This window comes from Pseudomonas sp. YA1, assembly GCF_058680555.1.
This window is the reverse complement of record NZ_JBZWBG010000020.1, coordinates 57,672-112,786: the sequence shown is the minus strand read 5'-3', so window position 1 is coordinate 112,786 and position 55,115 is coordinate 57,672. Positions and strand designations below refer to the sequence as shown.

At 66.7% G+C, this 55,115-nt stretch carries 53 protein-coding genes (3 of these 53 running past the window's edge); 26 read left to right on the top strand and 27 right to left on the bottom strand.

Annotated elements, in window-relative coordinates:
• The 3 genes from AC4OR5_RS25205 to oxyR all read right to left on the bottom strand — a co-directional run.
• Positions 1-1,143, bottom strand: the 5' portion of a protein-coding gene (locus AC4OR5_RS25205) for an aminoacyl-tRNA deacylase and HDOD domain-containing protein (protein ID WP_003136268.1). 267 nt of this gene lie to the left of the window's left edge; only the first 1,143 of its 1,410 coding nucleotides appear in the window; the start codon lies at positions 1,141-1,143; the stop codon falls past the left edge of the window.
• Between the two features lie 89 nt (positions 1,144-1,232).
• The gene (recG, locus tag AC4OR5_RS25200; protein WP_003096624.1) at positions 1,233-3,308 is read right to left on the bottom strand and encodes an ATP-dependent DNA helicase RecG; all 2,076 of its coding nucleotides are present in this window, start codon (positions 3,306-3,308) and stop codon (positions 1,233-1,235) included.
• Positions 3,305-4,237 carry an oxidative stress transcriptional regulator OxyR gene (oxyR, locus tag AC4OR5_RS25195; RefSeq protein WP_003096622.1) on the bottom strand — a complete coding sequence of 311 codons (933 nt, stop codon included), beginning with the start codon at positions 4,235-4,237 and terminating at the stop codon, positions 3,305-3,307. Before oxyR ends, recG begins: the two co-directional genes overlap by 4 nt.
• A 137-nt stretch (positions 4,238-4,374) precedes the next feature.
• Between oxyR and AC4OR5_RS25190 the strand changes: the two genes are divergently transcribed.
• From AC4OR5_RS25190 to AC4OR5_RS25180, 3 genes are all read left to right on the top strand, one after another.
• On the top strand, positions 4,375-5,226 hold the full coding sequence (locus tag AC4OR5_RS25190; RefSeq protein ID WP_003096618.1) for an SDR family oxidoreductase: 852 nt from the start codon (positions 4,375-4,377) through the stop codon (positions 5,224-5,226).
• Positions 5,226-6,026 (top strand): AraC family transcriptional regulator, encoded by an 801-nt coding sequence (locus AC4OR5_RS25185; protein ID WP_058160286.1) that lies wholly within the window; start codon positions 5,226-5,228, stop codon positions 6,024-6,026. The genes AC4OR5_RS25190 and AC4OR5_RS25185 overlap by 1 nt, the downstream gene beginning before the upstream one ends.
• 66 nt (positions 6,027-6,092) lie before the next feature.
• On the top strand, positions 6,093-6,713 hold the full coding sequence (locus AC4OR5_RS25180; protein ID WP_003096613.1) for a LysE family translocator: 621 nt from the start codon (positions 6,093-6,095) through the stop codon (positions 6,711-6,713).
• A 6-nt stretch (positions 6,714-6,719) separates the two neighbouring features.
• On the opposite strand, the gene AC4OR5_RS25175 is transcribed toward AC4OR5_RS25180, so the two are convergent.
• The 6 genes from AC4OR5_RS25175 to AC4OR5_RS25150 all read right to left on the bottom strand — a co-directional run bounded on the left by AC4OR5_RS25175 (position 6,720) and on the right by AC4OR5_RS25150 (position 12,007).
• Positions 6,720-7,451: a hypothetical protein gene (locus AC4OR5_RS25175; protein WP_043107957.1), complete on the bottom strand. Its 732-nt coding sequence runs from the start codon at positions 7,449-7,451 to the stop codon at positions 6,720-6,722.
• Positions 7,452-7,505: 54 nt separating this feature from the next.
• Positions 7,506-7,886: a RidA family protein gene (locus tag AC4OR5_RS25170; protein ID WP_003096609.1), complete on the bottom strand. Its 381-nt coding sequence runs from the start codon at positions 7,884-7,886 to the stop codon at positions 7,506-7,508.
• Between the two features lie 61 nt (positions 7,887-7,947).
• Positions 7,948-10,053 carry a bifunctional GTP diphosphokinase/guanosine-3',5'-bis pyrophosphate 3'-pyrophosphohydrolase gene (gene spoT / locus AC4OR5_RS25165; RefSeq protein ID WP_003096603.1) on the bottom strand — a complete coding sequence of 702 codons (2,106 nt, stop codon included), beginning with the start codon at positions 10,051-10,053 and terminating at the stop codon, positions 7,948-7,950.
• Positions 10,054-10,118: 65 nt separating this feature from the next.
• Positions 10,119-10,385: a DNA-directed RNA polymerase subunit omega gene (rpoZ, locus tag AC4OR5_RS25160; protein WP_003096602.1), complete on the bottom strand. Its 267-nt coding sequence runs from the start codon at positions 10,383-10,385 to the stop codon at positions 10,119-10,121.
• A gap of 88 nt (positions 10,386-10,473) precedes the next feature.
• A complete protein-coding gene (gmk, locus tag AC4OR5_RS25155; RefSeq protein ID WP_003098317.1) occupies positions 10,474-11,085 on the bottom strand; it encodes a guanylate kinase in 612 nt (203 codons plus the stop codon).
• A 58-nt stretch (positions 11,086-11,143) separates the two neighbouring features.
• Positions 11,144-12,007, bottom strand: coding sequence for a YicC/YloC family endoribonuclease (locus AC4OR5_RS25150; protein ID WP_003098315.1), 864 nt, complete (start codon positions 12,005-12,007; stop codon positions 11,144-11,146).
• Between the two features lie 181 nt (positions 12,008-12,188).
• Between AC4OR5_RS25150 and rph the strand changes: the two genes are divergently transcribed.
• Together rph and AC4OR5_RS25140 are read left to right on the top strand one after the other, a co-directional pair.
• A complete protein-coding gene (rph, locus tag AC4OR5_RS25145) occupies positions 12,189-12,908 on the top strand; it encodes a ribonuclease PH (RefSeq protein ID WP_003096595.1) in 720 nt (239 codons plus the stop codon).
• Between the two features lie 46 nt (positions 12,909-12,954).
• The gene (locus AC4OR5_RS25140; RefSeq protein ID WP_003096590.1) at positions 12,955-13,326 is read left to right on the top strand and encodes a DUF4870 domain-containing protein; all 372 of its coding nucleotides are present in this window, start codon (positions 12,955-12,957) and stop codon (positions 13,324-13,326) included.
• Positions 13,327-13,384: 58 nt separating this feature from the next.
• On the opposite strand, the gene crc is transcribed toward AC4OR5_RS25140, so the two are convergent.
• Positions 13,385-14,164 carry a catabolite repression control protein Crc gene (gene crc / locus AC4OR5_RS25135; RefSeq protein WP_003098313.1) on the bottom strand — a complete coding sequence of 260 codons (780 nt, stop codon included), beginning with the start codon at positions 14,162-14,164 and terminating at the stop codon, positions 13,385-13,387.
• A gap of 80 nt (positions 14,165-14,244) precedes the next feature.
• Between crc and pyrE the strand changes: the two genes are divergently transcribed.
• Both pyrE and AC4OR5_RS25125 read left to right on the top strand, forming a co-directional pair.
• Entirely contained in the window at positions 14,245-14,886 is a 642-nt protein-coding gene (pyrE, locus tag AC4OR5_RS25130; protein ID WP_003096586.1) for an orotate phosphoribosyltransferase, read from the top strand.
• A 20-nt stretch (positions 14,887-14,906) separates the two neighbouring features.
• Positions 14,907-15,524: a hypothetical protein gene (locus tag AC4OR5_RS25125; RefSeq protein WP_003136264.1), complete on the top strand. Its 618-nt coding sequence runs from the start codon at positions 14,907-14,909 to the stop codon at positions 15,522-15,524.
• On the opposite strand, the gene AC4OR5_RS25120 is transcribed toward AC4OR5_RS25125, so the two are convergent.
• Positions 15,504-15,968: an acyl-CoA thioesterase gene (locus AC4OR5_RS25120; RefSeq protein ID WP_003096582.1), complete on the bottom strand. Its 465-nt coding sequence runs from the start codon at positions 15,966-15,968 to the stop codon at positions 15,504-15,506. The genes AC4OR5_RS25125 and AC4OR5_RS25120 overlap by 21 nt on opposite strands.
• 173 nt (positions 15,969-16,141) lie before the next feature.
• On the opposite strand from AC4OR5_RS25120, the gene AC4OR5_RS25115 reads away from it, so the two are divergent.
• The 3 genes from AC4OR5_RS25115 (at position 16,142) to AC4OR5_RS25105 (ending at position 19,228) form a co-directional block, all read left to right on the top strand.
• Positions 16,142-16,531 (top strand): c-type cytochrome, encoded by a 390-nt coding sequence (locus tag AC4OR5_RS25115; RefSeq protein ID WP_003098306.1) that lies wholly within the window; start codon positions 16,142-16,144, stop codon positions 16,529-16,531.
• Between the two features lie 77 nt (positions 16,532-16,608).
• On the top strand, positions 16,609-17,937 hold the full coding sequence (locus tag AC4OR5_RS25110) for a D-arabinono-1,4-lactone oxidase (RefSeq protein WP_003142007.1): 1,329 nt from the start codon (positions 16,609-16,611) through the stop codon (positions 17,935-17,937).
• Between the two features lie 82 nt (positions 17,938-18,019).
• Positions 18,020-19,228: a DSD1 family PLP-dependent enzyme gene (locus AC4OR5_RS25105; RefSeq protein ID WP_079992422.1), complete on the top strand. Its 1,209-nt coding sequence runs from the start codon at positions 18,020-18,022 to the stop codon at positions 19,226-19,228.
• A gap of 70 nt (positions 19,229-19,298) precedes the next feature.
• On the opposite strand, the gene AC4OR5_RS25100 is transcribed toward AC4OR5_RS25105, so the two are convergent.
• Positions 19,299-20,249 (bottom strand): SphA family protein, encoded by a 951-nt coding sequence (locus AC4OR5_RS25100; RefSeq protein ID WP_003096575.1) that lies wholly within the window; start codon positions 20,247-20,249, stop codon positions 19,299-19,301.
• 225 nt (positions 20,250-20,474) lie between these two features.
• Here AC4OR5_RS25100 and sphR point away from each other — a divergent pair, with 225 nt between their 5' ends.
• On the top strand, positions 20,475-21,542 hold the full coding sequence (gene sphR / locus AC4OR5_RS25095) for an AraC family transcriptional regulator SphR (protein ID WP_058160288.1): 1,068 nt from the start codon (positions 20,475-20,477) through the stop codon (positions 21,540-21,542).
• A 44-nt stretch (positions 21,543-21,586) separates the two neighbouring features.
• Here the strand turns inward: sphR and argB are convergent, their stop codons facing one another.
• The 4 genes from argB to coaBC are packed head-to-tail and all read right to left on the bottom strand — an operon-like array spanning position 21,587 to position 26,823.
• Positions 21,587-22,492: an acetylglutamate kinase gene (gene argB, locus AC4OR5_RS25090; RefSeq protein WP_003096572.1), complete on the bottom strand. Its 906-nt coding sequence runs from the start codon at positions 22,490-22,492 to the stop codon at positions 21,587-21,589.
• Positions 22,493-22,508: 16 nt separating this feature from the next.
• Positions 22,509-25,115, bottom strand: a complete 2,607-nt coding sequence (locus tag AC4OR5_RS25085) for a phosphomannomutase/phosphoglucomutase (RefSeq protein ID WP_023101723.1) — start codon at positions 25,113-25,115, stop codon at positions 22,509-22,511.
• 36 nt (positions 25,116-25,151) lie between these two features.
• On the bottom strand, positions 25,152-25,607 hold the full coding sequence (gene dut / locus AC4OR5_RS25080) for a dUTP diphosphatase (RefSeq protein ID WP_058160289.1): 456 nt from the start codon (positions 25,605-25,607) through the stop codon (positions 25,152-25,154).
• Between the two features lie 7 nt (positions 25,608-25,614).
• Entirely contained in the window at positions 25,615-26,823 is a 1,209-nt protein-coding gene (coaBC, locus tag AC4OR5_RS25075; RefSeq protein ID WP_003098292.1) for a bifunctional phosphopantothenoylcysteine decarboxylase/phosphopantothenate--cysteine ligase CoaBC, read from the bottom strand.
• Between the two features lie 139 nt (positions 26,824-26,962).
• Here coaBC and radC point away from each other — a divergent pair, with 139 nt between their 5' ends.
• Positions 26,963-27,637 (top strand): RadC family protein, encoded by a 675-nt coding sequence (gene radC, locus AC4OR5_RS25070; protein WP_003096559.1) that lies wholly within the window; start codon positions 26,963-26,965, stop codon positions 27,635-27,637.
• A 60-nt stretch (positions 27,638-27,697) separates the two neighbouring features.
• On the opposite strand, the gene AC4OR5_RS25065 is transcribed toward radC, so the two are convergent.
• Positions 27,698-27,928, bottom strand: a complete 231-nt coding sequence (locus AC4OR5_RS25065) for a hypothetical protein (RefSeq protein WP_023107407.1) — start codon at positions 27,926-27,928, stop codon at positions 27,698-27,700.
• Between the two features lie 25 nt (positions 27,929-27,953).
• Positions 27,954-29,534 (bottom strand): ABC transporter substrate-binding protein, encoded by a 1,581-nt coding sequence (locus AC4OR5_RS25060; protein ID WP_058160290.1) that lies wholly within the window; start codon positions 29,532-29,534, stop codon positions 27,954-27,956.
• A gap of 355 nt (positions 29,535-29,889) precedes the next feature.
• On the opposite strand from AC4OR5_RS25060, the gene rpmB reads away from it, so the two are divergent.
• Complete coding sequence (gene rpmB, locus AC4OR5_RS25055) at positions 29,890-30,126, top strand: 50S ribosomal protein L28 (RefSeq protein ID WP_003096556.1); 237 nt, start codon at positions 29,890-29,892, stop codon at positions 30,124-30,126.
• Positions 30,127-30,137: 11 nt separating this feature from the next.
• On the top strand, positions 30,138-30,293 hold the full coding sequence (rpmG, locus tag AC4OR5_RS25050) for a 50S ribosomal protein L33 (protein ID WP_003096555.1): 156 nt from the start codon (positions 30,138-30,140) through the stop codon (positions 30,291-30,293).
• Between the two features lie 136 nt (positions 30,294-30,429).
• On the opposite strand, the gene AC4OR5_RS25045 is transcribed toward rpmG, so the two are convergent.
• A complete protein-coding gene (locus tag AC4OR5_RS25045) occupies positions 30,430-30,792 on the bottom strand; it encodes a cupin domain-containing protein (RefSeq protein ID WP_003096551.1) in 363 nt (120 codons plus the stop codon).
• 65 nt (positions 30,793-30,857) lie between these two features.
• Complete coding sequence (gene aptA, locus AC4OR5_RS25040) at positions 30,858-32,192, bottom strand: omega-aminotransferase AptA (RefSeq protein ID WP_003096546.1); 1,335 nt, start codon at positions 32,190-32,192, stop codon at positions 30,858-30,860.
• Positions 32,193-32,421: 229 nt separating this feature from the next.
• Between aptA and AC4OR5_RS25035 the strand changes: the two genes are divergently transcribed.
• Positions 32,422-33,915, top strand: a complete 1,494-nt coding sequence (locus tag AC4OR5_RS25035) for an aldehyde dehydrogenase (protein WP_003098285.1) — start codon at positions 32,422-32,424, stop codon at positions 33,913-33,915.
• Between the two features lie 146 nt (positions 33,916-34,061).
• Entirely contained in the window at positions 34,062-35,225 is a 1,164-nt protein-coding gene (locus AC4OR5_RS25030; protein ID WP_058160291.1) for an MFS transporter, read from the top strand.
• 3 nt (positions 35,226-35,228) lie between these two features.
• Here AC4OR5_RS25030 and AC4OR5_RS25025 read toward each other — a convergent pair whose 3' ends face one another.
• The 3 genes from AC4OR5_RS25025 to dadR form a co-directional block, all read right to left on the bottom strand.
• Complete coding sequence (locus AC4OR5_RS25025; protein WP_058160292.1) at positions 35,229-36,815, bottom strand: phospholipase D family protein; 1,587 nt, start codon at positions 36,813-36,815, stop codon at positions 35,229-35,231.
• 85 nt (positions 36,816-36,900) lie between these two features.
• A complete protein-coding gene (locus AC4OR5_RS25020) occupies positions 36,901-38,220 on the bottom strand; it encodes an NAD(P)/FAD-dependent oxidoreductase (protein ID WP_003098280.1) in 1,320 nt (439 codons plus the stop codon).
• Positions 38,221-38,397: 177 nt separating this feature from the next.
• Positions 38,398-38,886, bottom strand: coding sequence for a transcriptional regulator DadR (dadR, locus tag AC4OR5_RS25015; RefSeq protein WP_003096535.1), 489 nt, complete (start codon positions 38,884-38,886; stop codon positions 38,398-38,400).
• A gap of 153 nt (positions 38,887-39,039) precedes the next feature.
• On the opposite strand from dadR, the gene AC4OR5_RS25010 reads away from it, so the two are divergent.
• The 9 genes from AC4OR5_RS25010 (at position 39,040) to AC4OR5_RS24970 (ending at position 48,723) form a co-directional block, all read left to right on the top strand.
• The gene (locus AC4OR5_RS25010) at positions 39,040-41,607 is read left to right on the top strand and encodes an intermembrane phospholipid transport YdbH family protein (RefSeq protein ID WP_058160293.1); all 2,568 of its coding nucleotides are present in this window, start codon (positions 39,040-39,042) and stop codon (positions 41,605-41,607) included.
• A gap of 20 nt (positions 41,608-41,627) precedes the next feature.
• Positions 41,628-41,819 (top strand): YnbE family lipoprotein, encoded by a 192-nt coding sequence (locus AC4OR5_RS25005; protein ID WP_003096523.1) that lies wholly within the window; start codon positions 41,628-41,630, stop codon positions 41,817-41,819.
• Positions 41,820-41,831: 12 nt separating this feature from the next.
• A complete protein-coding gene (locus AC4OR5_RS25000; RefSeq protein WP_003096521.1) occupies positions 41,832-42,176 on the top strand; it encodes a YdbL family probable chaperone protein in 345 nt (114 codons plus the stop codon).
• A gap of 356 nt (positions 42,177-42,532) precedes the next feature.
• Positions 42,533-43,831 (top strand): D-amino acid dehydrogenase, encoded by a 1,299-nt coding sequence (gene dadA / locus AC4OR5_RS24995; protein ID WP_003098274.1) that lies wholly within the window; start codon positions 42,533-42,535, stop codon positions 43,829-43,831.
• The gene (locus tag AC4OR5_RS24990; RefSeq protein ID WP_003098273.1) at positions 43,806-44,159 is read left to right on the top strand and encodes a RidA family protein; all 354 of its coding nucleotides are present in this window, start codon (positions 43,806-43,808) and stop codon (positions 44,157-44,159) included. The genes dadA and AC4OR5_RS24990 overlap by 26 nt, the downstream gene beginning before the upstream one ends.
• A 90-nt stretch (positions 44,160-44,249) precedes the next feature.
• Positions 44,250-45,323: an alanine racemase gene (gene alr, locus AC4OR5_RS24985; protein ID WP_015503844.1), complete on the top strand. Its 1,074-nt coding sequence runs from the start codon at positions 44,250-44,252 to the stop codon at positions 45,321-45,323.
• A gap of 150 nt (positions 45,324-45,473) precedes the next feature.
• Positions 45,474-46,022: a cupin domain-containing protein gene (locus AC4OR5_RS24980; protein ID WP_003096513.1), complete on the top strand. Its 549-nt coding sequence runs from the start codon at positions 45,474-45,476 to the stop codon at positions 46,020-46,022.
• A 203-nt stretch (positions 46,023-46,225) separates the two neighbouring features.
• Positions 46,226-46,654: a c-type cytochrome gene (locus AC4OR5_RS24975; RefSeq protein ID WP_003096511.1), complete on the top strand. Its 429-nt coding sequence runs from the start codon at positions 46,226-46,228 to the stop codon at positions 46,652-46,654.
• A gap of 209 nt (positions 46,655-46,863) precedes the next feature.
• A complete protein-coding gene (locus AC4OR5_RS24970; protein ID WP_003141992.1) occupies positions 46,864-48,723 on the top strand; it encodes an acetyl-CoA hydrolase/transferase C-terminal domain-containing protein in 1,860 nt (619 codons plus the stop codon).
• A 7-nt stretch (positions 48,724-48,730) separates the two neighbouring features.
• Here the strand turns inward: AC4OR5_RS24970 and AC4OR5_RS24965 are convergent, their stop codons facing one another.
• The 3 genes from AC4OR5_RS24965 to rep all read right to left on the bottom strand — a co-directional run bounded on the left by AC4OR5_RS24965 (position 48,731) and on the right by rep (position 53,329).
• Entirely contained in the window at positions 48,731-49,303 is a 573-nt protein-coding gene (locus AC4OR5_RS24965) for a xanthine phosphoribosyltransferase (RefSeq protein ID WP_003110452.1), read from the bottom strand.
• 163 nt (positions 49,304-49,466) lie between these two features.
• Positions 49,467-51,185 carry a thiamine pyrophosphate-dependent enzyme gene (locus tag AC4OR5_RS24960; protein ID WP_003163075.1) on the bottom strand — a complete coding sequence of 573 codons (1,719 nt, stop codon included), beginning with the start codon at positions 51,183-51,185 and terminating at the stop codon, positions 49,467-49,469.
• Between the two features lie 134 nt (positions 51,186-51,319).
• Complete coding sequence (rep, locus tag AC4OR5_RS24955) at positions 51,320-53,329, bottom strand: DNA helicase Rep (RefSeq protein ID WP_003110454.1); 2,010 nt, start codon at positions 53,327-53,329, stop codon at positions 51,320-51,322.
• Between the two features lie 187 nt (positions 53,330-53,516).
• On the opposite strand from rep, the gene AC4OR5_RS24950 reads away from it, so the two are divergent.
• A protein-coding gene (locus tag AC4OR5_RS24950) for a putative bifunctional diguanylate cyclase/phosphodiesterase (protein ID WP_003121292.1) crosses the window boundary here: on the top strand, positions 53,517-55,115 show its 5' portion. The gene runs 78 nt beyond the window's last position; 1,599 of the gene's 1,677 nt are visible here — the first part of the coding sequence; its start codon is at positions 53,517-53,519; its stop codon lies beyond the right edge, outside the window.
• On the bottom strand, positions 55,105-55,115 hold the end of the coding sequence (locus AC4OR5_RS24945) for a NorM family multidrug efflux MATE transporter (RefSeq protein WP_058160294.1). Its footprint extends 1,456 nt past the window's final position; only the last 11 of its 1,467 coding nucleotides appear in the window; its start codon lies off the right edge, out of view; it ends in the stop codon at positions 55,105-55,107. The two genes, AC4OR5_RS24950 and AC4OR5_RS24945, sit on opposite strands and share 89 nt — an antisense overlap.

The window sequence follows — 55,115 nt, the reverse complement described above, 5'->3', positions numbered from 1 at the left end:
CATGTCCCAGACGCGCATCAGCCAGGCGCCGATCTGCTCGCGGGTGATCCCCAGCAGGTGCTGTTCGATATAGGCATGGCCGAGGTGCGGGTTGACCTCCAGGTGCCGGCAGATCAGCGAGAAATGCGGCGGGAAGACATGCGCCAGGACCAGGTAGCCGAAATTGTGCAGCAGGCCGCCCAGGTAGCTCAGGCCGGACTCCGGGCGCAGTTCGCGCGGCATGGCGCGGGTCAGGCCCTCGATCACCGCGGCGGTGTAGATCGCCTGCTGCCAGTAGGGCGTGGCCTGCTGCGGCTGGTCCTTGGGCAGGCTCAGGCTCTTGCCCAGGGCGAGTCCGAGGGCCAGGTTGATCACCAGGTCGAAACCGAGGACGCGGACGATCGCGTCTTCCACCGAGCGGATCTTGCCCGGCGCGGCGTAGTAGGGCGAGGCCGCCCAACTGACCACCTGGGCGGCGAGCGCCGGATCGGTTTCCACCAGGCCGGTGATGTCGTCGACGCTGGCGTTGGGGTCGACCCGCAGCTTGATGATCTTCTGCGCCGTCTGCGGCAGCGGTGGAATCTCGATGGTCTGCTCCAGGCGCTGCTGGATGCGCCGGGCGGTGAAGGCCTGCACGGCCTGGCTGATTTCCGCGCGGTCGTCGTCCGGGCGGTCAAGGTTCAGGTTGATGTTTTCCAGCGGTTCGCCGAAGCGCGCGGCGCTGGCCTTGCCCAGCAGGCCGCGGAAGTCGTTGCTGGCGATCTCCAGGAGGATGCCGGGCTGGCCGGACTCGATCAGCAGGCGCGGTTCCTGCAACAGGCGCTCGTCGTACAGGCAGGGCGAACTGGTCAGGGGCGGCAACGCCGGCAGGCGGTGCAGCTCGTGCTTGCCGAGCATTCGTTCCAGGCGCTCGGGCTCGATCGCCAGCAGCTTGCGGCCGGTCAGTTCGGTGAGCCGGGCGAGGTCCAGCAACTGGCTCTGCGGGAACAGCACCAGCAGGGTGCCGACGGCGTCGTCCAGCAGCACCGCCTGGACCCGGCGGGCGGCAGGCAGCTCCGCGCTGTCGCTGACCTCGCGGCAGGCGATGCCTAGCTTGGCGAGCAGCTGGAGGATGACCTGGGGGGCGTGAGGAGCATCGGCGGAGGCCAGGGCGGCTTCTGTCATGACGAGACCATGCGAGCTGGATTTTCCCTCAGTATAACCAGAGCTGCTTCAAGACTGAGACCTACGCCGGTCAGCGAGAGCGAAATAGATCACACTTGACCGTATTGCTGGCCGTGGCGCAACCACCGTTCGAGCAGCGGGCTGACATGCTGCGGCCAGTGCGCCAGGAGGGATTGGGCGGCATCGCGGACCGCCGGCAGCAGGTCTGCGTCGCGCATCAGGTCGGCGACCTTGAATTGCAGCAGGCCGGTCTGGCGGGTGCCGAGCATTTCGCCGGGGCCGCGCAATTCCAGGTCCTTCTCGGCGATGACGAAGCCGTCGCTGGTTTCGCGCATGATGCCCAGCCGCTCGCGGCCGATCTGCGACAGCGGTGGGTGGTAGAGCAGCACGCAGTGGCTGGCGGCGCTGCCCCGGCCAACCCGGCCGCGTAGCTGGTGCAGTTGGGCCAGGCCAAGGCGCTCGGGGTTCTCGATGATCATCAGGCTGGCGTTGGGCACGTCGACGCCGACCTCGATCACCGTGGTCGCCACCAGCAGTTGCAACATGCCTTCCTTGAAGGCCTCCATCACCACGGCCTTGTCCGCCGGCTTCATGCGCCCGTGGATCAGGCCGACACGCAGTTCGCCCAGCGCCGAGGAAAGCTCTTCGTAGGTGGTCTCGGCGGCCTGGCAGGTAAGCTCCTCGGACTCTTCGATCAGGGTACACACCCAGTAGGCCTGGCGCCCTTCGCGGCAAGCCGCGCGGACTCGCTCGATCACCTCGATACGGCGGCTGTCGGCCACCAGCACGGTATTCACCGGGGTACGCCCGGGCGGCAGCTCGTCGAGGATCGAGGTGTCGAGGTCGGCATAGGCGCTCATCGCCAGGGTCCGCGGGATCGGCGTGGCGGTCATGATCAACTGGTGCGGGCAGAGCCTGCCGTCCACGCCCTTCTGGCGCAGGGCTAGGCGCTGCTGCACGCCGAAGCGGTGCTGTTCGTCGATGATCGCCAGTGCAAGGCGCTTGAATTTCACTTCATCCTGGAACAGCGCGTGGGTGCCGACCACCATCGGCGCGCCGTCGCCGATGCGTTCCAGTGCCGCCGCGCGGGCCTTGCCCTTGAGCTTGCCGGCCAGCCAGGCGACTTCGATGTCCAGCGGCTGGAGCCACTTGCTGAAGTTGAGGAAATGCTGCTCGGCGAGGATCTCGGTCGGCGCCATCAGCGCCACCTGGTAGCCGGCCTCTATGGCTTGCAGGGCGGCGAGGGCGGCGACCACGGTCTTGCCGGCGCCGACGTCGCCTTGCACCAGGCGCAGCATCGGTTCGTCCTGGGCCAGGTCGTAGGCGATCTCCGCGCCGACCCGGCGTTGCGCGCCGGTTGGCTGGAAGCCGAGGTTGGCAAGGAAGCGTTTCGGCAAGCGGCTGGCCGCCGGCAAGCGCGGCGCTGCCTGCGAACGCACGGCTTCGCGCAGGCGCTGCAGGGATAACTGGTGGGTCAGCAGTTCTTCGAAGGCCAGGCGCAACTGCGCCCAGTGCCGGCCTTCGGCCAGTTCCTCGATGTCGGCATCCGGCGGCGGCCGGTGCAGGTAGCGGATCGCCTGGTCGAGCGGGCCAAGTTGGTAATCGCGGGCCAGTTCCGCCGGTAGCCAGTCGGGCAGGCTGCTGGGACCGAGCATGGCCAGGGCCTGTTGGCTCAACTGGCGCAGGCGCTGCTGGGTGAGTCCTTCGGTAGTCGGGTAGATCGGCGTCAGGGTCTGCTCCACCGGAATCGGTTCGTCGCCGTTCAGCGCGCGGTATTCCGGATGGTAGATCTCCAGGCCCGATGCACCCGGCCGGACTTCGCCGTAGCAGCGCAGGTGGGTGCCGCGCTTGAGGCCGTCCTTCTGCGCCTGGCTGAAATGGTAGAAGCGCAGGCTCAGGGTGCCGCTGCCGTCCTGTAGGCGCACCAGCAGGCTGCGGCGGCGCCCCATCACCACGTCGGCGCCGGCCACCACGCCCTCGACCACCGCGTCGGCCCCTGGCCGCAGTGCGCCGATGGCGGTGACGCGGGTACGGTCCTGGTAGCGCAGGGGCAGGTGGAACAGGATGTCCTGCAGGGTTTCCAGGCCTACCCGAGCGAGCTTCTCCGCCAGCGCGGCGCCTACGCCCTTTAGCGCGGTGACCGGGACCCTGGACAGCTCGGTCATGCGATTTGCGGTTGTTCCTGGGTTTGCGGGCGGGCCACCGAGCACAGGCGGATCGAGTCGGCCAGCACTTCGATGGCGCGTGGACGCGGGAAGCTGGCGCGCCAGGCGATGGCAACGGTACGGAACGGCACCGGAGCGCTGAACGGGCGCACTTCGATAACGCCCGGGGCGTAGTGGTGGCTGTCCACCGCGGAGAACGGCAGCACCGAGACGCCCAGTCCGGAGGCGACCATGTGGCGGATGGTCTCCAGCGACGAGGACTCCACCGTGGTGTGCTTGTTCTCGTCGCCCTTGCGCACGGTCGGGCAGGCTTCCAGCACCTGGTCGCGGAAGCAGTGGCCTTCGCCGAGCAGGAGCAGGCTCTTGTCGTTGAGCAGCTCGGAATCGATGCTGGCCTTGGCGGTCCAGGGGTGGTCGGCCGGCATCAGCACATAGAAAGGCTCGTCGAACAGCGGCTTGGTCAGGACGTCGGCTTCCTGGAACGGCAGGGCGATGATGATCGCGTCGAGTTCGCCGGTGCGCAGCTTGTCGCGGAGGATATGGGTGAAGTTCTCCTCGATGTACAGCGGCATCTGCGGCGCGACCCGGTGCAGCTGGGGAATCAGGTGCGGGAACAGGTAGGGACCGATGGTGTAGATGGCGCCGACCTTCAGCGGCGCGGCCAACTGGTTCTTGCCGGCCTGGGCCAGCTCGCGGATGCCCTGGGCCTGTTCGAGGACCTTCTGCGCCTGGGCGACGATGCCTTCGCCCACTGGCGTCAGGCGCACGGCGCTCTTGCTGCGCTCGAAGATCAGCACCCCCAGCTCGTCCTCGAGCTTCTTCACGCCGACCGAGAGGGTCGGTTGGCTGACGTGGCAACGCTCGGCGGCGCGGCCGAAGTGTTGTTCCTGGGCGAGGGTGACGATGTAGCGCAGTTCGGTGAGGGTCATGGCTGCTCATCCGTTAAGATCGGCCAAGCATAGCGGCTGCACCGCCGCGAACCAACCTCCGGGGGCATGATCGGGCGTGCATTGCAGACGATTCGACGCCTACACTGCCCGCCTTGTTGTAGGAAGGAGACGGCTTCATGTCGCAAACAGTGATGATCGCCGGCTGCGGCGATGTCGGCGGGCGCCTCGGCGAGGCACTGCTGGCCGATGGCTGGCGGGTCCATGGCCTGCGTCGCTCGGTGGACGCCTTGCCGCAGGGGATCCTGCCGGTGGCTGGCGATCTGCAGGCTCCGGAGTGTCCCGCGCAGTGGCCGAGCGAGCCGCTCGACTACCTGGTGTACAGCGCCGCCGCCAGTCAGCACGACGAGGCTGGCTACCGTGCCGCCTACGTCGACGGCCTGCGCCATGTGCTGGGCTGGTTGCAGGCCCACGGCCAGCGGCCCAGGCGCCTGCTGTTCGTCTCCAGCACCGGGGTCTACGCGCAGACCGATGGCGGCTGGATCGACGAGGAGTCGCCGGCGCTTTCCCAGGCCTATTCCGGACGGATCATGCTCGACGCCGAGCAGGTCGCGCTGGACAGCGGGATACCGGCTACCCGCGTGCGCCTGGCCGGCATCTACGGTCCGGGGCGGGAATGGCTGCTCAACCAGGTGCGCCAGGGTTACCGGGTGGTCAGCGAGCCGCCGCTGTATGCCAACCGGATCCACGCCGACGATGCGGCCGGGCTGCTGGCCTTCCTGTTGCGCGCCGATGCCGGCGGCCAGGCGCTGGAGGACTGCTACATCGGTGTCGACGACGCGCCCGTGGCGATGCACGAGGTGGTCGACTACCTGCGCCAGCGCCTGGGTGTCAGCCAATGGGCTGACGAACATTCGGTACGCCGCGCCGGCAGCAAGCGTTGCAGCAACCGCCGCGCCCGGGCGCTCGGCTGGGTGCCGCGCTATCCGAGCTACCGCGAGGGCTATGCGGCGGTGCTCGGGGACGCCTGATGGCTGCCAACCGGTTGTTGGCGCGTCCCTGGCTGCCTGGCGTGGAGCTGTTCCATGCGGACTTCTCCGGCCAGGCGTTCGGCCGCCACAGCCATTCGGCCTTCGCCATCGGCTCGATCCTCCACGGCGTCGGCGGCTACCAGTGCCGCGGGCGGCGCCATGCGCTGCCGGCCGGCACCCTGTCGCTGATGAACCCGGAAGAGCCGCATACCGGGCACGCCGAATCCGAGCGGCTGGTCTACCGGATGCTCTATGTCGAGGAAACGCGCCTGCTCGGCCTGCTCGGCCGCAAACAATTGCCGCGCGGCTTCGGCGAACTGAACCCGGCCGACGACGGCAGCGTGGCGGTTGGCCTGGCGCGACTGGCCGAGGACTTCCAGCGCAGCGACGCATTGGGGTTGGAAAGCCGCCTGCTGGCCTTGCTCGAACAGGTCTTCGTGCGCCACGGCGGCTTGCGCCCGGCGGCCGCGGCGCCCCGCGACGGCGGAACCACCGCACGCCTGCGCGATTACCTGGAAGCGCATGCCACCGAGGCGCTCGGTCTGGACCAACTGGCGCAGTTGCTGCAGCGCCACCCGCGCCACCTGATCGAGGCTTTCCGGCGTGCCTACGGCGTGCCGCCGCATACCTACCAACTGCAATGCCGGGTGCACCAGGCCAAGCGCCTGTTGCTGGAAGAACGGCCGCTGGCGGAACTCGCCCAGCACCTCGGCTTCTACGACCAGGCGCACTTCTCCACGACCTTCCGGCGTTTCACCGGGGTCACTCCGGGGCAGTTCCGGCGCAGCGCCAAGACCTGAGTTTTTTCCAATACGGCGCCCGCCGCGCTGCACAGACTGGAGGCCTTCGCGTTTCGAGGGGCCTTCATGTTCGCCGCGTTCGTCCTTGTCGCCAGTACCCATTTCGCTGCCCTGCTGTCGCCGGGGCCGGACTTCTTCCTGTTGGTGCGCGCCGCCCTGCTGCGCGGCCGGCGCCAGGCCGACGGGGTGGCCGCCGGCATCGCCCTGGCCAACCTCCTGAGCATGCTGCTGGTGCTCGGCCTGCTGGCCAGCGTGCCGGACTCGGCGCACAGCGCCTTGCGCTGGCTGCAGGCGCTCGGCGGACTGTACTTCCTCTGGCTGGCGGGCCAGGCGCTGCTTGCGCAGAGGCGACTGGAAATGCCGGCGCAGCGCGACGTCCCGTCCCGCGGCGGCTATCTGCGCGGGCTGCGCGACGGCCTGCTGGCGAGCAGCCTGAATCCCAAGCTGCCGATCTTCTATGCGGGGCTGTTCGGCGTGCTGGCGCGCTTCAGCCTGCCGGGCTGGGCGCTGGCCCTGTGCCTGGCGTGGATGAGCCTGGCGGTGCTGTGCTGGGACATGGCGCTGGTTCGCCTGCTGGACAGGCCGCGCTGGCGCGGCTGGTTGCAACGGCGGGTAGGTGCGCTGGACCGGCTGTGCGGCGTCCTGCTGCTGGCGCTGGGCGGCTGGCTGGTGCTGGCCGCCCTCTGAGAGGCGTCAGCGCTCCAGCAGCCAGACGCGCTTGCCGGGCACGTAGCTGGGCATCTCGTTGGCGCCGGCGGTGTTGACCGCCTCGAACAGTTGCAGCTCGTCGTCGTCGAGGCTGAACAGCAGTTCGCGGCCGTGGTTGCCTTGTTGCAGCCAGATGCTGTCGTTGTCGCCGCTCATCGCTGCGCAATCGCCGGCCAGGCACAGCGCGTAGCGTTCGGCGCCGGGCAGACCGCTGACCAGGCCATTGGCCTGGAACTCGACCTTGCCGCCCTGGCCCTGGCCTTCGCGGATCTTCCAGCTGCCTTTCAGATAGCTGCCGTACAAGGCCCGCTCGAAACCGCTGCCGGCAGGGCTGTTGGCCGCGGGTTGCGGGTCGAGACGGCGGAAACGCTGTTCCGGGCCGTTGGCGCTGGCCTGCTGGATCAGCTCCTTGCCGTCCAGTTCGAGGCTCTCCTGGTTGTCGTCGCCATAGAAGGCGACCTTCCAGTGCTCGTCATCGCTCTTGCTCAGGGTCCCTTCGCCCAGTTCGAAGCCGTTGCTGAAGGTGGCTTCGCCTGCCTTGCTGTCGAGCTTCCACTCCAGGTTCGGGCCATAGGCGAGCAGGGCCTCGCGCAGCTTGCCGTCCTTGCTCGCGGCGTCGATCGCGGCCTGGTTGATCCAGGTGCCGGACGGATCGGCCGTGCCGGCGCAGCCGGCCAGCAGGGTGGCGGCTGCGGCGAGGAAAATCACGCGGCGCATCGTGCTACTCCATGCAGAGCGACGGGGCCTTGGGCCCCGTCGCGAACATCCGGCTTACTCGAGGACGACGATGGCGTCCATTTCCACCTGTGCGCCCTTCGGCAGGGCGGCCACGCCGATGGCGGCGCGCGCCGGGTAGGGCTGGGTGAAGTAGCGGCCCATGATCTCGTTGACCTTGGCGAAGTGCGACAGGTCGGTGAGGAAGATGTTCAGCTTGGCGACGTCGTGCAGGTAGCCGCCGGAAGCCTCGATCACCGCCTTGAGGTTCTCGAACACCTGGACGGTCTGCTCCTCGAAGCCTTCCACCAGTTCCATGGTCTTCGGGTCCAGCGGGATCTGCCCGGACACGTAGACGGTATTGCCGGCCTTGATGGCCTGGGAGTAGGTGCCGATGGCGGCCGGGGCGTTGTCGGTGTGGATAACGGTCTTGGTCATGGGAACTCCTTGCTGAAATCGAGTGGGCGCGGGGGCGCCGGATGACACAGGAAAAAGTGGGTCAGCTGCGCAGGCGGGTGATCCGGATCACTCCCTTGAGGGCGCGCAGCTTCTTGATGACGCGGGCCAGGTGGACGCGATCGTGCACGCTGACGACCAGCTGGACCACGCTGATGCGACCGTCGCGCTCGTCCATGCTGATCTTCTCGATGTTGCCGTCGGCCGCGTTGACGCTGGTGGCGAGCAGGGCGATCAGGCCACGCTGGTGCTCCAGCTCGACGCGCAGTTCGACATTGAATTCGCCGGTGACATCCTTGGCCCAGCTGAGCTGGATGCATTTTTCCGGGTTGTGGCGTACTTCGCTGATGTTCTTGCAGCTTTCCAGGTGCACCACCATGCCCTTGCCGGCGGACAGGTGGCCGACGATCGGGTCGCCGGGAATCGGCGTGCAGCACTTGGCGTAGCTCAGGACCAGGCCTTCGGTGCCGCGGATCGCCAGCGGACCCTCGGCGCTCGGCGCTTCCTCGCCCTCGCTGGACAGCAGGCGGCGGGCGACCACGTAGGCCATGCGGTTGCCCAGGCCGATCTCTTCCAGCAGGTCCTCGAAGACTTCCATGCGGTACTCGGCGAGCACGGCCTGGATGCGTTCCTGGGGAATCTTCTCGAGGTGGCTGTCGAAGCCGGTGAGGGTCTTGTTCAGCAGGCGCTCGCCGAGGTTGATCGACTCGGAGCGGCGTTGCAGCTTGAGCGCATGGCGGATATGGGTGCGCGCCTTGCCGGTGACCACGAAGCTCAGCCAGGCCGGGTTCGGCCGGGCGCCCGGGGCGGTGACGATTTCCACCGTCTGGCCGCTCTGCAACGGCTCGGAGAGCGGCGCCAGGCGACGGTTGATGCGGCAGGCGATGCAACTGTTGCCGACGTCGGTGTGCACCGCGTAGGCGAAGTCGACCGCGGTGGAACCCTTGGGCAGTTCCATGATGCGGCCCTTGGGCGTGAACACGTAGACCTCGTCCGGGAACAGGTCGATCTTCACGTTCTCGATGAATTCCAGCGAGTTGCCGGCGCGCTGCTGCAGTTCCAGCACGCCCTTCACCCATTGCCGGGCGCGGGCATGGGTGCCCTTGGGCGTCTCGTCGTTGGACTTGTACAGCCAGTGCGCGGCGATCCCGTGGTTGGCCATCTCCTCCATCTCGCGGGTACGGATCTGGATCTCGATGGGCACCCCGTGCATGCCGAACAGGGTGGTATGCAGCGACTGGTAGCCGTTGGCCTTGGGAATCGCGATGTAGTCCTTGAAGCGTCCGGGGAACGGCTTGTACAGGCTGTGCACGGCGCCCAGTACGCGATAGCAGGTATCGACCTTGTCGACGATGATGCGGAAGGCGTAGACGTCCATGATCTCGTTGAACGCCTTACGCTTGCCGCGCATCTTCTGGTAGATGCTGTAGAGGTGCTTCTCGCGGCCGATCACCTGGCCTTCCATGCCTTCGCGGGCGAGGCAGTTGACCAGCGACTCCTGGATCTTGCCGACGATCTCGCGGCGGTTGCCGCGGGCCTTCTTCACCGCCTGGCGGATGCGCTCGGCGCGCATCGGGTGCATGGCCTTGAAACCGAGGTCCTCGAACTCCACGCGCATGGTGTGCATGCCCAGGCGGTTGGCGATGGGCGCGTAGATTTCCAGGGTTTCCTTGGCGATGCGCCGGCGCTTCTCGCCGGACAGCACCTCGAGGGTGCGCATGTTGTGCAGGCGGTCGGCCAGCTTGACCAGGATCACGCGGATATCGCGGGCCATGGCCATGGCCATCTTCTGGAAGTTCTCGGCCTGGGCCTCGGCCTTGGTCTCGAAGTTCATCTGGGTCAGCTTGCTGACCCCGTCGACCAGTTCCGAAACCGTCTCGCCGAACTGCGCGGTGAGCGCTTCCTTGGCGATGCCGGTGTCCTCGATCACGTCGTGCAGCATCGCGGCCATCAGGCTCTGATGGTCCATGTGCATGTCGGCGAGGATGTTGGAGACCGCCAGCGGGTGGGTCACGTACGGTTCGCCGCTGCGGCGGCGTTGCCCGTCGTGGGCCTGCTCGGCGTAGTAGTAGGCGCGGCGGACCAGGTTGACCTGGTCCGGCCCGAGGTAGCTCGACAGTCTGTCGGCGAAGGCGTCTATGCCCGGCAAGGGTTCACCCCCTGCCCGTAGGCGGGTTGCGGCGCTCGCAGGCGACGTCGAGCCGAGGCCATGGCTTACAGGGCCTCGGTGTTGGCCTCGTCGTCGAACGCTGCGAACAGCGGTTCGTCCTCGACGATGTCTTCCTGCTGGACGACGTTCTCATCGACCAGGCCGGAAGCGATCTCGCGCAGGGCGACGACGGTCGGCTTGTCGTTTTCCCAGGCCACTTTCGGCTCCTTGCCGCCGGTAGCCAGCTGACGGGCGCGCTTGGTGGCGAGCATGACCAGCTCGAAACGGTTATCGACGTTGTCCAGGCAGTCTTCAACGGTGACGCGGGCCATGGTGTTCCTCGTAACGAAAAGTGAGCCCGACGTTTGCCGGGCGGACTGAATAGTCTAAAAAATCGCCAATCTTTATGGAAGAGCCGATTTAGGCGAGCAGACGACCGAGCAGTTCGGCGTGGCGTTGCTGCTGGGCGTCCTGGCGCAACTGGCGGGCGCGGAAGATCGCCTTGAGGTCGTCCAGGGCGTGGGCGAAATCGTCGTTGATCACCAGGTGATCGTACTCCACGTAGTGGCTCATTTCGCTGACGGCTTCGCGCATGCGCCGCTCGATCACCTCGTCGCTGTCCTGGCCGCGGTTGGTCAGGCGCTGGCGCAGGGCTTCCTGGCTCGGCGGGAGGATGAAGATCGATTGGGCCTCGGGCATCAGCCGGCGCACCTGCTGGGCGCCCTGCCAGTCGATCTCGAGGATCAGGTCGAGGCCTTCGGCGAGGGTTTTCTCGACCCAGCGCTGCGAGGTGCCGTAGAGGTTGCCGAAGACTTCGGCATGCTCGAGGAACTCGTTGCGCTCGAGCATGGCGAGGAATTCCTCGCGGCTGGTGAAGTGGTAGTTGACCCCGTCCACCTCGCCCGGACGCATGCCGCGGGTGGTATGGGAGACGGACACGCGGACCTCGGGGGCGGCGTCGAGCAGGGCCTTCACCAGGCTGGTCTTGCCGGCGCCGGAGGGAGCGGAAACGATGTACAGGGTGCCGGACATGAGGTGTTCCTGGTGCTTCGTACGGGTTGGAAAGAGATCGGGCGGAGGCGCCCGCGGGTCATTCGATGTTCTGGACCTGCTCGCGCATCTGCTCGATCAGGACCTTGAGGTTGACCGCCGCCTGGGTCGAGCGCGGGTCGAACGCCTTGGAGCCTAGAGTGTTGGCTTCCCGGTTGAGTTCCTGCATCAGGAAGTCCAGGCGCCGACCGGCGGCGCCGCCGGCCTTGAGGACCCGGCGGACCTCGCCGACGTGGGTGGCGAGGCGGTCCAGCTCCTCGGCGACATCGCTCTTCTGCGCCAGCAGGACCAGTTCCTGCTCCAGGCGCTGCGGATCGAGTTCGGCCTTGAGTTCGGCGAAGCGGTCGAGGATCTTCTGCCGCTGGTTGGCCAGCATCGTCGGCACCAGTTCGCGCAGGTTGCCGACTTCCACCAGCATCGCGTCGAGCCGATCGTTGAGCAGCTTCGCCAGCTCCAGGCCTTCGCGCGAGCGGCCGGCCTTGAGTTGCTCCAGGGCCTGGCCGAAGGCTTCCAGGGCGGCGGCGTTGAGCGCCTGCGGATCGGCCGAGTCGGCCACCAGTACGCCGGGCCAGGCCAGCACGGCGAGCGGATCGAGCGGCGCCGGCTGGCGGATCAGGGCGGCTACGCCTTCGGCGGCGGCGACCAGTTGGCGGGCGCGCTCCTGGTCGACCTGCAGGCTCTTGCCGGCGGTTTCCTCGGCGAAGCGCAGGGTGCATTCCACCTTGCCACGCGACAGGCCCTGGCGCAGCGCCTCGCGCACCGCGCCCTCGAGGTCGCGGAAGGCGTCGGGCAGGCGCAGGTGGGGCTCCAGGTAACGGTGGTTGACCGAGCGCAGCTCCCAGCTCAGGGTGCCGTGGGTACCGGCCTGCTCGACGCGGGCGAAGGCGGTCATGCTGTGCACCATGGGTCTACCTCGATAGTCGTGTGGGGGAGTGCGTTCGGCGCCGGACGCGCGCGGCTGCCGTGATTCGAGCCGGGCATTGTAACCCACGTCCGGCGGGGCCCGCACGCCGACGGTGGTTGAGAGCCCGGGCTGGCCTCTATAATGGCGGCCAATTCCGCTTTCTCAGTACAGGATATCCACGATGAATCGTCCCAGTGGCCGTGCCGCCGACCAGCTGCGCCCGATCCGCATCACCCGCCATTACACCAAGCACGCAGAAGGTTCGGTGCTGGTCGAGTTCGGCGATACCAAGGTGATCTGCACCGTCAGCGCCGAGTCCGGGGTGCCGCGCTTCCTCAAGGGCCAGGGCCAGGGTTGGCTGACCGCCGAGTACGGCATGCTGCCGCGCTCCACCGGCGAGCGTAACCAGCGCGAGGCCAGCCGCGGCAAGCAGGGCGGTCGTACCCTGGAGATCCAGCGCCTGATCGGCCGTTCCCTGCGAGCGGCGCTGGACCTCAGCAAGCTCGGCGAGAACACCCTGTACATCGACTGCGACGTGATCCAGGCCGACGGCGGCACCCGCACCGCCTCGATCACCGGCGCCACCGTGGCGCTGATCGACGCCCTGGCGGTGCTGAAGAAGCGTGGCGCGCTCAAGGGCAACCCGCTGAAGCAGATGGTCGCCGCCGTTTCCGTGGGCATCTACCAGGGCGTGCCGGTCCTCGACCTGGACTACCTGGAGGATTCCGCCGCGGAAACCGACCTGAACGTAGTGATGACCGATGCCGGCGGCTTCATCGAGGTGCAGGGAACCGCCGAAGGCGCGCCGTTCCGTCCCGCCGAGCTGAACGCCATGCTCGAACTGGCCCAGCAGGGCATGCAGGAGCTGTTCGAACTTCAGCGCGCCGCGCTGGCCGAATGAGCAGACGCCCGGCACTGCCTGCCGGGCCCCGGAGAAGGAGCGCCACATGAACGATGTATCCGAAGAGGTCGCCGCGACCCCCGGCCAGGAAGCCCGGCAATGGGCGATGTTCTGCCATTTCGCGGCGTTCATCGGCCTGGTGTTTCCCTTCGGCAGCCTGCTCGGGCCGCTGATCGTCTGGCAACTCAAGCGCGAGAGCGATCCGTTCGTCGACGCCCAGGGCAAGGAAGCGCTGAACTTCCAGATCACCGTGGCGCTGGCGATGTTCGTCAGCTTCCTGCTGATGCTGGTGGTGATCGGCTTCTTCCTGCTCGGCCTGGTCTGCCTGGCAGCGCTGGTGTTGACCATCATCGCCGGCATCAAGGCCAACGAAGGCAAGGCCTATCGCTATCCGTTCTGCCTGCGGCTGATCAAGTAGGCCGCACGTGGAATAGAAAAGCCGGCGCATGCGCCGGCTTTTTCGTGTCTGACAGGGCTCAGATGCTCAACTGCCAGTCGTAGTCGACGATCAGCGGCGCATGCTGGGAGAAGCGCGGCTGGCGCGGCAGCTTGGCGTTGCGCACGAAGCGGCGCAGGCCGGGGGTCAGCACCTGGTAGTCGAAGCGCCAGCCGAGGTTGAGCATCTCGGCCTGTTCGCTGTCCGGCCACCAGCTGAACTGGTCGCCTTCGCGGCTGACTTCGCGCAGGGCGTCGGCATAGCCGAGGTTGCCGAACACTTCGTCCAGCCAGGCCCGTTCGGGCGCGAGGAAGCCCGGCATCTGCTGGCATTCGCGCCAGTTCTTCACGTCCATCTTCTGATGGGCGACGTACAGCGAGCCGCAGTAGATGTATTCGCGGCGCTTGCGACGCTGCTTGCTCAAGTAATGGGTGAAGTCGTCCATGAACTTGAATTTCTGGTTCAAGCTCTCGTCTCCGCTCTGCCCGGAAGGCAGCAGCAGGGTGGCGATACTCACCTTGTCGAAGTCGGCTTGCAGGTAGCGCCCGTAACGATCGGCCGTTTCGAAACCTAAGCCGCTGATCACAGCTTTGGGCTGCAAACGGCTGTAGAGTGCGACACCGCCCTGTTCGGGTAGCTCGGCATCGCAGGCATAAAGGAAGTAGCCGTCCAGTTGGAAGGACGGGTCATCCAGATCGAAGGCGGAGGCTCGGGTGTCCTGCAAGCAGATCACGTCGGCATTCTGTGCTTGCAGCCAACTGAGCAAACCGCGCTCGGCCGCAGCCTGAATACCATTCACGTTCACACTGATGATCCGCATAAATGGCCCCCAAAATCACGTGCGTGTATGATACCCGAGCTCAAACGGTTTAGCTAAATTCATGCGGCTTGGTGTCATTCATGCAGGCGTATCAGCGCGATTTCATTCGTTTCGCCATCGAGCGCGGGGTTCTGCGCTTCGGTGAGTTCACCCTCAAGTCCGGGCGCACCAGCCCCTATTTCTTCAATGCCGGCCTGTTCGACAGCGGCCTGGCGCTGGCCCGCCTGGGACGCTTCTACGCCGAGGCGGTGATCGACAGCGGAATCGACTTCGACGTCCTGTTCGGACCGGCCTACAAGGGCATTCCCCTGGCCGCCACCACCGCGGTGGCCCTCGCCGAGCAGCACCAGCGCGATCTGCCCTGGTGCTTCAACCGCAAGGAAGCCAAGGACCACGGCGAAGGCGGCACGCTGGTCGGCGCGCCGCTGAGCGGCCGGGTGCTGATCATCGACGACGTGATCACCGCCGGCACCGCGATCCGCGAAGTGATGCAGATCATCGACGCCCAGGGCGCCAGGGCCGCGGGCGTACTGATCGCGCTGAACCGCCAGGAGCGTGGCAAGGGCGAGCTGTCGGCGATCCAGGAGGTCGAGCGCGACTTCGGCATGCCGGTGGTGAGCATCGTTTCCCTGGAGCAGGTGCTGGAATATCTTGCCGAAGATGCTGAACTGAAGAAGCATCTGCCGGCGGTAGAGGCCTATCGCGCCCAATACGGTATCTGAACCTTTCACAAGGGACTGGCATGGTCGGACAGGATGTAATGCGTTGCCTGATGGCCCTGGGGCTGGTGCTCCAGGGGCTTTCCTTCGGCGCCCAGGCGGCGCCGGGCGGAGCGGTGGAGCTTTACCGCTACGTCAACGACAAGGGCGTGGTGGTGCTCGACCGCCAGGGTGTGCCGCCGCAGTACATCGGCAAGGGCTACCAGGTCCTCAACGACCAGGGCCGGGTGATCCGCACCGTACCGCCGGCACCGACCGCCGAGGAACTGCGGCAGCGCAAGGCGGCCCAGGCCCAGGCCAGTTCCGATGCGCAGTTGCTGCGCCTGTATTCCAGCCTCGAGGACGTCGACCGCGCTCGCGAACGGCGCCTGGCGGAACTGGACGGGCTGAGCAGCGTGGCGCGCGGCAACCTGCAGTCGCTCAAGCTTCAACAGGCCAACCTGCAAGGCCAGGCGGCCAACCAGGAGCGTGCCGGACGTCCGGTGGCGCAGGCGCTGGTGGACCAGCTGGACGATCTCAAGCAGGAGGAAAAGCGCCTGCAGGGTGAGATCGGGCGCTTCCAGAAGGCCCGCGAAGAGGCGGAAAGAACCTATGCCGCCGACCGCGCGCGGCTCTCCCAGCTACTCGGCGTGAGTCCCTGATTCCACTGGCGACTGTCGCTCGAACGCCCTGATCTTCTCGCGCAGCCAGTCCGGTACGGGCTGGCTCTGTCGCTCGTTCGCATCCGCATAGACGTAGACCAGCTCGCCGACGGTGAGCAACTGCTCGTCGCGCCAGATGCCCAGCTCGAAAACCAGGCTGCTGCGCCCCAGCCGCGCCACGCGGGTGCCGATGTCCAGCCAGTCGTCGAAATGCGCCGGGGCGCGGTATTCCAGGGTGCTCTTCACCGCGAACAGGTCGCCTCCGCCGCGCAGCAGGTCGGCCGGGTAGGACATGCCGAGCTGGCGGTAGTACTCGGTGGTGGCGACGTCTAGATAGGTCAGGTAGTTGCCGTTGAAGACGATGCCCTGCGGATCGACCTCCGCCCAGCGAACCCGCAGGGAATGGAAGAAGGTGTAGTTCTGGCGCTGTGCTGCGCTGCTCATGCCGGCTCCTCGACGCTGCTGCAGACATCGACTCTAGACCGCCATCGCGCGGTGCGAAAGGGCTGGCCGCAGAACCCCCCGTCGCTGGCCCGCATTGCCCTCATCCTCGGGGCGTCGCGGCCTTAGTGTTGTTCGACGAGAACGCACGCCGTGCGCAACGAGAGAGGAACACCATGTCGTCCACGCTCCGCCCCGGACCGGGCAACTCGCGCCTTTGCCGCCCGGGGTTGCTGCTTGCCCTGGGCCTGATGCTGGTGGCCTGCGGAGAATCCACGGAGCCGCCGGCGCGGGCCGCCGATTCCCAGCGTGTCCCTGCGGACCCTGCGTTGGCGCAGGTGTATTCCGCAAGTTGCAAGCTCTGTCACGCCAATCCCGCCTCCGGCGCGCCGCTGACCGGCGATGCCGCTGCCTGGGCGCCACGCCTGGCGCAGGGCATCGACACCCTGCTGGACCACAGCATCAACGGCTACAAGGGCATGCCGCCCATGGGCATGTGCATGCAGTGCTCGGAAGAGCAGTTCCGGGCTTTGATCGATTTCATGTCCGCAGCGCAGGACCGATAGGGGATACCGGCATGCCAAGTCATCTGTCGCGACGCCAGCTCCTGCAACGGGCGGGAGCGCTCGGTGCGTTCGCCGCCATGGTGGGAAACCCCGCGCTGGCGGAGTTGCTCCGCGCACCGCGCCTGATTCCCTGGCGCAACTGGTCCGGCGCGCAAAGCTGCCTGCCCCTGGCGCGGGAGGCACCGAAAGACCTCGACGAACTGGTCCGGGTCATCCGCCAGGCGTCCGGCAGGATCCGCCCGGTGGGCTCCGGCCATTCGTTCAGCGCGTTGGTCCCGACCGACGGCACCCTGCTCTCACTCGCCTACTTCAGCGGCTTGCTCAGCCACGACAGCGCGACCCTCCAGGCCGAGTTCGGCGGCGGTACGCCGATGTCGCAGATGGGCGCTCCGCTCAAGGAGATCGGCCAGGCGCTGGTGAACATGGCCGACATCGATTACCAGACCCTGGCCGGCGCCATCGCTACTTCCACCCATGGCACCGGGGTCGGCTTCGGTTCCTATTCCGCCCAGGTTCGCGGTCTGCAACTGGTCACCGCGAGCGGCGAGGTGCTCGAGTGCGACGCCAAGCGCAACGTGGAGGTGTTCGATGCCGCGCGGGTCTCGCTGGGGGCGCTGGGCGTCGTGACCCGGGTGCGCCTGCAGAACCGCGCGGCCTACCGCCTGCGTGAACGGCAGTGGATCGCCCGGACCGAGGAATTGCTGGAGGACGTGGAGAAGAACACGCGCGAGAACCAGCACTGGGAGATGCTGGTGGTGACCCACTCCGACTACGCCCTGTCGATCGCTCTCAACGAGACCGACGAGCCGAAGACCCCGCCCCTGGACCCGGCGAAGGAAGGCGGCAACGAGTTCGTCGGCCTGATCGAAGGTCTCGACAAGTACCTCAGCGACTTCCCGGAGACCCGCCGCACCCTGCTCAACAGCCTGCGCCATTTCGCCCGCTTCGACGAGCGGGTCGACGATTCCTATGCGGTCTACGCCAACGTGCGCAACGTGCGCTTCAACGAGATGGAGTATTCGGTCCCCGCCGAGCATGGCCCCGCCTGCCTGCGGGAGATTCTTGCGCTGATCCGCGACAAGGACCTGCGCACCTGGTTTCCCATCGAGTACCGCTACGTGAAGGCCGACGACATTCCCCTGAGCATGTTCGAGGGCCGCGACAGTTGTTCCATTTCCGTGCATCAGCACTACAGCATGGACCACCACAACTTCTTCGCCGCGGTGGAGCCGATCTTCTGGAAATACGCCGGGCGTCCGCACTGGGGCAAGCTGCATGGCCTCAACGCGCACCAGCTGCAGGGGCTCTATCCGCGCTGGAAGGCGTTCGCCGAGGTGCGCCAGGCGCTGGATCCCCGCGGGCGGTTCCTCAATGCGCACCTCTCTTCCATCCTGGGCGTGACCTGAAAGGAGCGACGCCGTGAATCGACGCAAGTTCATGTTCGCCGGCCTCGGGGCCGGCGCGCTGCTGGCGGGAACTGCCGCTTGGATGCGTCCCGCCGACCGTGGCGGGCCGTACGACGACTATTTCCGCGCGCTGAACCGCGAACTCAAGGCCAATGGCCCGATGTGCCCGGTGCTGCTCATCGACCTCGATCGCCTGGACCACAACATCGATGTGGTGATGCGTTCGGTCCGCCGCGGCGGCAAGCATCTGCGGCTGGTGGAGAAGTCGCTGCCCTCGCCCGGCCTGCTGGCGTACATCGCCAGGCGCGCCGGCACCCGGCGGCTGATGTCCTTCCACCAACCGTTCCTCAACCACGACGCAGTCGCTTTTCCGGATGCCGACATCCTCCTTGGCAAGCCGTTGCCGGTGCGTTCGGCGGAACTGTTCTACCGCGAGCACAAGGGCGCGTTCGACCCGGCGCGGCAGTTGCAATGGCTGATCGATACGCCGCAGCGCTTGCGTCAGTACCTGGCGCTGGCCCAGGGGCTGGGGACCCGGATGCGCGTCAACATCGAACTGGACGTCGGCCTGCATCGCGGCGGGGTGGCCGACCAGGCCGTGCTGGGTGAATTGCTGGCGCTGATCGCGGCGCATCCGCAGCACCTGGAGTTCGCCGGCTTCATGGGCTACGACCCCTTCGTCGGAATGGGTGTGCCGGGCATCCTCGGTTCGCCCGAAGAGCTGTTCGCCAAGGTCATGGCGCTCTACCAGGGACATGTCGACTTCGCCCGCCAGCGCTTCGCCGCGCTGTGGACGCCACAGCTGACCCTGAATACCGCCGGCAGCCCCAGCTATCGCATGCACGAGAAGGAAACGCTGAGCAGCGAGGTCTCGGTGGGCACCGCCATGCTCAAGCCGAGCCACTACGACCTGGCGTCCCTGGCCGAGCATGTGCCGGCCGTCTACATCGCCACGCCGGTACTCAAGAGCACCGGCGCGGTGCAGATCCCGGCGCTGGACGGCAAGTCGCGGCTGTTTTCCTGGTGGGACCCCAACCAGCGCGGCACCTTCTTCATCTACGGCGGCAACTGGATGGCCGACTTCGCCTCGCCCGAGGGACTGCGCAGCAACGGCATCTACGGGCGCAGCTCGAACCAGGAAATGGTCAACGGCTCGCCTTCGGTGGGCCTGGAGGTGGACGACCAGGTCTTCCTGCGGCCGACCCAGAGCGAGTCGGTGCTGCTGCAATTCGGCGACCTGCTGGCGCTGCGCGGCGGGCGGATCGTCGAGCGCTGGCCGGTTTACGCCTAGGGCGCCTGGCGCTTTTCCTCGTCGATGGCGGCAGCCCGCGGATACCGGGCTGCCGCTTCGTTCCGATGCCTCAGAGTTCGAACGGAATGGTCAGCTTGGCCCAGAGCATGTCGCCTTCGGGGCGGTTCTCCACGTCGAATTCCTTGGCCCAGCGGATCTCCGCGCTGGCGTACTTGAGGAAGGTCAGGTGCACGGCCGGGCCGATGGCGAAGACCTGGCCGCGTACGCCATCGTCGACTTCCTCGCCGAAACCGAACACCCGTACGGTCTCGCCGTTCTGTTTGTCGTCGGTGGTCTGCTTGAGGTAGTAGCCGTTCAGGCCGAGGCGCAGGTTGTCGGTCACCCGGTAGCTGGCGGAATAGTCGAAATGGAAGATCTGCCCCGAGCGATAGTCGGTGTCGTGGTTTTCCATGTTGAAGCTGTAGGTGGCCTTCAGCGACAGCTCGGTGCGTTCGGTGGGCAGCCAGGTGAAGGAGAACAGCGGCTTGTAGGTGTAGAAGTTGTTGCTGGTGTTGGCCAGCCGCTCGGCATCGTACTTGCCGGTGGGCACGGTGACCTCCACGGCGGCGGCCAGGGTCAAGTCCTTGCCCATGTCCCAGAGGATGATCGGCGCGAAGGTGGTGTCACCCATGCTTTCCCGTTCGTCGCTCAGGCCGAACGCGGCCACCCGTTGGCGGATATAGGGCTGGGCGATGTAGCCGCCCAGGCGCCCGCCGAAGATCCGCAGCGGGCTCAGGTAGTCCAGGCGAGGGATGATCGCATCCGAGCTGATCTTCACGTCGGACACCTTGCCGCCGAAGGAGCTGATGTTCAGCTTCCTGGCTTCGTAGTGGTTGTAGTAGACGTTGAAGGCGAACATGTGGTCCGGGAGGTTGTCGACGTCCAGTGGCAGGGTGAAGAAACCGTCGGTTCCTGGACCTATGTTGTCCACGCCGCCTTCGCTGGCGTGGGTGCAGCAGCTGAAGGCGAGGGTGACGCAGGCGGCCAGGCGCAGGGGCCTGCGGGGGTGGGTCGGATTCATGGGCGGGCTCTTATTATTGTTTGGCATGGCTCGGGGTACGGCATAGGAATAAGCCCTATCGACAGGCCGAGGCAGGGCATTGACGGTCAGCGAGGGGGGGATTTGCGGACACCGTGCAATGCTTTGTTACATCTGTGCGGAACGCTATATGATGGGACGCTCATCCCATGTCGCGATCCACCGCCAGAACAAGAACGAAGCCGAGACCGGCTCAGGATTTCGCCCATGCACAACAATGCCGCCGATGCGCACTACGAACTCGCCCAGGTATCCACCTTCCTGCTGCAGACGCTGGCCGAGGTGGTCGAAGGCCATGGCGTCGATCCCGCGCGGCTGTGCCGGGGCCTGGGCTTCACCGTCGAAGACCTGCAGGACCCTACCCAGCGCATCTCCTACCGCCAGGCCGTGAGCATGATCCAGCGTGCCCTCCAGGCCCTGCCGGAGCGGGGGCTGGGGCTGTGGGTCGGACACCAGAACGTGCTCGGCACCCTTGGCCTGCTGGGCCATGTGCTGTCGCTGTGCCGTACCCTGCGCGACGCGTTCGACATCGGCGTGCGCTACCAGCACAGCTCGGGCGGGATCGTCACCTCCAGCGTCTACCAGCAGGGCGAAACCTTCTTCGTCGAGGTCGAATGCCACCTGCCCAGCAGTGAGGTGCAGGTGTTCGCCATCGAGGAGTTCTTCGCCAGCCTGCTGGTGTATGGGCGTGCCCTGGTCAGTCCGGCGTTCGAACCGCTGGGCATCGAACTCATCCATGCCGCTCCGCCCTACGCGGGCGAGTACCTGCGCCTGCTGGGCCCCCAGGTACGCTTCGGCTGCCTGCACAACCGCATGGCGATCGCCAGCCACTGGCTGGACATGCGCCTGCCCAACCACAACCTGCCGGCGTTACGCCAGGCGCTGGCCCTGCTGGAGCAGGAAAGCACCCAGGTGCACCGGAAACTCGACCTGGTCCAGGCGGTGGAACGGGCCATCGCCCGCGACCTCAGCCTGGGCAGCCAGATCGAAAGGATTTCCGCCGAACTGAACATGAGCAGCCGCACCCTGCGGCGCCGGCTGGCCGAGCACGGGCTGACCTTCGAGGCGTTGCTGGAGCAGGTGCGGCGAGGGCGGGCGATGAGCCTGCTGGGCAACCCCGGGATGTCCATCGAACGTATCACCGAGGAAGTGGGATACCGTGATATCCGCAGTTTCAGGCGCGCGTTCAAGCGTTGGACGGGAGTGAGCCCGGCGACCTTCCGCAGCGAGGGTGCCCCGCTGGAGCAGGCCTTCGCGCTGGCCGCGCGACGCTAAGGGAGAACCGCCATGGCGCGCCGGAGCGCGCCATGGCCGGGCGATCAGTGACGCTTGCGGTTGCTGATCAGGGTGCCGACGCCGCTGTCGGTGAAGATTTCCAGCAGCACGGCGTTCGGCACCCGGCCATCGATGATGTGCGCGCTGGTCACGCCGCCCTGTACCGCTTCCAGGGCGCAACGGATCTTCGGCAGCATGCCGCCGTAGATGGTGCCGTCGGCGATCAGCTCGTTGACCTGTTCGGTGGACAGCCCGGTCAGCACCTGGCCCTGCTTGTCCATCAGGCCGGCGATGTTGGTCAGCAGCATCAGTTTCTCGGCCTTCAGCGCTTCCGCCACCTTGCCGGCCACCAGGTCGGCGTTGATGTTGTAGGACTCGCCGTTGCTGCCCACGCCGATCGGCGCGATCACCGGAATGAAGTCGCCCTTGACCAGCATGTTCAGCAGCCCGACGTTGACCCCGGTGACTTCGCCCACATGGCCGATGTCGATGATCTCCGGCTTGGTCATCTCCGGGGTCTGGCGGGTCACGGTGAGCTTCTTCGCACGGATCAACTCGGCGTCCTTGCCGGTCAGGCCGATGGCGCTGCCGCCGTGGCGGTTGATCAGGTTGACGATGTCCTTGTTCACCTGGCCGCCGAGGACCATCTCCACCACGTCCATGGTCGCCGCATCGGTGACGCGCATGCCGTCGATGAAGTGGCTCTCGATCGACAGGCGCTTGAGCAGGTCGCCGATCTGCGGGCCGCCGCCATGCACCACCACCGGGTTGATGCCGACCGCTTTCATCAGCACCACGTCGCGGGCGAAGCCGGCCTTCAGCTCCTCGCTCTCCATGGCGTTGCCGCCGTACTTGATCACCAGCGTCTTGCCGACGAAGCGGCGGATGTAGGGCAGGGCCTCGGAAAGGACCTTGGCAACCTGGGCGGCGTCATCGCGACTCAGGGTCATGGGGAGCTCCGACATGTCAGAAGGGCACGGGCAGCGAGGAATCCACTGCCTTCAGTTGGTTACGGAAGACGGTCTTGATGCGCTCCAGCTCTTCCTCGGTGTCCGCTTCGAAGCGCAGGACCAGCACGGGAGTGGTGTTGGAGGCGCGTACCAGGCCCCAGCCTTTGGGGTAGTCGACCCGCACGCCGTCGAGGGTGGTGATGTTGCCTTCGCCCCATTGGGCGTCGCGTTGCAGCGCCTCGATGATGGCGAACTTGCTGTCCTCGGTGACGGTGATGTTGATTTCCGGGGTGGAAATGTCGCTCGGGAAGGCCGAGAACACGTGCTCGCTGTCACGCTGGTCCTGGCTGAGGATTTCCAGCAGGCGGGCGGCGCTGTAGATGCCATCGTCGAAGCCGAACCAGCGCTCCTTGAAGAACACGTGGCCGCTCATCTCGCCGGCCAGCAGGGCGCCGGTTTCCTTCATCTTCCTCTTGATCAGCGAGTGGCCGGTCTTCCACATCACCGGACGGCCGCCGTAGCCGCTGATCAGGGCGATCAGGCGGCGGGTGCACTTGACGTCGAAGATGATGTCGGCCCCCGGGTTGCGCGAGACCACGTCCTTGGCGAACAGCATCAGCAGGCGGTCCGGATAGATGATGGTACCGGTATTGGTGACCACGCCGACGCGGTCGCCGTCGCCGTCGAAGGCCAGGCCCAGGTCGGCGTTCTCGGCCTTGACCTTGGCGATCAGGTCCTTCAGGTTCTCCGGCTTGCCCGGGTCCGGATGGTGGTTCGGGAAGTTGCCGTCGACCTCGCAGTACAGCGGGATCACGCTGCAGCCCAGGGCCTCGATCAGCTGCGGGGCGATCACCCCGGCCACGCCGTTGCCGCAGTCGACCACCACCTTCATCGGCTTGGCCATGGCGATGTCGTCGCGGATCTGCTTGAAGTAGCGCGGCAGGATGTCGACCTGCTCTACGCTGCCGACGCCGGATGCCAGGTCGTTTTTCTCGATGCGCTCGCGCAGGGCCTGGATCTGCTCGTTGGCCAGGGTTTCGCCGGCGACCACGATCTTGAAGCCGTTGTAGTCCGGCGGGTTGTGGCTGCCGGTCAGCATCACCCCGGACTTGCCCTCGAGCACGTTGGCCGCGTAGTACAGCACCGGGGTAGGCACCATGCCCACGTCGCTGACCTGGCAACCGCAGTCCACCAGGCCCTGGATCAGCTGCTTGACCAGTTCGGGACCGGACAGGCGGCCATCGCGGCCGACAGCGACGCACGGTTCGCCGCGGGCGAGGCTTTCCGAGCCGATGGCGCGACCGATCCAGTAGGCGGTCTCGGCGGTGAGGGTATCGCCTACCACGCCGCGGATGTCGTAGGCGCGGAAGATGCTGGCGGGCAGCGTCGGTGCTTTTGCAGTGCTCATGATGGGGGTTTGCTCCAATCCCAGGAGGTCCTGGTCTTCATCGAGAATGTCGATATCCAGAATGTCGGTGTTCTGGAACAACGGATCTGCCAATGCCGGCTCCTCGCGAGGAGGCGCTTTCGCCACCGCCACCGGCGCCACCGGCGCTGCCTTGGCAGGGCTGGGCGCGCTGGTCGGCTCCGGCTTGCGCCGCGGCTGGCGGGCCAATGCCTGGATCAGCGGGGCGAAGCCCGGCAGGCTAGGCACAGGGGGTTTGGCAGTGCGTTGCCCGCCGAGTTCCTGAAGATACTGACCGAGGGTCAGGACATCCTGGTGCAGGCGGCGCAACAGCGACGAACGGGTGAGGTAGGCGCCGAGGATGCCGCCGAGCAGGGCCAGCAGCGCCGCGAGTGCCAGCAGCAGCGGCGAGGCCTGGGTCGAGGCGACGCTGCCGGGCGTGTAGTTCAGTTTCCAGTTCGGATTGCCGCTGTCCAGCGCTTGCGCACCCTTGCCCGGCGCCGGCGTACCGCGTTGCAGCAGCACCTGGGCCGGTGCGCCGGAGAACTGCTGGACCAGTTGCACCTGGCCGGCATCGCCCGGCAAGGGCGGCAGGGCGCGCAGTAGCCGTTGCAGGTCGACCGCCAGCAGCAGCGTGCCTTGCAGGCTCTGGTCGGCGCTGCGCACCGGCGCGGCGCTGTACAGCAGCCAGCGCTGGCCGACCTTGTAGGCTTCGGCGGCGACGTTCTGGCCACTTTCCACCCGGTGCAGGATATCCAGGGCGGCGAAGCTGACCGGGCCGGGGCTGTCGTTGTCCTGGGCGGCCTGGCCGGGCGCGTTCAGGTGGGCATCGACCACGCCGTCCCAGGCCAGCAGGCTGCGCTGGGCGGCCTCGATGCGGGCGGCGTCGCCACTTTGCAGGGCTTCGAGGGCGAGGGGGCTGGCCGCGGCGGCGCGGGTGTCGGCGGCGAGTTGCTGCAAGGCCTGGCGCAAGGCGCCGGCCTGGCCTTCGGCCCAGGCCGCGTCCAACTGGCGCTGCTGCGCTTCGCCGGCGCCGCCGAAGACGCCGAACCAGAGCAGGGCGCCGGCGGCCGCCACACCCAGCAGGCTGGCGCCTATGCCGGGCAGCAGGTCCTTGCCGTCAGCGCGTTCGGACGCTGCCTTGAGCGGCTTCTTTTCCGGTTCGAGCAGGTCGCCCAACTCGTTCCCATCCTTGGCGGTGCGCTGGAAAAGCTTCATGCCGCGTCTCCTCGGCGTCTCGTCCTGTGTTCGGGGTCAGTGGCTGCCGGAATGGCCGAAGCCGCCGGCGCCGCGCTGGCTTTCGTCGAACTGCTCGACCAGCTCGAAATGCGCCTGCACCACCGGCACCAGTACCAACTGCGCGATGCGCTCGCCGACGGCGATGGTGAACGGCGACTCGCCGCGGTTCCAGCAGGACACCATCAGCTCGCCCTGGTAGTCCGAGTCGATCAGGCCGACCAGGTTGCCCAGCACGATGCCGTGCTTGTGGCCCAGGCCGGAGCGCGGCAGGACCAGGGCGGCGAGGCCGGGATCGGCGATGTAGATGGACAGGCCGGTGGGAATCAGCAGGGTCTGGCCCGGGCCGAGGATGGTGTCTTCCTTGAGCATGGCGCGCAGGTCGAGGCCGGCCGAGCCCGGCGTGGCGTACTGCGGGAGCGGGAAGTCGGAGCCCAGGCGGGGGTCGAGGATCTTGGCTTGGAGAGAGTGCATCAGTAACTCATTGCTGGTTGAGGCGGTCGGCGATGAAGGCGATCAGCTGGCGAGCGATCTTGCCCTTGCTGGTCTGGGCGAAGGTGCTCGGATGCAGGTCGCGGTCGATCACCGTGATCGCGTTCTCGTCGCTGTTGAAGCCGATCGAGGGGTTGGCCACGTCGTTGGCGACGATCAGGTCGAGGTTCTTGTCCTTCAGCTTGCGTGCAGCATAGTCCAGCAGGTTTTCGGTTTCTGCGGCGAAGCCCACGCTGAAGGGACGATCCTCGCGCTGTGCGAGGGTGGCGAGAATGTCGGGATTGCGCACCAGCTGCAAGAGCAAGCCCTCGCCGCTGGTAGGGTCTTTCTTCAGTTTGTGCGCGGCGACCACTTCCGGGCGGTAGTCGGCGACCGCCGCGGAGGCGATCAGCAGGTCGCAGGGCATCGCCGCCTCGCAGGCGGCCAGCATGTCGCGGGCGCTGACCACGTCGACGCGCTGCACCCGGTCGGGCGTCGGCAGGTGCACCGGGCCGGTGACCAGGGTCACCCGTGCGCCGGCTTCCACCGCCGCCTCGGCGAGGGCGAAGCCCATCTTTCCGGAACTGTGGTTGGTGATGTAGCGCACCGGGTCGATGTTTTCCTGGGTCGGGCCGGCGGTAATCAGCACATGCACGCCGGTCAGCGCCTGGCGCTGGAAGCAGTCGGCGGCGCGCTGCGCCAGTTCCTCGGCTTCGAGCATGCGCCCGAGGCCGACGTCGCCGCAGGCCTGGCTGCCCGCTGCCGGACCGAACAGGTGGAAGCCGCGCTGGCGCAGCAGCTCGGCGTTGGCCTGGGTCGCGGTGTCGCGCCACATGGCCTGGTTCATCGCCGGTGCCAGGGCGATTTGCGCGTCGGTGGCCAGCACCAGGGTGGTCAGCAGGTCGTTGGCCACGCCCTGGACCAGGCGCGCCATGAGGTCGGCGGTGGCCGGTGCGATCAGCACCAGATCGGCCCAGCGGGCCAGTTCGATGTGGCCCATCGCGGCTTCCGCCGCCGGGTCCAGCAGATCGGTGTGCACCGGATGACCGGACAACGCCTGGAGGGTCAGGGGCGTGATGAACTCGCGGCCGCCCTGGGTCATCACCACTCGGACTTCAGCGCCCTGGTCGCGCAGGCGGCGGACCAGTTCGGCGCTCTTGTAGGCGGCAATGCCGCCGCCCACGCCGAGGACGATGCGTTTCCGATAGAGCCGCTGCATAGGCTTGCCTTAATAAGGAAATGGATGACATGCGCTTCGGCAAACGCGCCTCCCCAGGTCGTCTGCCGCGCAAAAAGGATGGGCTAAGATAGCACAGCGTCCGCACGGGAACAGCGGGCGGGCTCGATGGGGAAAGCGAATGAGCATCCGCGATTGGCCCGAAGCCGAACGGCCTCGGGAGAAGCTTCTGGAGCAGGGCGCGGCGGCCCTTTCCGATGCCGAGCTGTTGGCGATCTTCCTGCGCACGGGAGTGACCGGTTGCAGTGCGGTCGAGCTGTCGCGGCGGCTGTTGAGCGAGTTCGGCGGGCTGCGTGCCCTGCTCGAGGCGGACCTCGCCTCGTTCTGCGGCCATCTCGGGCTCGGCGTGGCCAAGTACGCGCAATTGCAGGCCGTGCTGGAGATGGGCCGGCGCCACCTGGCCGAGCGCCTGCGTCGCGATTCGATACTGGAGAGCCCGCAGGCGGTGCGCGACTATCTCAAGGCGCGCCTGCGCCACGAGCAGCACGAGGTGTTCGCCTGCCTGTTCCTCGACACGAGGCACCGGGTCCTGGCGTTCGAGGTGCTGTTCCAGGGCAGCATCGATGGCGCCAGCGTCTACCCGCGCCAGGTGGTCAAGCGCACCCTGGCGCACAATGCGGCGGCGTTGATCCTGACCCATAACCACCCTTCCGGCGACGCCCGTCCGAGTCTCGCCGACCGCCAGCTCACCGCGCGCCTCAAGGAAGCCCTGGCGCTCATCGACGTGCGGGTGCTCGACCACTTCATCATCGGCGACGGCGAGCCTCTGTCGCTGGCCGAATACGGTTGGCTGTGAGCGTTCGGCGAAGGGCCCAGCCCAGGCGCCGCTCGATGCCCGCCAGCAGGCGCCGGCGGGTCAGCCCGCTGACCGGGCGGATCGCCAAACAGTAGGGGGTGAAGCGCAGGCGGCTGGCGCGATCGGGGCAGAACACCCGGGTTTCCGTGTGCAGCAGGGTAGCGCCGGCGCTTCGAGCAGGGCGCACACCAGCGGGTCGTCGAAGCGCAGCAGGTCTTCCACCGCGTCGATCAGCCGCTGATGGCGCTCGCTGAACTGCCAATGCGGCAGGTAGAGGCGGTCGAGATCCATCGCCGGGTTCTCCCGGGCGTGGCCTTCAGCGTTTCACGGCGACCCGCGAGAAATCCTGGCGACCGAACGGATTGACCTGGTAGCCCTGCACCTCCTGGCGGGTCAGGGCGAAGGCGGTCGGGTGGGCCAGGGGCAGCCAGAGCGCCTGTTCGTGGATCAGTTTCTGCGCCTGGTGGTACAGGCCGGTGCGTTGTTCCTGGCTGCTGGCGGCCTTGCCGTCGGCAATCAGCTTGTCCAGGCCGGGATCGCAATAGCGCGCGAAGTTGAGCCCCGACTTGACGCTGGCGCAGCTGAATTGCGGAGTGAGGAAGTTGTCCGGATCGCCGTTGTCGCCGGCCCAACCCATGAACAGCAGGTCGTGTTCGCCGTTCTTGGCGCGACGGATCAACTCGCCCCATTCGATGACGCGGATGTTGGCCTTGATCCCGGCCTCCGCCAGGTCGGCCTGGAGCAGTTGGGCGCCGAGGCTCGGGTTGGGGTTGAGCAGGCTGCCGGACGGGCGGGTCCAGATGTTCAGCTCGGGAAGCTGCTTGCCAGCCAGCAGCTTGCGCGCCTGTTCGGGGTCGTGCGGGTAGGCGGGAATATCCCTGGCATAGCTCCAGGTGTTCGGCGGATAGATGCCGGTGGCGGCACTGGCGCTGCCTTCGAATACCGCCTGCAGGTAGCTGGTGCGGTCGAAGGCCAGGTTGATCGCCTGGCGCACCTTGGGATCGTCCAGCGGCGGATGCTGGGTATTGAGGGCGACGAAGGCGGTCATGAAGGCCGGCGTCTGCTCGACCTTCAGGCTGGCGTCCTTGCGCGCGCTCTCCACGTCCAGTGGCTTCGGCGACAGGGCGATCTGGCATTCGCCGCGGCGCAACTTCTGCAGGCGCACGTTGGCGTCCGGGGTGATGGCGAAGATCAGCGCGTCGACCGCCGGCTTGCCGGCGAAGTACTCGGGGTTGGCGGCGTAGCGCACCACCGCGTCCTTCTGGAAGCGCTTGAACACGAACGGGCCGCTGCCGATCGGCGCGGCGTTGAGCTTTTCCGGGGTTCCGGCCTTCATCAACTGGTCGGCGTATTCCGCCGAATAGATGGAGGCGAAGCCCATGCTCAGCATCGGCAGGAAGGTCGCGTCGGGGTGGTCGAGAACGATCAGCACCTGGTGGTCGCCGCTTTTCTCCACCCGCTTGATCAGCTCCGGCAGTTGCATCGACTGGGCGTGCGGGAAGCCGTTCTGCGCCACCTTGTGCCAGGGATTGGCCGGATCGAGCATGCGCTGGAAGCTGAACACCACGTCGTCGGCGTCGAGCGTACGGCTCGGCTTGAAGTAGGCGGTGCTGTGGAAGTGCACGCCCTGGCGCAGGTCGAAGCGATAGCTCAGGCCGTCGTCGGACACCGACCAGCGCTCGGCCAGCGAGGGCACCACCGTCCCCTTGCCGGCGTCGAACTCGACCAGGCGATTCATCAGCACATCGGCCGAGGCGTTGGTGGTGGTCAGCGAGTTGTACTGGACCACGTCGAAGCCCTCGGGGCTGGCCTCGGTACACACGCTCAAGGTGGCAGCGGCGGCGGGCTGGGCGAGCAGCAGGGGGGCGAGGAACAGGGAGAAAGCGGCGAGGCGCATGACGGGCTCCATTCGAACGGTTAACATGCCCATCCGCAGCGGTTGGGCGCAGTCATGCAAGGCCGTTGGCGACCTTGAATCGCTACCCTAGACCATGCGGCGGGCAGCGACAACGAGGCAAGGCGACGAACGGCCGCGGTGCGAAGCCCGCAGCGAGGCGGGCCGCGGCTGCGCCATGGGTCTTCGCCCTTGCGGCGCGGGGCGCCTTTCTGATATAAAGCTGCGCTCTTTTCTGGGGCCACGCTCTCCTTCGTCGGGATGCAGCGGGTAAGACCCCGGTGAAACTGAGTATCGAACTTGAGTTAAAGCAGCCAACCCATGCCGGGTTGGGCATGAGGTTATAGAGGGCTGAGGCATGTCTAGAGTCTGTCAAGTAACCGGTAAGGGTCCGGTTACCGGGAATAACATTTCCCACGCACACAACAAAACCCGCCGCCGTTTCCTGCCGAACCTGCAGCACCACCGTTTCTGGGTCGAGTCCGAGAAGCGCTTCGTACGTCTGCGCGTTTCCGCCAAGGGCATGCGTATCATCGACAAGCGTGGCATCGAGGCCGTCCTGGCTGACCTGCGTGCCCGCGGCGAAAAATTCTAAGGAGCTGAATCATGCGTGAATTGATTCGTCTGGTGTCCAGCGCCGGTACCGGCCACTTCTACACCACCGACAAGAACAAGCGTACCAAGCCTGAGAAGATCGAGATCAAGAAGTACGATCCGGTCGTTCGTCAGCACGTGATCTACAAGGAAGCCAAGATCAAGTAATTGATCCGGCACCTTGCGAAAAGCCCGCCATCCGGCGGGCTTTTTCATTTCCGGCGTACGAACTCCCGGGCTGGCGCACAAAAAAGCCCGCCAGGTGGCGGGCAAGGGTAACAAGCATTCGGGATGAAGCCGGGGCTCAGGCCTTGGCTTCGAAGATCACATAGACCTTGCGACAGGCTTCGAGCACTTCCCAGGTGCCCTGGAAGCCGGCGGGGATCACGAAGCGGTCGCCGGCGCGCACGGTCTTGGCGTTGCCGTGCCGGTCGCGCAGCACCGAGACGCCCTGGATGATCTCGCAGTACTCGTGTTCGGTGTAGTTCACTGTCCACTGGCCCACGGCGCCTTCCCAGATACCGGCGTTGAACTGCCCGCAGGGGCTGCCGTAGTGGTTGCGCACGCTCTGTTTCGGGTCGCCCTTGAGGATTTTCTCCGGCGCCGGGCTGTAGTGCTCCGGGGCGCTGTTGGCCTGGGCGAAGTCGACGATCTGTTCGATGTTCATGCTGACTCTCGGTTCTTGTGGTTCTGGCCAGTTGGGGGCAGGGCGGCGCCAGCCGCCCGCCTGGATCAGACGCTGGCGCGGATGGCCTGGGCCAGGCGCTCGACGATCTGGTCGATGTGGGGCTTGTCGATGATCAGCGGCGGCGACATGGCGATGATGTCGCCGGTCACCCGGACCATCAGGTCGTGCTCCCAGAAGCAGCGCTCGAAGACGTCGTAGCCGCGCTTGCCGGGGCCGTCCGCGTGCGGCGCCAGTTGCACGCCGCCGACCAGGCCGACGGCGCGGATGTCGACCACGTTGGGCAGGTCGCGCAGGCTGAACAGCGCGTCCTGCCAGTAGCCTTCCAGTTCGACGGCCCGCTGGAACAGGTCGTCGCGACGGTAGATGTCCAGGGTCGCCAGGGCGGCGGCGCAGGCTACCGGGTGGCCGGAATAGGTATAGCCGTGGAAGAACTCGATGGCGCCCTGCGGGCCTTGCATGAAGGCAGCGTGGATCTTCTCGTCGACGAATACGGCGCCCATCGGGATGCTGCCGTTGGTCAGCCCCTTGGCGCAGGTCAACAGGTCCGGGACGACGCCCCAGCGCTGCGCGGCGAAGGCTTCGCCGACGCGGCCGAAACCGGTGATCACTTCGTCGAAGATCAGCAGGATGCCATGCTTGCGGGTTATCTCGCGCAGCCGCTGAAGGTAGCCCTTGGGCGGCAGCACCACGCCGGCCGAGCCGGACATCGGCTCGACGATCACCGCGGCGATATTCTCGGCGCCGTGCAGGGTCACCAGGCGTTCCAGCTCCTCGGCCTTTTCCGCGCCATGCTCGGGCAGGCCGACGGTGAAGGCGTTGCGGGCGACGTCCAGGGTGTGCGGCAGGTGGTCGACCCCCGGCAGCAGGTTGGCGGAGAAGGCCTTGCGGTTGTTGACCATGCCGCCTACCGACAGGCCGCCGAAGCCGACCCCGTGGTAGCCCAGTTCGCGGCCGATCAGGCGGGTGCGGGTGCCCTGGCCGATGGCGCGCTGGTAGGCAAGGGCGATCTTCAGCGCGGTGTCCGCCGATTCCGAGCCGGAGTTGGTGAAGAACACTTTGTTCAGGCCCGGCGGGGCGATTTCCGCCAGCCGCGCGGCGAGTTCGAACGGCAGCGGGTGACCCATCTGGAACGGCGGGGCGTAGTCGAGGGTGGCGATCTGCCGGGCCACCGCTTCGCTGATCTCGCGCCGGCCGTGGCCGGCATTGCAGCACCAGAGGCCGGCGGTGCCGTCGAGGATGCGGCGCCCGCCCTGGGCGATATAGTGGATGCCTTCGGCGCTTTCCAGCAGGCGCGGCCGCGCCTTGAACTGGCGGTTGGCGGTGAAGGGCATCCAGAAGTTGTCGAGGCTGCTCGACTGCGGCTCGTTATTCATTGTCATAGGGCCACCCAGGTTGCACGCGAGGGATGAAGACGCTAGTCCGGGCGAGTCTATGTTTAAAATAATGAACGTGACAAGGGAGTTAGAGGGGTTCCTGTCAAATATATTGAAAACAGGCGCTGCTCTGGTTTAGGGTGGCGGACACCATGGGCCGCGCGCCCGCCTTGCAGAATCTGACAGCGCGCCTGTCTCCCAGGCGCCCAGAACACCAATAAGAGGACACGTTGTCATGACCACCCTGACCCGCGCCGACTGGGAAGCCCGCGCCAAAGACCTGAAGATCGAAGGCCGCGCCTTCGTCAACGGCGAATACAGCAACGCCGCCTCCGGCGAGACCTTCGATTGCCTGAGCCCGGTGGATGGCCGCTTCCTGGCCAAGGTCGCCAGTTGCGACCTGGCCGATGCCGAGCAGGCGGTCAAGGTCGCTCGCAATGCCTTCGATTCCGGCGCCTGGTCGCGCCTGGCGCCGGCCAAGCGCAAGCAGACGATGATCCGCTTCGCCGATCTGCTGCTGGAGAACGCCGAGGAGCTGGCCCTGCTGGAAACCCTGGACATGGGCAAGCCGATCAGCGACTCGCTGCACATCGATGTCGCCAGCGCCGCCAACAGCCTGCGCTGGAGCGCCGAGGCGATCGACAAGATCTATGACGAAGTCGCCGCCACTCCCCATGCCGAGCTGGGCCTGGTGACCCGCGAGCCGGTCGGCGTGGTCGCCGCCATCGTGCCGTGGAACTTCCCGCTGCTGATGTCCTGCTGGAAACTCGGTCCGGCCCTGGCCACCGGCAACTCGGTGATCCTCAAGCCCTCCGAGAAGTCGCCGCTGACCGCCATCCGCATCGCCCAGCTGGCCGTCGAGGCCGGCATTCCGAAAGGCGTGTTCAACGTGCTGCCGGGTTACGGCCACACGGTAGGCAAGGCGCTGGCACTGCACATGGATGTCGACACCCTGGTGTTCACCGGTTCGACCAAGATCGCCAAGCAACTGATGGTCTATGCCGGCGAGTCGAACATGAAACGCGTCTGGCTGGAGGCCGGCGGCAAGAGCCCGAACATCGTCTTCGCCGACGCCCCGGACCTGAAGGCCGCCGCCGAAGCCGCTGCCGGCGCCATCGCCTTCAACCAGGGCGAAGTCTGCACCGCCGGTTCGCGCCTGCTGGTGGAGCGCTCCATCAAGGACAAGTTCCTGCCCCTGGTGATCGAGGCCCTCAAGGGCTGGAAGCCGGGCAACCCGCTGGATCCGGAAACCAACGTCGGCGCGCTGGTGGACACCCAGCAGATGAACACCGTGCTGTCCTACATCGAGGCCGGTCACAACGACGGTGCCAAGCTGGTTGCCGGCGGCAAGCGGACCCTGGAAGAAACCGGCGGCACCTACGTCGAGCCGACCATCTTCGACGGCGTGACCAATGCAATGAAGATCGCCCGCGAGGAAATCTTCGGCCCGGTGCTCTCGGTGATCGAGTTCGAGGATGCCGAGGAGGCCGTGCGCATCGCCAACGACACGCCCTATGGGCTGGCGGCGGCGGTCTGGACCAGCAACCTGTCCAAGGCGCACCTGACTGCCAAGGCCCTGCGCGCCGGCAGTGTCTGGGTCAACCAGTACGACGGCGGCGACATGACCGCTCCGTTCGGCGGCTTCAAGCAGTCGGGCAACGGTCGCGACAAGTCGCTGCACGCCTTCGACAAGTACACCGAGCTGAAGGCGACCTGGATCAAGCTCTGATCGCCTAGGTCGGCCCTTCCGGGCCGGCTCTCTCGAGCCACACCCGCGGCCGGGTTTCCTTCTGGAAGCCCGGCCGCTGTGCTTCGTGCGCCGGATATATCCGCTCGCCCCGGCAAGGCTTCCGGGGTGCCAACGGGAGAATCGCAATGCGTTGGGGAAGCTATTTCGCCGTCTGTTCCGCAGTCATCAGCATCGGCCTCGCCCTTGGCCTGACCATGCCGCTGGTCTCGTTGCGCCTGGAGAGCTGGGGCTACGGCAGTTTCGCCATCGGCGTGATGGCCAGCACGCCGGCAGTGGGCGTGCTGCTCGGCGCGATGATCGCCGGGCGCCTCGCCGCGCGCGTCGGTACGCCGCGGCTGATGCAGTTGTGCCTGCTCACCGGGGCAGCCTCCATCGGCCTGCTGGCACTGCTGCAGAGCTACCCGGTATGGCTGTTGCTGCGCCTGCTGATCGGCGTGCAGCTCACCGTGGTGTTCATCCTCGGGGAAAGCTGGATCAACCAGTTGGCGGTGGAGAGGTGGCGTGGCCGGCTGGTCGCGCTGTACGGCACCGGCTACGCCCTCAGCCAACTGTCCGGGCCGGTACTGCTGACCTTCATCGGTACCGCCGACGACCGTGGCTTCTGGTTCGGCGTCTGCCTGCTGATTGCTGGCTCGTTGCTGCTGCTGGGCCGCGGCGGTGCGCCCAGGGTCGATCCGCACAGCGCCTCCGGGCGCGGTTTGTGGGCCTTCTGCCGGGGCCTGCCGGCGATCGCCTGGGCGGTGGTGTTGTTCGCTGCCTTCGAGGCGATGATCCTCACCCTGCTGCCGGTCTACGGGTTGCGCCAGGGCTTTCCGCAAGCGGTGGCGCTGGCCATGGTCAGTACCGTGGTGGTGGGCGATGCATTGTTGCAGCTGCCGATCGGCTGGCTCGCCGACCGGGTCTCGCGTAGCGGCCTGTTCGGCGGCTGCGGCCTGGTGCTGCTGCTGAGCAGCCTGGCGATTCCCCTGCTGCTGCAGACGCCGCTGGTCTGGCCGCTGCTGGTGCTGTTCGGGGCCAGCGCCGGCGGGTTGTTCACCCTGGCGCTGATCCTGATCGGCGAGCGCTACCGAGACGATGCCCTGGTCCGGGCCAATGCCCATGTCGCGCAGCTATGGGGCATCGGCTGCCTGCTCGGCCCGCTGGCCACCGGCGCCGCCAGCCAGTGGATCAGCGGTCACGCCCTGCCGTTGATGATGGCGCTCGGCGCGGCGGGCTTCGTGGTGCTGGTGCGGCTGCGCGGGGCGATTCCGGCGGACGAGGAGGCGACCGGCCTGGAGGCCTCCGAGTGACCCTCAGAGCATCTTTTCCAGTCCGATCATTCCCGCGACCCAGGCGTTCAGGCGTCGCCACAGGCTGCCCGGCTCGTGGCGCAGGACCTGGGTCCGGCCGTCGCGCTCGTCGATCCAGACCAGCTTCGGCCGGCTGCCGCTGCGGTCGATGCGAACCTGGTAGCTGACGCTCGGCGCCATGCCTTCCAGCGCCAGTTGGCGGACCTGCTCGGCCAGCAGCGGACTGTCGACGATGACCCCGACTTCGGTGTTCCACAGGATCGAGCGCGGATCGAAGTTGAACGAACCGATGAATACCTTGCGCCTGTCGAAGACCATCGCCTTGCTGTGCAGGCTGGCGCTGCTCGATCCGTGCAGGCGCCAGGGCGCGCCGCTCAGCGGCTGGTCGGGATTGGCGCGCAGCTCGTAGAGCTTCACGCCATGTTCCAGCAGCGCCATCCGATAGGGTGCGTAGCCGGCATGCACGGCGGGCACGTCGGTGGCTTCCAGGGAGTTGGTCAGCAGGCGCACGCGGACGCCGCTGTCGGCCTTGCCGGTGAGGTAGTTGAGACCGTCCTTGGCCGGAACGAAATACGCCGAGACCAGGATCAGTTCCTTCTGCACGCCCTTGAACAGGCCCGCCAGGTGCGGACTGAGCAATAGGTGCGGGTCGGGCTCGCCGCGGCTCAATACCTTCAGCGGCGCATCCCAGATCGCCTCGGCGCGTGCCCAGGTGAGATTCTCCAGCCAGTTGCCCAGGCGTGGCTGGTCGCCGCGGTCGAACAGGTGGCGGATGTAGCCGGACTCCTTCACCGACTCCTTGCGCAGGTAGCGCTGCAACTTGCGTCGGGCCGAGTCCAGCTCGCCGGGATAGGGCGCGCGCCAGAGGAAATCCTCGATCGGCCGGCTGATGGCACTGTTCCAGTACTGGTCGAAGCTGTGCGAGAGCTGGTTGGCGATGGGGCCGACGCCGAGCAGGTCGAGGTCGGTGAAGTTCATCTCCGGTTTGGCGTTGAAATACTCGTCGCCGAGGTTGCGTCCGCCGACGATGGCCGCCGTGCCGTCGGCCAGCCACAGCTTGTTGTGCATGCGCCGGTGCTGCTGGGACAGGTTGAACAGGCGGCCGACGCCTCGCGTGATGCCGGTGGCGCGGCCCAGGTGCAATGGGTTGAACAGGCGCACCTGGATGTTCGGATGGGCGGAGAGCACACCGATCTCGTAGTCCCAGCCATCGCTGGCGGTGTCGTCGATGAGGATGCGTACCCGCACGCCACGGTCGGCTGCCTTGAGCAACTCGTAGGCGAGGGCGCGCGTGGTCAGTCCGTCGTGGACGATGTAGTACTGGATGTCGAGGCTGCGCTGGGCTGCGCGAATCAGCGCCGCGCGGGCGACGAAGGCATCCTCGCTGGCGCCCAGGAGGTGGAAACCGGACTGGCCGGGGTGGTCGCGTCCCTGGATTTCGGCCTGCCTGGCCAGCCAGGTACCCTCGGCGGGCAGTGCCGACGACGGTTGCGGAGGAGTGCTGGCGCAGCCGGAGAGGGCCAGGAGGGCCAGCAGGAGGAATCGGCGAAGCAAGGACATCTCCCGTGGAAACTCGAACGACCGGCTCATCCCGGTCGTGCGAATTCTAGGAGTTTTCCTCGGAAGAGCGATGCCCCGCCTGATTTTTTCAGAATCCGCCGAGCCTCGGATGGGCTCAGCTACCGAGTTTTTCCTTCAGCCGGTACCAGGCCATGCCCAGCGCCAGCAGTGGCGAGCGCAGCAGCTTGCCGCCGGGGAAGGTGATGTGCGGCACCTTGGCGAACAGGTCGAAGCCGTCGCTCTGCTGGCCGCCGATGGCTTCCGCGAGCAACTGCCCGGCGAGGTGCGTGGCGTTTACCCCGTGTCCGGAATAGGCCTGGGCGAAGTACACGTTGGGCTGCCCCGGCAGGCGGCCGATCTGTGGCAGGCGATTGGCACCGATGCCGATCATGCCGCCCCATTGGTAGTCGATGCGGACGTTCGCCAGTTGCGGGAATACCTCCAGCATCTTCGGCCGCATGTAGGCGGCGATGTCGCTGGGGTCGCGGCCGGAATAATGGCAGGCGCCACCGAACAGCAGGCGGTTGTCGGCGGAGAGCCGGTAGTAGTCGAGGGCCACGCGCTGGTCGCACACCGCCATGTTCTGCGGCAGCAGTTGGCGGGCCAGCTTCTCGTCCAGCGGCTCGGTGGCGATCACGTAGCTACCGGCCGGCAGTACCTTGCCGCCGAGCAGCGGGTTGAGGTCGTTCATGTAGGCGTTGCAGCCCAGCACCAGGGTCTTCGCCCGTACCTTGCCGGTGGCGGTATGCACCTGGACTTCCGTGCCGTAGTCGATGCGCGTCACCGGCGAGCGCTCGAACAGGCGGACGCCCAGCGACTGGGCAGCGGCGGCTTCGCCGAGGACCAGGTTGAGCGGGTGCAGGTGGCCGGAGCCCATGTCCACCAGGCCGCCGACGTAGCGATCGGAGCCGACCACGCTGCGCATCTCCGCGGCCGGCACCAGGCGCATCTCGTGGCGATAGCCGAGGGCCTGGAGTTCCTCCATGTCCTCGCGGAAGCCCTGGTAGTCGCCGGGCTTGTTCGCCAGGTCGCAGTAGCCCCAGCGCAGATCGCAGTCGATGGCGTACTGCTCGACCCGGCGACGGACGATCTCCACCGCCTCCAGGCCCATCAGCTTGAGTGCCTTCACGCCGTCGGCGCCGATCACCGGGAGGAACTGCTCGACGTCATGGCCGACGCCGCGGATCAACTGGCCGCCATTGCGCCCACTGGCGCCCCAGCCGATCCGGTGCGCTTCCAGCAGGACCACGGAGAAGCCGCGCTGGGCCAGTTCCAACGCCGTGTTCACCCCCGAGAAGCCGCCGCCGACGACGCACACGTCGGCCTGTTCTTCGCCGGCCAGGGGAGGGCACTCGATGCGTCGGTTGAGCGTGGCGGCGTAGTAGGAGGGGGCGTGTTGGGCGGTATGCACCGGCTGGTGAACGCGGGCGTTCATGTGTGAAATCCTGATTATTATGTGTGGAAAATTTGACGGAGCATAAACGTCAGTCGAGGCGCTCGCCAAGGGCGAAAAAGGAAAAAACTGCGAGGTGTTGCGGGGATCGTGTACAGAAAAGACGGTGTTTCCCGTCTATACCGGGAGTCCTGGCGGACTCCCGGAGCGCGTCATGGGTCAATCCGGAACCGGTAGGTCGAGCGACTCCTTGACCTCTTCCATGACGATATAGCTCTTCGACTCGCGTACGTGCGGCAGTTTCAGCAGGATGTCGCCGAGCAGCTTGCGGTAGGACGCCATTTCCGAGATGCGAGCCTTCACCAGGTAGTCGAAGTGGCCGGACACCAGGTGGCATTCCAGCACATGGGGCAGCTTGAGCACCGCCCGGCGAAACTCTTCGAAGGTATCGCCGGACTTGTAGTCCAGGCTGATCTCGACGAACACCAGCAGGCTGGCCTTCAGGTGCTGCGGATTGAGCCGGGCGTGGTAGCCCATGATCAGGCCTTCGCGCTCCAGGCGGCGCACGCGTTCGGTGCAGGGTGTGGTCGAGAGGCCGACGCGTTCGCCCAGCTCGGTGAAGGAAATGCGACCTTCCTCCTGCAGGATGCGGAGGATGTTGCGGTCGATCTTGTCCAGCTCGCGCTTGCTCTGATGCTGGGTACGCATGGATGGAGGCTCCCCGTCTGGCTCGGAAAATCCGGAAATTTTCCGCCAATATAACGTCGAAAGCAGGGAAAAACACTGGCCAGGGAAAACGCCTTGATCTTGCACGAGGGCCCCGCCACCCTTGGCCGGGTCGGCAACGGACAGAGGTAGGACATGCGTTTGCGCAGAAGGACGACGTTGCTGCTGGTATTTGCAGTGCTGTTGCTGCTGGCGTTCGGCTACGGCTGGCATGCCTGGCGCAGCCTGTTGCGCGAGCAGGGTGTCGAGCGCCTGGAGTGGCAAGGCCTGGGCCTGTCCGCCGAAGGCATCGGGCTGCGACGGCTGGCGCTGGAGCGGCGCGGCGCGGATGGCGCCAGCCTGCGACTGGACGTGGAACACGCGCTGCTGCGCTGGCCCGGGCTGTCGGGTTGGCGTCCGCGTCTACCCGGCCTGCGCGTGGAGCAAGTGGCGCTCGCCTGGCAACCGGCTGCCGCGAGTTCCGACGACGACTCCCCTGCGCTGGACTGGACGTCCCTGCGCGAGACCCTCGCCTGGCTGCCGGAACAGATCCACCTCGAACGCTTCCATCTCGACCTGCCTTGTCCCGCCGGCCGCTGCGAGCAGGAAGGCGGACTGGATATCGGCCGCCCGTCGGGAGCGCTGTTTCCGCTGGCTGCGCAACTGCGCCTGCAACAGGAGGCGCAGCAGGCCCAGCTCGACGCCCAGCTCTTCGAGGAGCCTACCGGCTGGCGCCTGCGCGCGCGCGCGCAACTCGACCGGCAGGCGCTGCTGACGCTGGACAGCCAGCTCGCGCCGTCCGATGGCGACGGCCTCTGGCAGGGGCGCCTGGAGGCGCCCGGCCTGCCCGACACCCGTGGCCTGGTGGTCTGGCTCAATCGCTGGCTGCCGGAAGCGCAGCGCCTGCCCGACGCACCGCAAGCCCTGCGTCTGCAAGCGGACTGGACGATCCGCCTGGCGCCTGGCAGCGACTGGCTGGAGCCGCGCCGGGTGCTCGACGGCGGTGGCTCGGCGGCGCTGCTGGTGCAGGCTCCGCAAGCCTGGCCGCTGCCCGGTCTGGGTAATGTACAGGGCGAACTGCAAGTCCAACTGGATGGAGACGAGGGCGCCTGGTTGCCACGCCAGCTGCGCAGCGACTTGCGCCTGAGCCGGTTGCACGGCGAGTGGTTGCAGGCGCTGCCGGCCGAGTTGCGGCCGAGCGCGCTGGGCTTGCGCAGCGAGCCGCTGGAGCGCGATGCCGATAGCGTCACCGCGTTGCGCCTGGCGTTCACCAGCGAGGGCGCGAGTACGCTGAAGCTGGAGACGCGGCTCGACCTGCTGGGCATCTCGCCGTGGGCCGCCAGGCTGGTGGAGGGGCGCTTGCAGGTGGACGCGCCGCGCCTGCAATACCAGGGCTGGAAAGCCGAGCGACTGGTCGCGGAGATTCCCCTGGAGGGCCGGCTGGACGGGCAGCGCGCCAACCTCTCCTTCGGCAGGGGCGCGCGGTTGCAGGCGGCGTCCCTGGCCGAGCCGTCGACGCTGCACCTTGGCCAGCCCCGCCTCGACCTCGCCGGGACCGCTCTCGAACTGGCCTACCAGCCGCTGGCGCTGCATTTCGCCGGGCCGCTGCAGGCGCAGGTCGGACAACTCCGCCAGGCCAACCTCAAGCCGTTGGCCTGGACCTTCGAGGGGCCGCTCGACACCACCCTCGAGCGCACCAGCCTGAAGGGACGGCTGAGCAACGGTGCGGGGCTGGCGGCGGACATCCAGCTGCAGCGCGATGCGAAGACGCCCCTGGCACTCTCCGCCAGGCTGGCCGAGGTGTTCTTCCGTACCGGCAATCCGCTGGCCGCGACCCTCGCCGACTGGCCGGGGCTGCTCGAACTGGGCAATGGGCGCGCGACCGCCGCGGCCGGCTGGAAGCTCGACGCGGCGGGTGGCTCGTCCCTCGACCTGGACCTGACCCTGAAAGGCCTCGACGGTATCTACGACCGCAGCGAGCTGAAGGGGCTGGGCGGCAGCCTGGCCTTGCGCCTGCGCGGCGGTCAGTTGAGCCTGGACAGCCCCGGCCTGAGCCTGGCCGAGGCCAATCCCGGCCTGCCGCTGGGGCCGGTGAGTTTCCGCGGGCGCTACGAGGCCCCGCTTTCCGCGCCGGGCAGCGGCCGCCTGAGCTGGCAGACGTTGCAGAGCGGCCTGTTCGGCGGGCAGGCCTCGGTCCCCGCGGGGAGCATCCGCCTGGGTCAGGCCGAGCAGAAGTTCGCCTTGCGTATCCAGGGCATACAACTCGGCGAGATTTTCCGGGTCTATCCGGCGGAGGGCCTGGCCGGCGAAGGCACCCTGGACGGCGAGCTGCCGCTGATGCTGAACCGCTGGAAGCCCAGCGTCTCCGGCGGCCAGGTCAAGGCCCGCGAGCCCGGCTACCTGCGCTTCCGCTCGGCGAAGATCGAGGCGCTGGGGCGCAGCAACCCGGGGATGAAGCTGGTCGCCGATGCCCTCGACGATTTCCACTACGACGTCCTGCAAAGCAGCGTCGATTATCATGAGAGCGGCAAGCTGTTGCTCGGCCTGCGCTTGCAGGGCAGCAACCCGGACCTGGAGAAGGGGCGCCCGGTCAACCTCAACGTCAACCTGGAGGAGGATATCCCGGCACTGCTGACCAGCCTGCAACTGAGCGACCGGGTCAGCGAAACCATTCGCCAACGTGTGCAGGAGCGCATGCAGAAACGCAAGGCTTCGGCGCCATGAGCCATACAGGAGAACCCCCGATGCGCCTCTGCGCTCTATTCGCTGTCCTGCTGCTGGGCAGCCTGACGATGGCCTGCACGCCCACCGTGCAGCTGGCGGCTCCCAGCGAGCCGATCAACATCAATCTCAACGTGAAAATCGAGCACGAGATCTACATCAAGGTCGACAAGGCTCTGGACGGCATCATCAACGAGAACAGCGGCCTGTTCTAAAGGAGCGGATCCATGACAACCCGTAGCAAACTCGGTATCGCCCTGCTGGCCCTCGGCATCAGCCTTTCCGCCATGGCGATGGACCTCGGCCAGGCCATGTCGGCCCTTGGCGGCGCCAAGGCCCAGGGCCTGGTCGGCGAGCAGGCGGACGGTTACCTTGGCGTGGTCAGCAACAGCGGCCAGGCGGCGGACATCGCCGCGCAGATCAATGCCGCGCGCCGCGCCGAATACCAGAAGGTGGCCAACAGCAGCGGCGCTTCGCTGGCCGACGTGGAGGCCATGGCCGGCAAGAAGGCGATGGAGAAAACCCCTGCCGGGCAGTACGTCCAGGTTGGCGGCAAGTGGGTGAAGAAATAGCGCGAAGGCTCTGCGAGCGCTCTGGGACGCTGCTCCGGTCGCAAGGGCCGGGCAGCGTCCGCGGGATTTTTCCTGTCGCGAGCGCTTCCCCCAGGGACTCCTGTCGTTTTCCATGGATTCTGCGACAGGCTTTCCCGAAAAAGCGGCTCCCGGCCTGAGTTCGATCATTTAAATATGCGGTATTTTTCCAGTTTTATGGTGGATGCGCCTCGGTAAAACCCCTCCTTGTCCGGTTTTTTACCTGAGTAGTCGCCTAAAATTGGTGATTATTTCTGCCTGCCTCTTCCTATACTGCGCGCATCTACACGCTCAAAATAACAAACGTCCGCGGTTCCTCCGCGACGTGGGAGGCGACAATGCGAGTTCTGGTCCTTGGCAGCGGTGTCATCGGTACCGCCAGTGCGTATTACCTGGCCCGAGCCGGGTTCGAGGTGGTGGTGGTCGACCGTCAGGACGGTCCCGCGCTGGAAACCAGCTTCGCCAACGCCGGCCAGGTGTCTCCCGGCTACGCTTCGCCCTGGGCAGCCCCGGGCATCCCCCTGAAGGCCATGAAGTGGCTGCTGGAAAAGCACGCGCCGCTGGCCATCAAGCTCACCTCCGATCCCAGCCAGTACGCCTGGATGCTGCAGATGCTGCGCAACTGCACCGCCGAGCGCTACGCGGTGAACAAGGAGCGCATGGTCCGCCTGTCCGAGTACAGCCGCGATTGCCTCGACGAACTGCGCGCCGAGACCGGCATCGCCTACGAGGGCCGCACCCTCGGCACCACCCAACTGTTCCGCACCCAGGCGCAGCTGGACGCCGCCGGCAAGGACATCGCCGTGCTCGAGCGCTCCGGCGTGCCCTACGAGGTTCTCGACCGCGACGGCATCGCCCGCGTCGAGCCGGCCCTGGCCAAGGTCGCCGACAAGCTGGTCGGCGCCCTGCGCCTGCCCAACGACCAGACCGGCGACTGCCAGCTGTTCACCACCCGCCTGGCGGAAATGGCCAAGGGCCTGGGCGTGGAGTTCCGCTTTGGCCAGAACATCGAACGCCTGGACTTCGCCGGCGACCGCATCAACGGCGTGCTGGTCAACGGCGAATTGCTCACCGCCGACCACTACGTGCTGGCCCTGGGCAGCTACTCGCCGCAACTGCTCAAGCCGCTGGGTATCAAGGCTCCGGTCTATCCGCTGAAGGGCTACTCGCTGACCGTGCCGATCACCAATCCGGAGATGGCGCCGACCTCGACCATCCTCGACGAGACCTACAAGGTGGCGATCACCCGCTTCGACCAGCGCATCCGCGTCGGCGGCATGGCGGAAATCGCCGGCTTCGACCTGTCGCTGAACCCGCGCCGCCGCGAAACCCTGGAAATGATCACCACCGACCTCTATCCCGAGGGCGGCGACATCAGCCAGGCGACCTTCTGGACCGGCCTGCGCCCGGCGACCCCGGATGGCACCCCGATCGTCGGCGCCACCCGCTACCGCAACCTGTTCCTCAATACCGGCCACGGCACCCTGGGTTGGACCATGGCCTGCGGGTCGGGTCGCTACCTGGCCGACCTGATGGCGAAGAAGCGCCCGCAGATCAGCACCGAAGGCCTGGATATTTCCCGCTACAGCAATTCCCCGGAGAACGCCAAGAATGCCCATCCAGCGCCAGCACACTAACGAGCGTATGAGCCAGATCGTCGTCCACAACGGCACCGTCTACCTGGCGGGCCAGGTGGGCGAGGACATGTCCGCGGGCGTCGAGCAGCAGACCCGCGAGACCCTGGCGGCCATCGAGCGTCTGCTGGAAGAGGCCGGCACCGACAAGACCCGGATCCTCTCGGTGACCATCTACCTGAAGGACATCGACGCCGACTTCGAAGGCATGAACCGCGTCTGGGACCAGTGGCTGCCGCGCGGCGTCGCGCCGGCGCGGGCCACCGTCGAAGCCAAGCTCTGCGAGCCGGAGATCCTGGTAGAGATGTCGGTGGTCGCTGCGCTGCCCTGAGTTTTGTCTGGCCCGGCCGGAGAGCCGGGCTTTTTTTCGCCTGATGAAAGGTGCGCGATGCCGCGCCTCGCTGAAGAGAGACCCGTCGCCATGCGCCCCGCCCGTGCCCTGATCGACCTGCAAGCCCTTCGTCACAACTATCGGCTGGCCCGCGAGGCCACCGGCGCCCGTGCGCTCGCGGTGATCAAGGCGGACGCATACGGCCACGGCGCGGTGCGCTGTGCCGAAGCGCTGGCGGCCGAGGCCGATGGCTTCGCCGTGGCCTGCATCGAGGAGGGCCTGGAGCTGCGCGAGGCCGGTATCCGCCAGCCGATCCTGCTGCTGGAGGGCTTCTTCGAGGCGTCCGAGCTGGAGCTGATCGTCGCCCACGACTTCTGGTGCGTGGTGCATTGCGCCTGGCAATTGGAGGCGATCGAACGCGCCAGCCTGGACCGCCCGCTGAACGTCTGGCTGAAGATGGATTCGGGCATGCACCGTGTCGGCTTCTTCCCCGAGGACTTCCGCGCCGCCCACGAGCGCCTGCGGGCCAGCGGCAAGGTGGCGAAGATCGTGATGATGAGTCACTTCTCCCGCGCCGACGAACTGGATTGCCCGCGCACCGAGGAACAGCTCGCCGCCTTCGCGGCCGCGAGCCAGGGCCTGGAAGGCGAGATCAGCCTGCGCAATTCGCCAGCCGTGCTCGGCTGGCCGAAGGTGCCCAGCGATTGGGTACGTCCGGGCATCCTGCTCTACGGAGCCACGCCGTTCGAGCGCGCACATCCGCTGGCCGACCGCTTGCGCCCGGTGATGACCCTGGAATCGAAGGTGATCAGCGTCCGCGACCTGCCGGCCGGCGAACCGGTCGGCTACGGCGCGCGCTACAGCACCGAGCGTAGCCAGCGGATCGGCGTGGTCGCCATGGGCTACGCCGATGGCTACCCGCGGCACGCCGCCGACGGCACCCTGGTGTTCATCGACGGCAAGCCGGGGCGCCTGGTTGGCCGGGTATCGATGGACATGCTCACCGTCGACCTTACCGACCATCCCCAGGCCGGGCTGGGCAGCCGGGTCGAACTATGGGGCCCGAACGTGCCGGTCGGCGCCCTGGCGGCGCAGTTCGGCAGCATTCCCTACCAGCTGCTGTGCAACCTGAAAAGGGTGCCGCGCGTCTATTCCGGGGCTTGAGAAAAACTTTCCGAATTCTTTGCGCAGGCATGTCGACCGATCTGTTGTAAATACTGAACAGTGTTGCCATGATACGGCCGACTTGGGGTCGCCAGCCGTGTGCGGCCTCGTTTTGCCTTGCCTGCCAGAAGAATAAGGAGGACTCCACCCTTGGACGTCGGTGCTCGTCTGCAAACCATCCGAAAGCTCAAAGGTCTTTCCCAGCGCGAACTCGCCAAACGGGCGGGTGTCACCAACAGCACTATCTCGATGATCGAGAAAAACAGCGTGAGCCCTTCCATCAGTTCGCTGAAGAAGGTGCTGGGCGGTATCCCCATGTCCCTGGTGGAGTTCTTCTCCCTGGACCTGGAGCAGGACAGCCATACCCAGGTTGTCTACAAGGCAGACGAACTGATCGACATTTCCAGCGGCGCGGTGTCCATGCGTCTGGTGGGCAAGGCGCACCCGAGCCGGGCGATCGCCTTCCTCGACGAAACCTACCCGCCGGGCTCCGACACCGGCGAGGAAATGCTCAACCACGAAGGCGAGGAGGCCGGGGTGCTGGTCGACGGGCGCCTGGAACTGACCGTCGGCAGCGAGACCTATGTGCTCGAGCGCGGCGACAGCTACTATTTCGAGAGCAACAAGCCGCACCGTTTTCGCAATCCCTACGATGTGCCGGCACGCTTGATCAGCGCCACCACGCCCGCAAATTTCTGACCTGAAGCACAAGACCCCGCCGGGCCCCAAGGGCGCCGGCCGACAAGGGGCATGCGGGGCTGCGACCTAATGCCGCAAGGCTTTGCGAGGGTGTGCAATTGTTTCTGCCGGGCTTTCTTTGCCGTTATACTTGCGCCCGCCCGCGCGGCCCGCAGTGATCGGTATCGTGCCCGGGTGTGATAAGCCACGATGAGGGTGTAAGGGTGAACCTGATTAAAAAAATGCTGGCGGCCCAAGCTGCCGTGTTGGCCCTGTGGGCTGTAAGCGCTCAGGCTACGACCACTGACGATGCGATCGCCAAGCGCCTCGAGCCGGTAGGCAAGGTCTGCGTACAAGGCAAGGAATGCGAAGGCGTCGGCGCCGTCGCGGCAGCCGCCGGTGGCGGCGGTGCGCGTTCCGGCGAAGACATCGTCGGCAAGACCTGCAACACCTGCCACGGCACCGGCCTGCTGGGCGCGCCGAAGGTTGGCGACAAGGCCGAGTGGGGCAAGCGCGCCAAGGAGCAGGGCGGCCTCGATGGCCTGCTGGCCAAGGCGATTTCCGGTATCAACGCCATGCCGCCGAAAGGCACCTGCGCCGATTGCTCGGACGACGAGCTGAAAGCCGCGATCAAGCATATGTCCGGCCTGTAACAACGCCGGAACCGTGTCGCGAAAAGCCGCCTCCTGGCGGCTTTTTCGTATCCGCGGTGCGGGTTTTTCCCGCTGGCGGATCGTCCCGCCGGCAAACAGGGTCCAAACTTCCGGCTACCCATTCGCCGGAGGGCATCGTCTTGAGCCGAACCTGTTCCATCGACGCCGCAGTCGATCACTTGCTGCAGACTATCGAGGGCCCGATCCGCATGGGCCTGCCCCTCGGGCTGGGTAAGCCCAACCGACTGGTCAATGCGTTGTACCAGCGCCTGCGGACCCTGCCGGAGCGCCAGCTGACGCTGTATACCGCGCTTTCCCTGGGGCGTCCCGCCGCTGGCGGCGACCTGCAACGGCGTTTCCTCGAGCCTTTCGCCGAACGGGTCTTCGCCGACTACCCGGAGCTGGATTACCTGCACGCCCTGCGCCGCGACGAACTGCCGGCGAACATCCGCGTCGAGGAGTTCTACCTGCAGCCCGGCAGTCTGCTGGACAGCGCGCCGGCGCAGCAGCACTACATCAGTTGCAACTACAGCCACGTCGCCCGCGACATCAACGCCAAGGGCGTCAACGCGGTGGCCCAACTGGTGGCGCGGCATCCCGAGCGGCCGGGCAAGCTGAGCCTGGCCTGCAACCCGGATATCACCCTGGACCTCCTGCCGATGCTGGAGAAGCGTCGCGCCGCCGGCGAGACCATCGTCGCCATCGGCGTGGTCCACGATGACCTGCCCTACCTGCCGGGCGACGCCGAGGTCGAGGAGTCGGTATTCGACCTGCTGATCGACGCGCCGGCGGAAAGCAGCCGGCTGTTCTCCACGCCGAACATGCCGGTCAACCTGCAGGACCACTGCATCGGCCTCCACGCCAGCGCGCTGGTCCGCGACGGCGGGACCCTGCAGATCGGCATCGGCTCGATGGGCGACGCGCTGACCGCCGCCTTGCTGCTGCGCCAGCGCGACAACGCCACCTACCGGGCGTTGATCGACGAGCTGGGGGTGCGTGCGCGCTGGGCCGAGACGGTCGAGCGCGACGGCGGTCTGGAGCCGTTCCGCCGGGGGCTCTACGGTTGCAGCGAGATGTTCGTGCCGGGTCTGCTGGCGCTGGCCGAGGCCGGCGTGCTGAGCCGCCGGGTCTACCCCGACGAAGCGCGACAGCGTGCTGCCGAGCGCGGCGAGGCGCCGGAGGAGGGCGGGGTGTGGCTGCACGGCGGCTTCTTCCTCGGTCCGTTGGCGTTCTACCGGCGCCTGCGTGAGATGTCGCTGGAAGAGCGCGCCGGGATCGGCATGACCGGCATCGGCTTCGTCAACAACCTGTACCGCCAGGAAGAGCTGAAGCGCCTGCAGCGGCGCGACGCGCGCTTCATCAACAGCGCCTTCACCGTGACCCTGCTCGGCGCCGGGGTCGCCGACCAGCTGGAGGACGGCCGGGTGCTCAGTGGCGTCGGCGGGCAGTACAACTTCGTCGCCCAGGCCCACGAGCTGGAGGGCGCACGTTCGATCCTGATGCTACGTAGCTGGCGCGAATCCGGCGGGGAAGTCAGTTCGAACATCGTCTGGCAGTACGCCCACACCACCATTCCCCGGCACTTGCGTGACATGGTGGTGACCGAGTATGGGATCGCCGACCTGCGCGGCAAGAACGACGCGGAAGTGATCGCCGCGCTGCTGGCCATCGCCGACTCGCGCTTCCAGCAGGCGCTGGCCGAGCAGGCCCAGTCGGCCGGCAAGCTGCCGAAGGATTTCGTCCTGCCCGAACGCTATCGCAACAATACCCCGGAGCGCCTGCAGGCCTTGCACCAGGCCCACGCAGCGGCGCTGCCGGAGTTTCCCCTGGGCAGCGATTTCGACGAGGTCGAGCAGGACCTGCTGCGGGCGCTGGGTTGGCTCAAGCGCAAGCTGAAGCTGAGCGAGATCCTCGAACTGGGCAAGGCGACCCTGGACGCGCCGGAGCCAGAAGCCTACCCGGCGCATCTGCGGCGCATGGATCTGGACGATCCGCAGGGGCTTCGCGAGGAACTCTACCAGCGCTTGCTGCTGGCCGGCCTGCGGGCCAGCCAGGAAGAGCGGGGCTGAGTGGCGCTCAGTCGAGGAACTCGACCTGGCCGCCGGCCAGCGATTTCACCCGGGCCAGGGACTCGACCCGGTAGCCTTCGCTTTCCAGCAGGGCGCGGCCATCCTGGAAGGATTTCTCGATGACGATGCCGAGCCCGGCGATGCTCGCGCCGGCCTGGCCGATCAGGTCGATCAGCGCCTTGGCGGCATGGCCGTTGGCGAGGAAGTCGTCGATCACCAGCACGTGGTCGTGGGCGTTCAGGTGCTTGGCCGAGATGGCGATGGTGCTCTCGGTCTGCTTGGTGAAGGAGAACACCTTGGAGATGTACAGGTTGTCCTTCAGGGTCAGCGACTGGTACTTGCGGGCGAAGATCACCGGGACGCCCAGCTCCAGGCCGGCCATGACCGCCGGGGCGATGCCGGAAGCCTCGATGGTGACGATCTTGGTGATGCCCTGGTCGCGGAAGCGCGTGGCGAACGCGTGACCGACCTGCTGCATCAACTGCGGGTCGATCTGGTGGTTGAGAAAGGCGTCGACCTTGAGTACGTGCTCGGAAAGGACGATGCCTTCCGAGCGGATTTTGTCTTTGAGAATGTCCACGGGTGGCTTCCTGCGAAGCGGCTGTCGCTGATGAAGCGCGGCATTGTACCGCCAGCCGGCGCCGCGCGCGACGTTCTCTCGGACGAGCGAACATGATCGAGCGGTCAGGAATCCGCGCCTGCCCGGCGCGGCCCCGTGGCAGGCGGGCCGCGCCGCTGCCGGCTCATTTCAGCAGGTTGTTCACCAGTAGCGTCTCGACGTCCTTGAAGCGCCCGCTGAGCACGGCCTTGGCGGCGTAGAGGGCGGTGTCGGCGACCTGGCCGAACTCGATCTTCGGCGGCATCACCAGCTCCGCAGGGTTGGTATGCACGTCCAGCAGCGCCGGACCGGGCTGTGCGAGGAACTCCTGCACCGCCGCCTCGAGATCCTCGGAGCGGGTCACCTTGCGCCCGTGGAAGCCGATCACCTCGGCGAGACGGGCGAAGTCCGGGTTGAGCAGGTCGGTGTAGTTGTCCAGCAGGCCCTCGACCTTCTGTTCCAGCTCGACGAAGTTCAGCGAGGCATTGTTCAGCACCACTACCTTGATCGGCAGTTTTTCCTGGATGGCCGTCAGCAGGTCGCCGAGCAGCATGGCCAGGCCGCCGTCGCCGGAGATCGAGATCACCTGGCGCTCGGGGTAGGCCTTCTTCAGTCCCAGCGCCTGGGGCATGGCGTTGGCCATGGTGCCGTGGACCAGGCTGGTGAGGGTGCGGCGCTTGCCGTTGCTGTGGATGTGACGCAACAGCCAGACCATCGCCGAGCCGCCGTCGGCGGTGAACAGGGCGTCCTCGCTGGCGTGCTGGTCGAGCAGGCTGACCAGGTGCTGGGGGTGGATCAGCTCGCCCTTGCCGGCTTGCTCCTCTTTTTCCAGCGTCCGCAGCGAGCGCTCGCGGTGCTCCAGGCATTCGTCGAGGAAGCTGCGCTCCTCGCGGGCTTCGAGCAGCGGCAGGAGCGCCTCGAGGGTGGGGATCACGTCGCCGACCACGCCGAGATCGACGGGGTGGCGGCGGCCCAGGTGGCTGCCGTCGCGGTCGACCTGGATCAGGGTGGCCTTCTGCGGATAGAACTGCGCCCAGGCGAAGTCGGCGCCGAGCAGCAGGAGGGTGTCGCACTCGGTCATCATGTGGAAGCCGGACTCGATCCCGAGCATACCGGTCATGCCCATGTTGAAGGGGTTGTCGTACTCGACGAAGTCCTTGGCCCGCGACGTGTGCGCGATGGGCGCCTTGAGGCGGTCGGCGAGGGCCACCAGCAGGTCGTGGGCGCCCTGGCAGCCGGAGCCGGCGTAGATGCCGATCTTCTTGCCGTGGGCCAGCAGGCGGGCGATGTCCTGCAGTTCGGCGTCGCTGGGGCGCAGCACCGGTTGCGGGAAATGCACCGAGAACGGCAGGTCGTCCTTCACCGTGGCCTGGCTGATGTCGGCCGGCAGGATCACCACCGCCACGCCGCGCCGGTTGAGCGCCGCCTGGCAGGCCAGGGCCACCACCCGGCGCGCCTGTTCCGGGCTGTGCACCTGCTCGCAGAACACCGAGCAACTGGCGTAGACCGCCTTGAAGTCGACCTCCTGGGGAAACTCCATGCCCAGTTGCGGGGTGACGATCTGGCTGGCGATCAGCACCATCGGCGCGCGGTTGCGCTGGGCCTCGTAGACGCCGTTGATGAAGTGCAGGCTGCCCGGTCCGCAGGAGCCGGCGCAGGCGGTCAGGCGTCCGCTGATGTAGGACTCGGCGCCCGCGGCGAAGGCCGCCGCCTCTTCGTGGCGCACGTGGACCCACTGGATCTGGCTGCGATGGATGGCGTCGGTGACATGGTTGAGGGTGTCGCCGACGATGCCATAGCAATGGCGGATGCCGGCGGCTTCCAGGGTTTCCACGACGATCTCGGCGACTTTCTTGCTCGACATGAAGCTGTCCTCGAATGGAATTCGTTAGCTAGCTAATTTTGGTCGCGCGTGGAGCGGCAAAAGTTCCTCGCCCGAGGCTAGGCATCGGGCAAGACACTTTTGTGAAAATCGAGACAGTCGGGGGCGCGGCGGGCTCAGCGCTTGAGCATGGCGCGGATGTCGGCGAGGGCGGCGTTGCCCTTGGCCGCCTTGACCTCTTGCGGGGCGTCTTCCATGCCTTCCCATTCGAGGTCTTCGGGGGGCAGTTCGTCGAGGAAGCGGCTCGGCGAGCAGTCGATGATCTCGCCGTACTGCTTGCGCTTGGCGGCGAAGGTCATCGCCAGGTTCTGCCGCGCGCGGGTGATGCCGACGTAGGCCAGGCGGCGCTCCTCTTCCACCGTGTCGGCCTCGATGCTGGAACGGTGGGGCAGGATCTCTTCCTCCATGCCCATGATGAATACGTAGGGGAACTCCAGCCCCTTCGACGCGTGCAGGGTCATCATCTGCACGCCTTCGGCGCCTTCCTCTTCTTCCTGCTGGCGCTCCAGCATGTCGCGCAGGACCAGCTTGGCGATGGCCTGCTCGATGGTCATGTCGCCTTCCTCGTCGCGCTCGAGGGTGTTCTTCAGTGCCTCGATGAGGAACCAGACGTTGCTCATGCGGAATTCGGCGACCTTGTCGCTGGAGGCGTTCTGCCGCAGCCAGTTCTCGTAGTCGATGTCCATCACCATGCTGCGCAGCACGGCGATCGGCTCGTTCTCCGCGCACTGTCGGCGGATACCGTCCATCCAGCGCTTGAAGCGTTGCAGGCGTTCGTGGAAACGGCTGTCGAGGTGCTCGGCCAGGCCCATCTCGTCGCAGGCGGCGTACATCGAGATCTTGCGCTGGGTGGCGTAGTTGCCGAGCTTCTCCAGGGTCGCCGAACCGATTTCCCGGCGCGGCACGTTGATCACCCTGAGGAAGGCGTTGTCGTCGTCGGGGTTCACCAGCAGGCGGAAGTAGGACATCAGGTCCTTCACTTCCTGGCGCCCGAAGAAGCTGGTGCCGCCGGAGAGCCGATAGGGAATCTGGTGGTGCTGGAGCTTCAGCTCCATCAGCTTGGCCTGGTGGTTGCCACGGTAGAGGATGGCGAACTCGCTGTACGGCCGCTCGGTGCGCAGGTGCAGGGTGAGGATTTCCATGGCGATGCGCTCGGCCTCGGCGTCCTCGTTGCGGCAGCGGATCACCCGGATCGGATCGCCGTGGCCCATCTCGCTCCACAACTGCTTCTCGAATACGTGCGGGTTGTTGGCGATGAGGACGTTCGCACACTTGAGGATGCGGCTGGTGGAGCGGTAGTTCTGCTCCAGCATCACCACCTTCAGCGAAGGGAAGTCTTCCTTCAGCTGCATCAGGTTTTCCGGGCGCGCGCCGCGCCAGGCGTAGATCGACTGGTCGTCGTCGCCGACCACGGTGAACTGGGCGCGGTCCTTCACCAGCAGCTTGACCAGCAGGTACTGGCTGGCGTTGGTGTCCTGGTACTCGTCCACCAGCATGTAGCGCACCTTGTTCTGCCACTTCTGGAGGACGTCCGGATGTTCCTGGAACAGCTTCACCGGTTGCAGGATCAGGTCGTCGAAGTCCACCGCGTTGTAGGCGCGCAGGGTGCGCTGGTAATGCAGGTAGACGATCGCGGCGGTCTGCTCCTTGGGATTGCGGGCCTTTTCCAGCGCCTCCTCCGGAAGGATCAGGTCGTTCTTCCAGGCGCCGATGTAGTTCTTGATCTCGTCGACGCCGTCGTCCCCGGAATACTCCTTCTGCATGATGTCGGTCAGCAGCGCCTTGATGTCCGACTCGTCGAAGATCGAGAAGCCGGGCTTGTAGCCGAGCCGCTCGTGTTCCTTGCGGATGATGTTCAGGCCGAGGTTGTGGAAGGTCGAGACGGTCAGGCCCTTGCCCTCGCCGCCGCGCAGCAGGGTGCCGACGCGCTCCTTCATCTCCCGCGCGGCCTTGTTGGTGAAGGTCACGGCGACGATGTACTGGGCGCGGATACCGCACTGCTGGACGAGATAGGCGATCTTGCGGGTGATCACGCTGGTCTTGCCGGAGCCGGCGCCAGCCAGGACCAGCAGGGGACCGCCGACGTAGTTCACGGCTTCTTGCTGCCGGGGATTGAGTCGGGACATAGGAACAGGCCGGAAGAGAGGGTTGAAGCGGGGGCGTATTCTAACAGGCTGGCTGGCATCCGCGAGAATTAGCGTGCAAGCTGTGACCGATCCCGAGATCGTTCACGCCATTTTGCTGTAGATTCCCTACCGCATTAGGATGATGCCGTTCGTTCTTTACGAAGATTCTTAAAACTTTGGAGGTTGCTTGTCAGCGCCCGCAGAACCCTTGCGCCTGCTCCTTCTGGCGGATACGCCGGACTGGGCGCCACTGCTAGGTGAACGCCTGAGAGCGTTGGGGCCTGCCTTTTCGCTGAGCATCGTCACCACCTGGGAGGGCGCGGCCACCCTGTTCGCCGCCGAGCCCCGCGGGCTGCTCCTGGCCACGCCGGCCTGCCTGCCGCTGGGGACTCCCTGCCCCTGGCCGGTGATCCTGCTGTTGCAGCAGGAGCCGGCGCAGGCGCCGGTCGGGGTGGTCGACTGGCTGGCCGCCGAACAGCTTTCCGAGGACAGCCTGCGCCGCTGCCTGCGCTACGCGCGCGAGCGCCTGGGCTTGCAGGCGACCCTGCAACTGCTCGCCGAGCAGGATCCGCTGACCGGCATCGCCAACCGCCAGGGCTTCCAGACCCTGCTCGCGGCGCGCCTCAGCGAATTCGACGGGCGTGGCCTGGTGCTCGGCCACCTCGACCTGGACAACTTCCGTCACGTCAACGATTCCCTCGGCCACCAGGGCGGCGACCGCCTGATCCTGCAGGTGGTCAACCGCCTGCGCGGCTTCATGGAGAACGGTGACAGCCTGGCGCGCCTGGGCAGCGACGAGTTCGCCCTGCTGCTGGACACCCGTCGCGATCCGCAACGCGCCGAGCGGGTCGCCGAACGCATCGTCGAATGCCTTGGCGAGCCCTACTGGATCGATGGCGAGAGCCTGTTGCTGGGTTGCAGCCTGGGACTCGCCCACGCCCGTGCCGACGAAGGCGCCGACCCGCTGATGTGGCATGCGCACATCGCCATGCAGCAGGCCAAGAGCCGCCAGGGTTGCACCTTCCATGTCTTCGACGAACGCATCAACCGTGGCGTGCGCAGCCTCGCCGACCTCGAAGCCGAACTGCGCCGGGCGCTGCGTCGCGACGAGCTGGAGCTGCACTACCAGCCGCGACTGTGCCTGGACAGCGGGCGCATCGTCGGCCTGGAGGCGCTGGTGCGCTGGCGCCACGGCGAGCGGGGCCTGCTCACGCCCAGCGAGTTCGTCCCGCTGGCCGAGGAAAGCGGGCTGATCGTGCCGCTCGGCTACTGGGTCATCGCCCGCGCCCTGCGCGACATGCAGTGGCTCAACGGGCGCGGCCTGGAGCCGTTGCACATGGCGGTGAACCTGTCGTTCCGCCAGTTCCAGGACAGCCAGTTGCTGCCGACCCTGCAACGGTTGATCGAAGAGCACGGCGTCGACGCGCGCTGGCTCGAGTTCGAACTGACCGAGACCGCCGTGATGCGGCGTAGCGACCAGGTGCTGCAGACCATGCAGGCACTCGGCCAACTGGGCGTGCGCTTTTCGCTGGACGACTTCGGCACCGGTTTCTCGTCCTTCGTCCACCTCAATAGCCTGCCGATCACCCTGTTGAAGATCGACCGCAGCTTCGTCGGCGGCATGGACCAGCGGGCGGAAAACTTCCAACTGGTGCGGGCGATGATCAACCTGGCGCACAACCTCAACTTGGAAGTGGTTGCCGAAGGCGTGGAGACCCTGCGCCAGCAGGAGCAGTTGCGCGATTTCGGTTGCGACCAGGTGCAGGGCTACTGGATCAGTCCGCCG

Coding starts and splice junctions, on each gene's coding strand:
- recG (WP_003096624.1), bottom strand. CDS start 3,308: ATGACCGAGCTGTCCAGGGTCCCGGTCACCGCGCTAAAGGGCGTAGGC.
- oxyR (WP_003096622.1), bottom strand. CDS start 4,237: ATGACCCTCACCGAACTGCGCTACATCGTCACCCTCGCCCAGGAACAA.
- AC4OR5_RS25190 (WP_003096618.1), top strand. CDS start 4,375: ATGTCGCAAACAGTGATGATCGCCGGCTGCGGCGATGTCGGCGGGCGC.
- AC4OR5_RS25185 (WP_058160286.1), top strand. CDS start 5,226: ATGGCTGCCAACCGGTTGTTGGCGCGTCCCTGGCTGCCTGGCGTGGAG.
- AC4OR5_RS25180 (WP_003096613.1), top strand. CDS start 6,093: ATGTTCGCCGCGTTCGTCCTTGTCGCCAGTACCCATTTCGCTGCCCTG.
- AC4OR5_RS25175 (WP_043107957.1), bottom strand. CDS start 7,451: ATGCGCCGCGTGATTTTCCTCGCCGCAGCCGCCACCCTGCTGGCCGGC.
- AC4OR5_RS25170 (WP_003096609.1), bottom strand. CDS start 7,886: ATGACCAAGACCGTTATCCACACCGACAACGCCCCGGCCGCCATCGGC.
- rpoZ (WP_003096602.1), bottom strand. CDS start 10,385: ATGGCCCGCGTCACCGTTGAAGACTGCCTGGACAACGTCGATAACCGT.
- gmk (WP_003098317.1), bottom strand. CDS start 11,085: ATGTCCGGCACCCTGTACATCGTTTCCGCTCCCTCCGGCGCCGGCAAG.
- AC4OR5_RS25150 (WP_003098315.1), bottom strand. CDS start 12,007: ATGGTGCACAGCATGACCGCCTTCGCCCGCGTCGAGCAGGCCGGTACC.
- rph (WP_003096595.1), top strand. CDS start 12,189: ATGAATCGTCCCAGTGGCCGTGCCGCCGACCAGCTGCGCCCGATCCGC.
- AC4OR5_RS25140 (WP_003096590.1), top strand. CDS start 12,955: ATGAACGATGTATCCGAAGAGGTCGCCGCGACCCCCGGCCAGGAAGCC.
- crc (WP_003098313.1), bottom strand. CDS start 14,164: ATGCGGATCATCAGTGTGAACGTGAATGGTATTCAGGCTGCGGCCGAG.
- pyrE (WP_003096586.1), top strand. CDS start 14,245: ATGCAGGCGTATCAGCGCGATTTCATTCGTTTCGCCATCGAGCGCGGG.
- AC4OR5_RS25125 (WP_003136264.1), top strand. CDS start 14,907: ATGGTCGGACAGGATGTAATGCGTTGCCTGATGGCCCTGGGGCTGGTG.
- AC4OR5_RS25120 (WP_003096582.1), bottom strand. CDS start 15,968: ATGAGCAGCGCAGCACAGCGCCAGAACTACACCTTCTTCCATTCCCTG.
- AC4OR5_RS25115 (WP_003098306.1), top strand. CDS start 16,142: ATGTCGTCCACGCTCCGCCCCGGACCGGGCAACTCGCGCCTTTGCCGC.
- AC4OR5_RS25110 (WP_003142007.1), top strand. CDS start 16,609: ATGGTGGGAAACCCCGCGCTGGCGGAGTTGCTCCGCGCACCGCGCCTG.
- AC4OR5_RS25105 (WP_079992422.1), top strand. CDS start 18,020: ATGCGTCCCGCCGACCGTGGCGGGCCGTACGACGACTATTTCCGCGCG.
- AC4OR5_RS25100 (WP_003096575.1), bottom strand. CDS start 20,249: ATGAATCCGACCCACCCCCGCAGGCCCCTGCGCCTGGCCGCCTGCGTC.
- sphR (WP_058160288.1), top strand. CDS start 20,475: ATGCACAACAATGCCGCCGATGCGCACTACGAACTCGCCCAGGTATCC.
- argB (WP_003096572.1), bottom strand. CDS start 22,492: ATGACCCTGAGTCGCGATGACGCCGCCCAGGTTGCCAAGGTCCTTTCC.
- AC4OR5_RS25085 (WP_023101723.1), bottom strand. CDS start 25,115: ATGAAGCTTTTCCAGCGCACCGCCAAGGATGGGAACGAGTTGGGCGAC.
- dut (WP_058160289.1), bottom strand. CDS start 25,607: ATGCACTCTCTCCAAGCCAAGATCCTCGACCCCCGCCTGGGCTCCGAC.
- coaBC (WP_003098292.1), bottom strand. CDS start 26,823: ATGCAGCGGCTCTATCGGAAACGCATCGTCCTCGGCGTGGGCGGCGGC.
- radC (WP_003096559.1), top strand. CDS start 26,963: ATGAGCATCCGCGATTGGCCCGAAGCCGAACGGCCTCGGGAGAAGCTT.
- AC4OR5_RS25065 (WP_023107407.1), bottom strand. CDS start 27,928: ATGGATCTCGACCGCCTCTACCTGCCGCATTGGCAGTTCAGCGAGCGC.
- AC4OR5_RS25060 (WP_058160290.1), bottom strand. CDS start 29,534: ATGCGCCTCGCCGCTTTCTCCCTGTTCCTCGCCCCCCTGCTGCTCGCC.
- rpmB (WP_003096556.1), top strand. CDS start 29,890: ATGTCTAGAGTCTGTCAAGTAACCGGTAAGGGTCCGGTTACCGGGAAT.
- rpmG (WP_003096555.1), top strand. CDS start 30,138: ATGCGTGAATTGATTCGTCTGGTGTCCAGCGCCGGTACCGGCCACTTC.
- AC4OR5_RS25045 (WP_003096551.1), bottom strand. CDS start 30,792: ATGAACATCGAACAGATCGTCGACTTCGCCCAGGCCAACAGCGCCCCG.
- aptA (WP_003096546.1), bottom strand. CDS start 32,192: ATGACAATGAATAACGAGCCGCAGTCGAGCAGCCTCGACAACTTCTGG.
- AC4OR5_RS25035 (WP_003098285.1), top strand. CDS start 32,422: ATGACCACCCTGACCCGCGCCGACTGGGAAGCCCGCGCCAAAGACCTG.
- AC4OR5_RS25030 (WP_058160291.1), top strand. CDS start 34,062: ATGCGTTGGGGAAGCTATTTCGCCGTCTGTTCCGCAGTCATCAGCATC.
- AC4OR5_RS25025 (WP_058160292.1), bottom strand. CDS start 36,815: ATGAGCCGGTCGTTCGAGTTTCCACGGGAGATGTCCTTGCTTCGCCGA.
- AC4OR5_RS25020 (WP_003098280.1), bottom strand. CDS start 38,220: ATGAACGCCCGCGTTCACCAGCCGGTGCATACCGCCCAACACGCCCCC.
- dadR (WP_003096535.1), bottom strand. CDS start 38,886: ATGCGTACCCAGCATCAGAGCAAGCGCGAGCTGGACAAGATCGACCGC.
- AC4OR5_RS25010 (WP_058160293.1), top strand. CDS start 39,040: ATGCGTTTGCGCAGAAGGACGACGTTGCTGCTGGTATTTGCAGTGCTG.
- AC4OR5_RS25005 (WP_003096523.1), top strand. CDS start 41,628: ATGCGCCTCTGCGCTCTATTCGCTGTCCTGCTGCTGGGCAGCCTGACG.
- AC4OR5_RS25000 (WP_003096521.1), top strand. CDS start 41,832: ATGACAACCCGTAGCAAACTCGGTATCGCCCTGCTGGCCCTCGGCATC.
- dadA (WP_003098274.1), top strand. CDS start 42,533: ATGCGAGTTCTGGTCCTTGGCAGCGGTGTCATCGGTACCGCCAGTGCG.
- AC4OR5_RS24990 (WP_003098273.1), top strand. CDS start 43,806: ATGCCCATCCAGCGCCAGCACACTAACGAGCGTATGAGCCAGATCGTC.
- alr (WP_015503844.1), top strand. CDS start 44,250: ATGCGCCCCGCCCGTGCCCTGATCGACCTGCAAGCCCTTCGTCACAAC.
- AC4OR5_RS24970 (WP_003141992.1), top strand. CDS start 46,864: ATGGGCCTGCCCCTCGGGCTGGGTAAGCCCAACCGACTGGTCAATGCG.
- AC4OR5_RS24960 (WP_003163075.1), bottom strand. CDS start 51,185: ATGTCGAGCAAGAAAGTCGCCGAGATCGTCGTGGAAACCCTGGAAGCC.
- rep (WP_003110454.1), bottom strand. CDS start 53,329: ATGTCCCGACTCAATCCCCGGCAGCAAGAAGCCGTGAACTACGTCGGC.